The organism is Dyella sp. AD56 (assembly GCF_002878475.1).
Classification (GTDB): domain Bacteria; phylum Pseudomonadota; class Gammaproteobacteria; order Xanthomonadales; family Rhodanobacteraceae; genus Dyella.
Genome location: NZ_NRDP01000024.1, coordinates 57,672 through 110,991 on the forward strand (window position 1 = coordinate 57,672; position 53,320 = coordinate 110,991).

The window sequence follows — 53,320 nt, forward strand, 5'->3', positions numbered from 1 at the left end:
CCGTGAACCTCCCCGGCGTGAAGTACCTGCAACTGGAAGACCCCGACGCCTTCATGCTGCTGGCGCTGGCCAGCCGTATGGACGACCCCAATCCCGTCGTCCGCCGCTTCCTTAGCGCCATGACAGAGCCGGAATGATCGCCTGGATCTCACACGCCATGAACAACCCATTTGCACAGGCGATCCAAGGACTTGTACGAAGTCAAGAAACTGTTTATGATCGCCGTCTTGTATTTTTTCTTTCGATAGTTTCAGGAGCTGGCCGTGAAGGTGCTTTCCTCTTTGAAGTCCGCCAAGGCGCGGCACCGTGACTGCAAGGTTGTGCGTCGTCGCGGCAAAGTGTTCGTGATCTGCAAGAGCAACCCGCGTTTCAAGGCTCGTCAGCGCTAATTTCTAGCTGCGATGAGTCGAAGAAAAAAGGCCGCGAAAGCGGCCTTTTTTTGTTGCTTCAATTTCCTGGCTAACCCCGTACGCATTCCAAAGAAAAAGGGCCGCATCAGCGGCCCTTTTAAATGGCATCAGTACTAGTACTGATGCCCCGACGGAGGCACCGGGTGTGCGCCCTCGGTGTTCTTGCTCAGGCTTCGTAACGCACACCCGTGATTTCGTAACGCTTCACACCATTGGGCGCGCTGAACTCGAAGCTGTCACCCTCGCTCTTGCCAATCAGCGCGCGCGCGATCGGTGAAGACACCGCGATAAGACGCAGCTTGATGTCCGCTTCCAGGTCACCAACGATCTGGTAGGTCACGGCTTCGCCGCTGTCCTCGTCTTCCAGATCCACTGTGGCGCCAAACACCACGCGGGAGCCGGCGGCCAGACGACTAACGTCGATAACCTCCGCCGTGGACAGCAACGCTTCCAACGCACCGATGCGCCCTTCGATGAAGCTCTGTTGCTCACGCGCGGCGTGGTACTCGGCGTTCTCCTTGAGATCGCCATGCGCGCGAGCCTCGGCGATGGCCGCGATGATATGCGGCCGATCGACGGACTTCAGCTTCTCCAGCTCACCGCGAAGACGCTCCGAGCCTGCCTTGGTAATGGGCGCACGACTCATGCTTTCAGTTCCTTGTGCAGTTCCTGCAGGCTGTGCACCTGGCCATCGCCGTGGTAGTCCAGCGAATGCACCAGCGCGCGGGCACCTGCCACCGTGGTGGAGTACGTGACGCGCTGCTGCAGGGCTTCGCGTCGGATCGAGAACGAGTCGGCAATGGCCGCTTTGCCCTCAGTCGTGTTGACGATGTAGACGATCTCGCCGTTCTTGATCAGGTCGACGATGTGCGGACGACCCTCGACCACCTTGTTGATGCGCTCGCAGGTGACGCCGTGCTCGGCCAGGTACTTGGCCGTGCCTTCAGTGGCAACCAGACTGAAGCCCTTTTCGAGCACTTCGCGGGCCACTGGTAGCAGGCGATCCTTGTCGGCGTCACGCACCGACACGAACACCTTGCCCTTCGGCGGCGTCTTGATGCCAGCGGCGTCATGACCGCGAGCGAAGGCAGCACCGAAGCTGCGACCGACGCCCATCACTTCGCCGGTGGAACGCATTTCAGGGCCAAGAATCGGATCCACGTTCTGGAACTTCAGGAATGGGAAGATCGCTTCCTTCACCGAGTAGTAGCCCGGGATCACTTCCTTGGTGGCACCCTGGTCGATCAGCGTACGGCCAGCCATGGCACGCGCTGCGATCTTGGCGAGCGGCACACCGGTGGCCTTCGACACGAACGGCACCGTGCGCGATGCGCGCGGATTCACTTCGAGAATAAACACCGTGTCGCCCTGGATGGCGAACTGGGTGTTCATCAGACCGATGACCTTCAGTTCCTTCGCCATCGCGGTGACCTGCCGGCGCATTTCGTCCTGCACTTCCTGGGTCAGCGAGTACGGCGGTAGCGAGCAGGACGAGTCGCCCGAGTGCACGCCCGCTTCTTCGATGTGCTCCATGATGCCACCGACCAGCACGTTGCCTTCGGCGTCAGCGATGATGTCCACATCCACTTCGACCGCGTGGTCGAGGAAGCGATCCAGCAGCACCGGCGAATCGTTGGACACCTGCACAGCATCGCGGATGTAACGCGAAAGATCGGCATCGCTATAGACAATTTCCATCGCGCGGCCGCCCAGCACGTAGCTCGGCCGAACCACCAGCGGGTAGCCAATCTCGCGGGCCGAGGCCAGTGCCTCTTCAGGCGTGCGTGCGGTGCGGTTCGGCGGTTGCTTCAGGCCGATCTTCTCGATCATCTGCTGGAAGCGCTCGCGATCTTCCGCAAGGTCGATGCTGTCTGGCGACGTGCCGATCACGGGCACGCCTGCCGCTTCAAGCGCACGCGCCAGCTTGAGCGGCGTTTGACCGCCGTACTGCACGATCACGCCCTTGGGCTTTTCGAGATCAACGATTTCCAGCACGTCCTCAAGCGTAAGCGGCTCGAAGTAGAGACGGTCGGAGGTGTCGTAGTCGGTCGACACGGTTTCCGGGTTGCAGTTGACCATGATGGTTTCAAAACCATCCTCGCGCAGTGCGAGTGCTGCGTGCACGCAGCAGTAGTCGAACTCGATGCCCTGGCCGATACGGTTCGGGCCGCCGCCAAGCACGACGATCTTGTCGCGATTGGTCGGATTGGCTTCGCACTCTTCCTCATAGGTCGAGTACATGTAAGCCGTGGTGGTGGCGAACTCAGCCGCGCACGAGTCCACGCGCTTGTACACCGGGCGCACACCCAGCGTGCGGCGCAGATGACGCATCGCTGCTTCGTTGGTGTCCAGCAGTTCGGCCAGGCGCGCGTCGGAGAAGCCCATGCGCTTGAGCTCGCGCATGCGCAGTGCGTCGATGGCGGTGATGCCCTGCGACTGCACTTCCTTCTCGGTGAGCACGATGTCCTCGAACGCCGCGAGGAACCAGGGATCGACACGGCTGAGGCCGTACACGTCTTCCAGTGTCAGGCCCGCGCGGAATGCGTCGGCAAGATGGAACACGCGATCGGGACGCGGCTCGCGCAGCTCACGCTTGAGCGCGTTGACGCCTTCTTCGGACGTCAGGTCCAGACCCGTCGGGTTGAGGCCGGTCTTGCCGATTTCCAGACCACGCAGCGCCTTCTGCAGCGATTCGTGGAAGGTACGACCCATGGCCATGACTTCGCCCACCGACTTCATCTGCGTGGTGAGGCGTGCATCGGCGGAGGGGAACTTCTCGAACGCGAAGCGCGGGATCTTGGTAACGACGTAGTCGATGCTCGGCTCGAACGACGCCGGCGTGAGACCGCCGGTGATGTCGTTCTTCAATTCGTCCAGCGTGTAACCCACGGCCAGCTTCGCAGCGATCTTGGCGATCGGGAAACCGGTGGCCTTGGAGGCCAGCGCAGACGAGCGCGACACGCGCGGATTCATCTCGATGACCACCACGCGGCCGTTCTCGGCGTTGATGCCGAACTGCACGTTGGAGCCGCCGGTGTCCACGCCGATCTTGCGCAGCACGGCGATGGAGGCATCGCGCAAGCGCTGGTATTCCTTGTCGGTGAGCGTCTGTGCCGGCGCAACGGTGATCGAGTCGCCGGTGTGCACGCCCATCGGGTCAAGGTTCTCGATGGAGCACACGATGATGCAGTTGTCCGCCTTATCGCGGACCACTTCCATCTCGAACTCCTTCCAGCCGAGCACGGATTCCTCGACCAGCACTTCGCCCACCGGCGAAAGCTCGAGACCGCGCTTGACGATTTCCTCGAACTCCTCGCGGTTGTACGCGATGCCGCCGCCGGAACCGCCGAGCGTAAAGCTCGGGCGAATGATGGTGGGGTAACCCACCTTCACCTGCGTCAGCAGCGCCTGCTCGAAGGTGCGAACCACTTCGGCCTTCGGGCAGTCCAGGCCGATCTCGGCCATGGCGACGCGGAACAGTTCGCGGTCTTCCGCCATGCGGATGGCTTCACGCGAGGCGCCAATCAGCTCGACCTTGTACTTCTCGAGCACGCCGTTGTCGGCGAGGTCCAGCGCGCAGTTGAGGCCGGTCTGGCCGCCCATCGTCGGCAGCACCGCATCGGGGCGCTCCTTGGCGATGATGCGCTCCACCGTCTGCCAGTTGATCGGCTCGATATAGACGGCATCGGCCGTCTCCGGATCGGTCATGATCGTGGCGGGATTGGAATTCACCAGGATGACGCGGTAACCCTCTTCCTTCAGCGCCTTGCAGGCCTGTGCGCCGGAGTAGTCGAACTCGCAAGCCTGACCGATGACGATCGGGCCGGCGCCGATGATGAGGATGCTCTTGATATCAGTGCGCTTAGCCATGCGTGCGGGCCTCCTGCATCAGGGCGGCAAAACGATCAAACAGGTAGCCGATGTCGTGCGGACCGGGGCTGGCTTCCGGATGGCCCTGGAAGCAGAACGCCGGACGGTCGGTGAGCGCGAAGCCCTGCAACGAACCATCAAACAGCGAGGAGTGGGTGACACGCACGTTCGCCGGCAGCGTGGCCGGGTCGACCGCGAAACCGTGGTTCTGCGAAGTGATCAGCACACGACCATCATCCAGATCTTTCACCGGGTGGTTGGCACCGTGATGGCCGAACTTCATCTTCAGCGTCTTGGCACCCACAGCCAGACCCATGATCTGGTGGCCCAGGCATATACCGAACAACGGAATCTTCGCGTCGAGGAACTCGCGCGTGGCGGCCACGGCGTAGTCGCAGGCAGCCGGATCGCCGGGGCCATTGGAGAGGAACACGCCATCGGGCTTCATCGCCAGCACGTCGGCGGCCGACGTCTGCGCGGGCACGACAGTGATGTCGCAGCCCTGCTCTGCCAGTAGACGCAGAATGTTGTACTTCACGCCGAAATCGTAGGCCACGACCTTGAATCGCTTGGACGGCTGATTGAAGGCGGTACGGTCGAGATCGTAGACACCCTCATTCCACGGGTACGACTCACCGACGCTCACTTCCTTGGCCAGATCCATACCGTTGAGGCCCGGGAAGGCGCGCGCCTTCGCCAGGGCGGCCTCCACATCGATCTGCTCAGCCGCAACGATGCAGCCGTTCAAAGCGCCCTTATCGCGCAGGATGCGGGTCAGACGACGCGTATCGATGCCGGCGATGGCAACGATGCCGTGGCGCTTGAGGTAATCGGGCAGGCTTTCCGTGCTGCGCCAGTTGCTATGTCGGCGGGGCACATCGCGCACGATCAGGCCAGCAGCATGGACCGTGTCGGACTCCTCGTCCTCCACGTTCACGCCGGTGTTGCCGATGTGCGGATAAGTCAGGGTAACGATCTGTTTGGCGTAGGAGGGATCGGTGAGGATCTCCTGGTAGCCAGTCATGGCGGTGTTGAAAACCACCTCGCCGACAGTTTCGCCAGTCGCGCCAACGGCGTAGCCGTGGAACACGCTGCCGTCTTCGAGGGCAAGCAGAGCAGGGATAGGCATGGGAGGACCGCCTTTTAGGTGCAGCAAGGTCCGCAAGCCGCAGCGAAGCAGGCTTGTGGACCTTAGTCGAGGAATCTTTCAGGGCGGGTCGCAATGATAGGTGCAAGGCCCCCTTGTGTCCACCCGAAACAGCTGAACATCGCACGAGGAATGGGGCCAACCGAGGCCCTACCCTGAGCGTTACACTAGCGCCGCCAAGCCAAAGACCGGACGTCCATGAACTCAGCCGTGTTGCTCGATCCTGCTCGCCTCGACCGACCGGACACGGACGTACGGATGGAGCCATTCCCCTTCCTGATTGCCCACGGGCAGCTGCCCGACGAGGCGCGGGGGGATCTGGAGCGAGACTTCCCCCGCTATGCCAGCGCCGGCTTTTTCCCCTACGACGCCAGCGACTGCGGCCCATCGGTCAATACCCTGGTGGAACGCCTCAGCTCGGCCGAGTTCGCCAGTGCCATCGGCCAGCACCTGGGCATTGCCAACCTGGGCCAATACCCCACCCTGATCACCCTGTGCCGTTCGCTCAATAAGCGCCACGGCACCATCCATACAGACAGCAAGTCCAAGGTGGCCACAGCCCTGCTCTATCTCAACAACCTGTGGCCGGATACCAGTGACGGCTGCCTGCGTTTTCTGGGCAGCATCGACAGTATCGACAGCATGATCGCCCCCGAACTGAAGCCGCTGTACGGTGAATTCGCGGTCTTCAAACGCTGCGAGAACTCCTTCCACGGCCACCTGCCTTACGAGGGTGAGCGCCGCGTGATCCAGGTCGCCTGGCTCACCAGTGAGGAAGAGAAGCGCCGCAAGACCAAGCGCGGCAAGTTTTCCCGCGCCTTTAAGAAGCTGTTCGGTTCGCTCGACCGCAAGCTGGGCGCCGACCGCGACCGTAACGCCGCGCACAAGGATTGAGCACGCGCCGCCCGGCCAAGCCGGGCGGCCAGGCTGACATTGCATCCAAGGATTAGGTATGCCTATCGTTTTCTTACTCTCCATTGCCCTGCAGATCGCTTGCGCCGTCCATGTCGTGCGCAGCGGCCGCCCGCTGTACTGGATCTGGCTGATCCTGATCGGCTCCTATCTCGCGGTGGCGGTGTATCTGCTGGTGGCCATCATTCCGGACCTCCGCCACGACCCTCGCGGGCGCAAGGCGGCCAGCAAGGCACTGCAGGCCCTCGATCCCCAGCGACGCAAGCGCGAACTGCAGAACCAGCTTCAACTGAGCAACACGGTGGACAATCGCCGCCGGCTTGCCGATGAAAGCCTCAAGCTCGGCGACTATGAAAACGCGCGCGAGCTGTATCAGGGCCTGCTCACGGGTATGTATGCAAGCGAGCCAGGCTTCATGCTCGGTTTGGCACACGCTCAGGCGGGCCTTGGTGATTTTGCCGCCACACGATCCACGCTGGATGCGTTGATCAAGGCCAACCCGGGCTACAAGTCGAGTGAGGGCCACCTGCTCTACGCACGCAGTCTGGAAGAGCTCGGGGAGTTCGAGGCAGCACTGGATGAGTACCGCGTACTGGCCGACAGCTACCCCGGCGAGGAGGGCCGCTATCGCTACGCCACCTTGCTTGCCCGCCGGCAACGCGACGCGGAGGCACGCGCCGTACTGGAATCCCTGCTCAACCGCGCCAAGCTGATGCCTGTCTACTATCGCCGCAAAGAACAGTCGTGGCTGAAGGCGGCACGGTCGGAACTGGCGAGACTGGGCCAATCCTGAGGGCGCCGCAGCCTTAGCGAGGTCTCGGCTTCAACGTAGATTGCGAAGCGTGCCTGCCGCAGCTACGGCAGTAGGTCACTGAGCGTGCGGCCACCTCGCCGTCACTTTTTGACCACAGCCATCACCCATCTCGCGCATAGAGTGGCTCGGCATCAACCGCCGTGATCCGCCATGCCATTCACCGTAAGCCACGTCGCCGCCGTATTGCCGTTGCGGCGTCACTGCAGCATCGACGAGTTCGCGGCGCTGGCGATAGGCAGCATGATGCCCGACCTGCACTACTTCCTGCCGGTGTTGCGTGAACATTGGCCACTGCCCAGCCACCACCTGATCAGCCTGCCGCTGTTTTGCTTGCCGATGGGCTGGTTGCTGTGGCGATGGTGGCGGCCGCTGTGGACATCCACTGCCCTTGTCGACGGCGAGACACCGCCCTTACCCGCGCCATGGCGCGTGATGCTCGCCCTGACTATTGGGGCGCTCACTCACTTGGCGTGGGATGCATGCACCCATGCCAACTACGGTCTTGGCCTGTACTTACCCATGTTGGGACAACCGTTGTTCTGGATGAATCACTCCGCCATCTCCAACGCCAATCTCCTGCAATACGGCAGTAGCCTTGCGGGCTTGCTGATCTTGGCTATGGCGGTATGGCCAGCGCGCCAGCAGCTCTTGCGCGGCCTCCGGACTGGCGTACCCATAAGCTGGCTGATGGTGTCTTTGGTTGTCACGGCCATCCTGGCGGCATCACTAACGTTCGTCTTCACCTGGAACCCGGGCGAAGGCACCAGCCAGTTACGTCACACGATCCGACTAACGGCATGGAATGGTCTTTCCTCGCCATTGCTGATCGTCGTGGCGTATCCCTTGGTCTGGCGCCTTCGTCAATACAAAACGTATGGGCGATAACGATCAGCTGGCGTAGAAATGCCAAGCTACATAAGCCGCAAACACCCCATACAGTGCCCCCACTGGCACCAGCCAACGCGCATCCACGCGCCCACGCCGGAACAGCCACCACAGATAGATCACAGCAATACCCGTCAGCACGCCAGCCACCATCAGAGGCGCATCGAACAGCCACGGTGTGGCGAACAGGGCCAACGAACTGGGAATGGTCGCCTGAATCATCATGGCACCGGAGATGTTCGCCAGGGCCAGACGCTCCTTACCCTGCCGCACCCAGATCAACGCATTCATGGTCTCGGGCAGCTCCGTAGCGACAGGGCTGAGCACCAGGGCGACGAGATGCGGCGACAACTGCAACGCCACGCCGATGGCCTCGATCTGCTTGACGAAGGTATGCGAGGCGAAGGCGATCACTACCAGCGCCAGCGTCGTCTGCAAGACAACCCACCACAGCGACGGGTCGACAGCTTTCGGCTGGAACTTCAGTGGCTCAAGCTCTTCTTCCTCGGGCGCCGTGTCGGACGTCTTCAGCTCACGCCACACGTAGAGGCCATAGGCCAGCAGGAACACCACACCCAGCCATGGCTTGAAGGCGAAGGCAACCAGGCCAAGTCCGCACTTCACCACGAAAATCGCCAAGAACCACGATTGGTCGCGCGCCAGCCGGCCATGCCCGACGCGCACAGCATGGTCGACGCGTTGCAAGCGACGACGATTGGCCCATAGCGCCACGCCGACAACGGCATAGGCGATGGTGGCGAGAACCAGCGGACCACCCAGCGCCGCCCCGACGCCGATGTCCTTCTGCTCCGGGGTCTTGCCGAGAATGACCGCCACGAACGTCACCGCGCTCTCGGGGAGCGCGGTACCAAAAGCGGCCAGGATGGTGCCCGTGGCAGTGGCGCCCAGATTGAGCTTCTGGCCGAACCACTCCACGCCGTTGACGAAATACTCGCACGCGAGATAGATCGCACCGGCTGAAAACAGGAACAACAATGCAATAAGCATGCTTTTTCCAAGGCCGGGCGAGCGGAAAACCATTGGCTCAGCGACGCGAGCTCGCCCGGCAGGGTGAGCGCGTCGTGGCCAAAGGTCTCGCCGGGCTGCGGGTGCCTGACGGCACCGCCACCATCCACGCCATGAAGCCGAAGCTTCAAGTCTGTTGACGCGGATTCCTCTGAAGTCGCAACCGATGATCGGTCGCGAGGGGGTGAGGATGGCTACTCCCCAATGACAATCGGGGCGATTTTAGGGGCTGAGGCACGCCCGGGGCAAGTCGCCGGGGTCTGATCAGCGCGGCAAGCGATCGGCAAGCATGGCATCCAGATCGTAATCGCCGGCTCCACGGCCACTCAGCCAGTGCGCTGCCTCCAGCGCACCACGGGCAAAAATCGAGCGATCTGTGGCGCGATGGCTAAGCTCGATCCGTTCGCCCTGCCCTATCAACCATGCTTCGTGCTCGCCGACCACATCACCTCCGCGCACCACGGCGAAACCGATGGTGCCAAGCTGGCGTGGACCAACGCGTCCTTCGCGCGCGTACACCGCGCTTTCGCGCAACGAGGTGCCTCGGGCCGAGGCGGCGGCTTCGCCTAGCGCCAACGCCGTGCCCGACGGGGCATCTTCTTTGCGGTTGTGGTGCGCCTCGATGATGTCCAGATCCCAATCCGGCAGCGACGCCGCGGCCTGGCGGAGCAGACGCGTCAGCACAGCCACGCCAAGGCTGAAGTTGGCGGCGCGCAGCAACGCGATCCGCGAGGCCGATGCGCTCAGTCGCTGCGCGAAGCTGGCATCGAGCCCCGTCGTGCCGGTCACCAAGGCCGTGCCGTTCGATTCGCAGTAGGTGAGTGCTTCAGCAAGGCCCGCCGGGCCGCTGAAATCCACGATCACGTCCAGCGAACCGGCGGACGGCCATTCGTGCGTATAGGCCAATGCACCAACGCAGGCATCGATGGGCTGCCCCAGCTTTGAGGACGTCGGCGAAGCGAGAGCGGCGACGAGGGTGAAGCGGGCGTCGTCTTTTACCAGCGCGAGCAAAGCCTGTCCCATGCGGCCGGTGGCACCATTCATAGCAAGGCGAACGGGCTTGGTCATACGCAAATTCCTTGGAACGGGCTGGCACGTGAGAACCGATCCTACTGCCTACGGGCGTCGCCGTGTACGACGTCCCGCGAACGGACGGCCAAAAGAAAAGCCCCGGCGGGAACCGGGGCTCTGCATGTATCTGTACCGAGCGTGTTTTACGAAGTCACGCGCGACCAGAATTGCTTGACGCCATCGACCCAGCTCTTGGCGCGTGGCGTGTGCTTGTCGGCATCGTCATGCGCAAAAGTAGACTCAAGCTGTTCCAGCAAGTCGCGCTGCTGCTTGGTCAAGCGCACTGGCGTTTCCACCACGACGCGGCAGATGAGATCGCCCGCGCGGCTGCTGCGCACCGATTTCACGCCGCGCCCGCGCAGGCGGAACATCTGCCCGGTCTGGGTCTCGGGTGGAATATTGATCGGCACTTCGCCTTCCAGTGTCGGCACCAACAGCTCGGCGCCCAGCGCTGCCTGTGCGAAGCGGATCGGCAGCTCGCAATGCAGATCATTGCCCTCGCGCTGGAAGATGGCGTGTCCGCGCACACGCACTTCCACATAGAGATCACCAGCTTCGCCGCCGGCCGGGCCGGCCTCGCCCTGCCCGGTGAGACGGATGCGGTCGCCGTTGTCCACGCCAGCGGGGATGTTCACCGACAACGCGCGGGTCTCTTCCAGACGACCCTCGCCATCGCATTGTTTGCATGGTTTTTCGATTGCCTGGCCGCTGCCGCCACAATGCGGGCAGGCCTGCTGGATCGAAAAGATGCCGTTCTGCATGCGCACGCGGCCGTGGCCAGCGCAGGTCTTGCACGTCACCGTCTTGCCATCGGCCGAACCGCTGCCGTTGCAGTGGTGGCAGTTGACCTGAGTGGGAATCTCGATCTTCCGCTCGACGCCGAACACGGCCTCTTCCAGATCGAGCTCCATGATGTAGCGCAGGTCGGAGCCGCGACGCGAACGTCCGCGACCGCCACCACCGCCCATGCCGAAAATATCGCCGAAGATGTCCCCGAAGATGTCGCCCATGTCGCCGAAACCACCGCGACCGCCGCCCATGCCGTGCTCGAAGGCGGCGTGGCCGTGCTGGTCGTACATGGCGCGCTTCTGCGCGTCGGACAGCACTTCGTAGGCCTCCTTGGCCTCCTTGAACTTCTCCTGCGCATGCGGATCGTCCGGACAACGATCCGGGTGGTACTTCATCGCCAGTCGACGGAACGACTTCTTCAGTTCGACCTCGGTGACGGTGCGTTCCACCCCAAGGATTTCGTAGTAATCGCGCTTGCTCATCGTTGCATCCGGCATGGATCGCTCACTTCCACATGAATCGAGCGATCCATGTCTCCTCAACAAACAGCCCGCGACCAGACTTGAGTCCGGACGCGGGCTGCGTCAGATCGGCAGTGCCGACCAGCCAATATTACTTCTTGTCGTCCTTGACTTCAGTGAACTCGGCATCGACCACATCGTCCTGAGCCGAAGAACCCTGATGGCCGCCACCCGCCTGCGCGGCTGCATCCGGCTGCGCGCCGCCGCCCTGGGCCGCTGCATATAGCGCCTGGGCCACCTGCTCGAGCTTCTCGATCTTCGACTCGATAGCACCCTTGTCGTCGCCGTCCTTGACCTTCTCCAGATCCGACAACGCGCCTTCGATGGTGCTCAGCTGGTCAGCCGGAACCTTGCCGCCGTGCTCCTTGAGCGCGCTGCGGGTGGCGTGCACCAACTGGTCGGCCTTGTTGCGGGTGCTGACAAGCTCGTGGAACTTCTTGTCTTCTTCCTTGTTGGCCTCGGCGTCGGCCACCATCCGGTTGATCTCTTCCTCGGACAGGCCCGAGCCGGCCTTGATCTCGATCTTCTGTTCCTTGCCGCTCTTCTTGTCCTTGGCCGACACGTGCAGGATACCGTTGGCGTCGATGTCGAAGGTCACTTCGATCTGCGGCATGCCGCGCGGCGCCGGGTCGATGCCCTGCAAGTCAAACTTGCCCAGCGACTTGTTGGCGCTGGCGCGCTCACGCTCACCCTGCAGCACGTGCACGGTCACCGCGCTCTGGTTGTCGTCGGCGGTGGAGAACACCTGCGAGGCCTTGGTCGGCACGGTGGTGTTCTTCTCGATGAGCTTGGTCATCACGCCGCCCATCGTCTCGATACCGAGCGACAGCGGGGTGACGTCCAGCAGCAGCACGTCCTTCACGGTACCGCCCAGCACGCCGCCTTGGATCGCGGCGCCGACAGCGACGGCCTCGTCCGGGTTGACGTCCTTGCGCGGCTCCTTGCCGAAGAAGTCCTTCACCGACTCCTGCACCTTGGGCATGCGGGTCTGGCCGCCGACGAGGATCACGTCCTGGATGTCGGACACGCGCAGACCAGCGTCATTCAACGCGGTGCGGCACGGCTCGATGGTGCGCTTGATCAGGTCTTCCACCAGCGCTTCGAGCTTGGCGCGGGTGAGCTTGATATTGAGATGCTTGGGACCGGAGGCATCAGCCGTGATGTACGGCAGGTTCACTTCGGTCTGATGGCTGGTCGACAGCTCGATCTTCGCGCGCTCGGCGGCGTCCTTCAGACGCTGCAGGGCGAGCGGATCCTTGCGCAGATCCATGCCCTGGTCTTTCTTGAATTCTTCGACGAGATAGTCGATGACGCGCATGTCGAAGTCTTCGCCACCCAGGAAGGTGTCGCCATTGGTAGCGAGCACTTCGAACTGTTTCTCGCCGTCGACTTCAGCGATCTCGATGATGGACACGTCGAACGTGCCGCCGCCGAGGTCGTACACGGCGATCTTGCGGTCACCGCCCTTCTTGTCCAGGCCGTAGGCCAGGGCAGCCGCGGTCGGCTCGTTGATGATGCGCTTGACGTCCAGACCGGCGATGCGGCCCGCGTCCTTGGTGGCCTGGCGCTGGCTGTCGTTGAAGTAGGCCGGCACCGTGATGACCGCCTCGGTCACCGCTTCACCGAGGTAATCCTCGGCGGTCTTCTTCATCTTCATGAGGACCTTGGCCGAGATCTCCTGCGGAGCCATCTTCTTGCCGTCGGCCGTTTCGACCCACGCGTCACCGTTCTCGTGAGCAACGATGCCGTAGGGAACGATATGCAGGTCTTTCTGCACTTCTGCGTCGGTGAACTTGCGACCGATGAGGCGCTTCACCGCGTAGAACGTGTTCTTCGGATTGGTCACGCTCTGGCGCTTAGCCGGCGCGCCCACCATGACTTCGTTGTCCTTGGTGAAGGCAACGATGGACGGCGTGGTGCGATCGCCTTCCGAGTTTTCAATGACCTTGGCGGTGGTGCCGTCCATCACGGCAACGCACGAGTTGGTCGTGCCCAGGTCGATACCGATGATTTTACCCATGTTGTCTACTCCCGAATTCTTTAAGCGACCCCTCGGCCGCGACTGGTTTCCAGATGGGGCTCGGCACGTTTCATCTCAATGCCGACAAGACCCCGTATGCCTTTCCGCCTAAGCCCGTAGGGGACGCCGTTCAGGCGTCCTCGACCACGGGCCGGGGCGTCACTCCTTGGCGACCGCCACCAACGCGGGGCGCAGAAGCCGGTCGTTCAGCACGTAGCCCTTCTGGAGCACGTTGACGACCGTGTTGGGGGCCGCACCCGGGGCCTCCACCATGCTCACGGCGTGATGCTTTTCAGGATCCAGCGGCTGACCCACCGGATCGACCTGCACCAGGCCATTGTTCTCGGCGATCTTCAGCAACGACTTCAGCGTCAGTGCGATGCCCTCGCGGACGCTGGCCACGTCGCCGCCCTCCACTTCCAGGCCGCGCTCGAGGCCGTCGTAAATCGGCAGCAGCTCGTTCAGCAGCTTTTCGTTGGCAAAACGGCGAGCTTGCTCGACGTCACGATGCAGGCGACGGCGCTGGTTCTCGATCTCCGCCTTCTCGCGCAGCACGGTGTCGCGCAATTCGACGTTGGTCACTTCCAGTTCGGCGATACGCGCCTTCAGCGCTTCCAGCTCGACGCCAGTCGCGTCACCCTGCCCGCCTGGGCCCTGCGTCCCGGTGGACGCCGTTGGATCGTTGCTTTGCATGAATCACTCCAAGCCTTATCCGTGGCCGGTGCCGTGACGCACCAACCGTCAATCACTTGCGGGTAAAACCCCGCCTCCCGAGCGCGTTATAAGGTCGTCGCGACGCGATTCAAGGCGTCACTGAGCAAACCGGCCGTCGCCTGCACCACGGGAATCACCCGTTCGTAGGCCATGCGGGTAGGGCCAATCACTCCGATCGCGCCCAGCACGCGCCCCTGGGTGCCGTAGCTGGCCGTGACCACGCTACAACCGTCCAGCGCCGCAAACCCTGATTCTTCACCGATGAACAGGCGCACGCCAGGGGCCTTGGCGCACACTTCCATGAGCTGCAGCAGCTCGCTTTTCTTCTGGAACGCCTCGAACAGCTCGCGCAGGCGCTCCAGGTTGGCCAGTTCCGAGTATCCCATCAGATTGGTCTGGCCGCTGACCAGTACGTCATCGCTATCGCCTTGCGGGGCGAACGAGGCCGCCGCCAGCTCCACCGCGCTGGACATCAACCGATTGAGTTCGCCACTGGCCTCACGCAGTTCGCGCAGCAGATGGGCACGAATGTCGTCCAAACGCAGGCCGGCAAACTGGGCATTGAGATAGTTGGCCGCCTGCTCCAGCTCGCTGCCGTCCAGTGGTTTGGCCAACTGGACGATGCGGTTCTGCACCTGATTGTCCGAGAACACCAGGATCACCAGCACGCGGGCATCGGGCAATGCCACGAAATCGATATGGCGCAGCGGAAAATCGGCCTGCCGCGGCACCGTGACCACGCCAGCGAACTGCGTCATCGCCGACAACAGGGTCGATACGTTGCCGAGCAGGTCGCGAGTGGTGGTGAGGCCCGGCGGCAGCTCGCGGCGTAGACGCGCCATCTCGTCCTGCGGCAGGGGCTGCAGCTCGATCAGGCTGTCGACGAACAAGCGCAGGCCGCGAGGCGTCGGTACACGGCCGGCAGACGTGTGCGGCGACGCCACCAACCCGGCCTCTTCCAGGTCCGACATGATGTTACGGATGGTGGCCGGGCTCACATCCAAGCCGGACGACCGCGATAGCGTGCGCGACCCCACCGGCTCGCCGTCGGCAAGGTATTGGGCAATCAATGTGCGCAACAGGCGTCGTGCGCGGGCATCGAGTTGGGCGGCAGGCATGCTGTAGCAATCCGTGAGACAGACAAGAAATAAGGTCTAGCGGCAAAGTTTGCAAGAAATGGGGACAGGGTTGGGCGGCAGGCGTATCGGAACGGGCCAGACGACGGCATGTCGTCTCCCGGGCCTGCACCCCACTAGCCGCCCCCCATCCCCTCCCCCTTACAATCCCCCGACTTCACCACCTCGCCGCCCATGCTCACCTCGCTCTACGTTCGTCATTTCGCCGTCGTCGAAGAAGCCGAGATCGCCTTCGGCCCAGGCCTCACTGTCGTCAGCGGCGAGACCGGCGCGGGTAAATCCCTGCTGGTGGACGCCCTCATGCTGCTGGCGGGCGCTCGCGCGGACAGCGGCATGGTGCGCGCCGGCAGCGACCGCGCCGAGCTCATCGCCGAGTTCGACCTCACCCACCTCCCCGAAGCCCGCGAATGGCTTCGCCGCGAGGAGCTGGACGAGGAAGACGCCTGTCAGCTACGCCGCGTCATCCGTGCCGAGGGCAGCTCGCGCGCCTGGATCAACGGCCGACCGGCCAACGCCAGCCAGTTGGGCGAACTGGCCACGCTGCTGGTGGAAATCCACGGCCAGCACGAACACCAGGCCCTGCTTTCCCGCACACACCAAATGGGACTGCTCGATGCCTACGCCGGCAACGAGGCACAGGTTGCCCAGGTACGTGAACTGGCCCTGCAATGGCGCGAGCTGGGCAACCGCATCCGCAAACTGAGCGGCGGCGACGATCGCGAGCAACGCATCGAGCTGCTGAGCCACGAACTGGGCGAACTCGATAAGTGGGCCCTGCCCGCCAGCGAACTCACCGAACTGGAAGCCAGCCACAAGCGACTGGCCAACGCCGGCAGGCTGGCTGAAGGTGCTGGCGGCGTAGTGGAACTGCTCGACGGCGAAAGCGAGTTCGCACTGCGCCGCGCGTTGGGACGCGCCCAACTGGAAATGAGCAAGCTCGCCGCGCTGGACGACCGCCTTGCTCCCATGCTGGAGCTGTTGGACAACGCGTCCATCCAGCTGAGCGAAGCCGCCGACGGACTTGGCCGCTACGCACTCGACGTAGATCTGGACCCGGAGCGCTACAACGAGGTCGATACCCACCTCACCCGGCTGCACGAACTTTCGCGCCGCCATCGGGTGCCGGTCCCCGAACTTCACGACAAGGCCATCGCCTTGCGCGGGGAGTTGGACGAACTGGAGGGCGCCGGCGATGCCCTGGAAAAACTCGCCGGCCAACGCTCGCGTCTGCAACAGCAGTACGACGAACAGGCCGCCACACTCAGCACGTCGCGGCAGCAGGCAGCTGATCGCCTGGGTGGTGAAGTCAGTGCCCTGATGGGTGAGCTAGGCATGAGCGGTGGCCGCCTTGTGGTGGAGCTGGAAACCACCAGCGACAACGAGCCCGATCCGCAGGGGCGCGAGCGTTGCGAACTGCTGGTCAGCGCCAACCCCGGCCAGCCACCGCGCGCGCTACGCAAGGTCGCCTCGGGTGGCGAACTGGCCCGCATCAGCCTGGCTATCGAAGTGGCCACGCTCGGCAAGGACACCGTTGGGACCATGGTGTTCGACGAAGTAGATACCGGTATCGGTGGCGCCGTGGCCGAAGTGGTCGGCCAGAAACTGCGCTCACTTGGCGCGCAACGCCAGGTGTTGTGCGTCACCCACTTGCCGCAGGTGGCCGCGCAAGGCCACGCGCATCTGCGCGTGAGCAAGGCGAGCGATGGCGAATCCACCCGCACACGCATCGAGAAGCTCGACGCCAACGGCCGGCGCGATGAGTTGGCCCGCATGCTGGGTGGCGTGGAAATCACGCGCGAAACGCGAGCACACGCCAAGCAGATGCTGGAGCGGGCGCAGGTTTGATCTAAAGAGCGCCGGCAACACGAGCTTGGCGACGCCTCAGACGACCGTCATTCCGGCGTAGGCCGGAATCCAGTAGCAGGTGTGCTGAGTTTTCGCGACACGCTCCAATCCAAGGAGCCGCCAAAACCCAGTATTGAGGTCACTGGATTCCGGCCTACGCCGGAATGACGAGCAGAAAAGCGCCGCGCCATCAGACAACTCGCCGAAGGCAAGTCCCGATCACTAGTTCTTGCGCGGCAACAACCCGCGCTCGGCCGCCATGCGATAGAGATCAAGCTCCGAACCCGCCCCCAGCTTGCCCATCAGGCTGGCGCGGTGGATGTAGACAGTCTTCTGGCCGATGCCAAGCTCGCCGGCCACCTGCTTAGGCGCCCTGCCTGCTGCCAGCAGCAAAAACACTTCGCGCTCGCGCGCCGTGAGCCGATGGATGGGGTCCCGCGATTCACTGGGCCGCTCGGCCCTGCGCTTGCGCAGATCCGAACTAAGGAAACACTCGCCCTGCATCACCGCGCGCAGGCCGGCCACCAGCTCTTCAGGCGCTACGCCTTTGGTGACGTAGCCACTGGCGCCACGACGCAAGGCTTCGGATACGTACGGCTCCCCGTCGTGCATGCTCAGCACGACGATGCGCGTGTCCGCCGCCACGCTGCGCAGATGCTCAATCAACGGCAGCCCGCTCCCGTCAGGTAGCGAGAGATCAAGTGCGACGAGATCGGGACGACGAGTGCCAACCGCTTCCACCGCATCGTCGGCGCTGCGGCACTCCGCAACGACCTCCAGATCCGGCTCCATCTCGATTAGCCGTTTGAACCCCTCTCGTACAATGGCGTGGTCGTCGACCAGGACAATGCTGTACATGCCCCATGTATAGCAGCCTGAGCGCCGGTTGACGATCTCTCCTCCGCGCCTTGGCCAAGCGGGCAGGAAAAAAGGCCTTCCGGATGGTCGACCGGCGCCATGTACCATCGGCCGCATGCGACCGAAATCTCCTGCATTGCCGGGTTCCGACCTGCTCCTTGGTATTGGCTATTTCCTGCTTTGGCTGCTGCTGTGGCCGACCGAGCAGCCGTATTGGATGCTCCCCTACGGCCTGCGCTTCGGCGCGTTGCTGCTGGCACCCATGCGTATGTGGCCGTGGCTGCTCGGCGCCGAGCTGGCGGCTAGCGGGCTGATTAGCTGGGTCCATCCGCTGCCGTTGGGGTGGCGCGGCTTCCTGCTGGCCGCCCTGCCCGAACCCGCCGTGGTAGCCATCTGCCTGTGGCTGATGCGCCGCGCCAACCTGCACGCCAGCCTGCGCGATCCCGAGGACGTGGCCCGCCTGCTGCTGTCGGCCGCCTTCACTGTCGCGGCCACCACCGCCACCGATGCCGTGATGCTTGCGCTCATCCACGTCAGCCCCAGCGCCGACCTGATGATGCAGGCCCTGGGCCAGGACCTGCTGGGCAACTACGTGGGCGTGCTGCTCATCGTGCCGCTGCTGGTGATGTTGCTACGGGCCCGACTGGACAAGCGCGGACTGGGCCGCCTGTTGATGGACGGCCTGCTGGTGCTGCTGCCGTCGCTGGCGATTCTGCTAGTGCTGTCGTCCCATGAGGCGCCGCAGCCGCAGTTCGCCCGCGTGTTGTCGCTCGCGCCCGTGCTGTTCTTCGCCTTCCGCCACGGGTGGCGTGGCGCCAGCCTCTCCATGCTGATCTCCAGCCTGGGCATGACACTGGTGGATCATCTTTCTGGCCACGGCATCCCAGGCGCTGCCGGCGAGCTGTTCCTCGCCGTGGCCGGCACCGGCGCATTGATGCTCGGCTCGGCCACCGACGCCCTGCGCCGCAGTAGCGAGCGCGTAGCGGAGCAAAACGTCTACCTCGCGGCGGTCAACCGCCGACTGGACCACTTGGCCCGCCAGCTGCGTGACGCCGCACGCGGCAACCTGCAGACCGAGGAGAACCAGCGTCGCCACATGGCCGCCGAGCTGCACGACGAACTGGGCCAGAACCTGACGGCCATCCAGACGCACCTGAAGCTGGCCCAGTCGCGATTGGCCCAGGCCGGCATGGACGATATCGGCGTATCCATCAACACCATCCTTGGCCATATGCGCCGGGCACTGCACCGTCTGCTGGACGACTTGCGTCCCGCCGTCCTCGACGAGTTCGGCCTGCTGCGCGCCTTGGACGAAGGCCCGATCCGCGACCTGCTCACAGCTGCCGGCGTGGCTTATCGCACCGACCTGCACGGCGACCCCCGCCTGCTCGACGACGACACCCGCACAGTCGTCTACCGCCTGGTTCAGGAGAGCGCCACCAATGCCGTGAAGCATGCCCACGCCGATGCCTTCCAGCTACGCCTGCGCATTGGCGAACGCCAAGGCGTGGCCCTGGCCCTATTGGATATTCGCGACAACGGCATCGGCCTACCGGCGCGCATGCCGCGCGGTGGCCGGGGCATGCAGGGCATGCGGGACAGAGTGACTTCCCTGGGGGGCCTGTTCAGGGTCCGCCCAGAAGCCCAAGGCGTTCATCTACGGATATTGTTGCGAAGCAGCACGCAAACTAGTGACGTAGCGCGCACTTAGGATCGTTACATAGGAAATTTTCCGATAGCAGAGGTGTGAAGGCTTCGTTACGCTGGATTCATCGATGTGGGGGAGCCACCATCGCAAGATGGTGAGCCATGCCAACCGTGGGGACGGTGGGCATGAAGAGCGGCAGGATGCCGCTCCGCCGGAATCGGTGGCACGACCAGGCTGCGCGAGCAACTCGCCTTCCTAGGAGCCATCCGGTAACGGATCAAGCCGCAGGGCGGACAGGAGTCCTCCCGCGGCTTTTTTTATGCGCGAAGGTTTTTCAGCCCGCCATAGGCCCGGCCCACGAAAAAGGCCGGCAACGCTTCCGCCACCGGCCCTTCGGATACCGCCAGAACCTGGCTTACTTGTGAGCTTTCTTGGGACGGACGTACAGCACTAGGCTGTGGTCCTCGATGACGTAGCCGTGGCGCGCCGCGATTTCATGCTGGAGACGCTCGATCTCCTCGCTGACGAACTCAATGACCTTTCCGCTGTCCACATCGATCATGTGGTCATGGTGCTTGCCACGGTCCAGCTCGTAGACGGCCTGGCCGCCCTCGAAGTTGTGCTTGACCACGATGCCGGCGGCCTCGAACTGGGTCAGCACCCGGTAGACAGTGGCCAACCCAATGTCTTCCTGGTGAGACAGCAGGCGCTTGTAGATGTCTTCGGCGGTGAGGTGGTGAGCCTCCTCGTCCTCGAAGATTTGCAGGATGCGCATGCGGGGGTGGGTGACCTTCAGCCCGGCTTTGCGCAGTTCTTTGGTTTCCTGTTCCATAAACAAACTCCACGCACGCGGCGCCACAAGGCCGTTAGTGTATCATCCGACACCTTTACGATCCGGACGCAACACGCATGCACAAGCTGATTCGCACGCTGGGTTTTGCTTTGCTGGCACTGTCGCTGGCCAGCTGCCGTCTCATCTACACCCCAGACGTGTCGCAGGGCAACCTGCTCGACAAGAAAACCGTGGATCAGCTGCAGCCGGGCATGACCAAGCGTCAGGTGCTGGTACTGATGGGCTCCCCGTCGGTGAATTCGCCCTTCAGCCAGAACGAATGGGACTACGTCTCCACCCAGCAGCACCGTGGTGGCGCGATCAAGGTGCGCGCGCTCAAGCTCACCTTCAACAACGATGTGTTGGTGCGCACCGAGGGTGACTTCTTCGCCGAAGACGCACAGAAGCTGGTCAACGACACCAAGAAGTACCACGCCAGCTACCCGGTCGACGAAACCAAGGGTGACAAGAACACCGGTTCCGGCGGCGACAAGGACAAGGGTGGCGACAACGGCGGCGGTGGCGATAACGGCGGTGGCGGCAACGACGGCCACTAAGGCTGTCCAGCCGGCGTCAGCCCTCGTGGGCGCGGCGCCGGCGAGCTTCCTTGGGATCGAGCGTGAGCGGCCGGTAGATCTCTACCCGGTCGCCCTCGCCTACTACGTGGTCCGGTGTGACCTTGTGGGAAAAAATGCCCAACCGCGCCGGATCCACCACGAGCCCCGGAACATCACGGGCCACACCTGAAGCCTCAATCGCCTGCGCCACGGTGCTACCCACTGGCAGCATCACCTGCCACAACCAGCGACGCGACGGCTCGGCATAAACCACCTCCACGGTGATCTGCTCAGCCATAGGTGCGCTCCGCTTCCTTGCAGAAATCCTCCACCATGCGGCTCGCCAGTCCCTGGAAGCCCAGCTTGAGCGCGGAGCCAACCAGCTTGCTGGCATAGTCGAAATCCAGCGCGAACGACACCTTGCTGCCGGCATCGCCCAGTGCGATGAAATCCCATACGCCGTCCAAGCTGCGAAACGGGCCGTCAACCAGGCTCATGTGCAAGCGGCTGGGGGGCGTGGTGGTATTGCGCGTAGTAAAGCTCTGTCGGAAACCGGCATACTTGAGATCCAGCCTCGCCACCAGCACATCCTCTGTCCGTTCCAGCACCTGCGCGCCGGCACACCACGGGAAGCGCTTTGGGTATGCTTCGACGTCATTGACCAGATCGAACATCTGGGCAGGCGAATAGCGCACCAGGGCGCTGCGGCGGATCTCGATCACTTCAGCCTCTTCTTGAGCGTCATCTTCTTAGGTCCCTCCACGGATGGGACCGTCATAAGGGCAATGAGCCCGAAGTTTAACGGACATGGCCAAGCCTAAGGACAAAGACAAAAGCACAGGCGGCACCATTGCGCTCAACAAGCGCGCGCGCCACGAGTACCACATCGACCAACGCTTCGAAGCCGGCCTTGAGCTGCAAGGCTGGGAAGTGAAGTCGTTGCGCGCCGGCCGCATCAATTTCGGTGACAGCTACGCTGTGGTGCTCCAGGGCGAGATCTTCCTGATCGGCACCTCGATCCCGCCGCTCATCAGCGCCTCCACGCACGTGGTGGCCAACGATCGCCGCACGCGCAAGCTGCTGTTACACCGAGAGGAGATCGACACGCTCATTGGTGCGGTCGAACGCAAGGGCTACACCCTCATCCCCATGGCCCTCTACTGGAAGGCCAACAAGGTGAAGGTGGAAATCGGCCTTGCGAAGGGCAAGCAGGCGCACGACAAGCGCGACACCGAGAAGGAACGCGACTGGCAGCGTGAAAAGCAACGCACCATGCGCGCCCACAACAAGCACGCTTGAGCTCGCTCAGCCCGCCACTCGTCGCCACGAGCCGGGCTCACCCTCCGACAGGCCGATCACGTCTTGGTGCAACGTCATGTTCATGGCGTCCACCGACGTGCCAAAACCGAAGCGCTCGTACAGCTTGTGGCCGGCAGCCGTGGAATGCAGGTTGAGCGAATCCACCTCCCGCTCCCTCGCCGCCGCCCCCACGGCCGCCAACAACGCGGCGGCCGCGCCCTGTCGGCGATGAACCCGCTTCACATACATGTTAAGTACATACCAGCCCACGCCCTGGCGGAAATAAGCGGAAGGTACGTGCGTGTATGGATGCACCATCACGCAACCGGCCACGCGCCCCTCCACCTCGGCCAGCCAGGCCAGCAGACGGCCTTCTGGTACGGCGTCCTCTATCCAGCCACGCAGCTGGTCGGCAAACCCCTCTGGCAGCTGCTGCTTCAACTCTTCTTCCAGAAACGCGCAACGCAAATCCGTCAACACACCTGCGTCGTGCAGCCCCGCCTGACGTATCCGCACCATGGCCGTTCCTTTCGGTGGTGGTCCGGGCAAACAATAGCGGCCGCATGCCACCTTGATGAAAGCCCGGTTACCTACATATACTGACTGACCAGCTTCAGTATCAGTTTCCCCGGGGGTGTCATGGCTTCGACGGGGGTAGTGAGATAGTTTGGTGCATGCCGAGGGGGCAGCTTTCCTCGTTAATCCAGCGGCAAAACTCATAGTTGCCAACGACGACAACTACGCTCTGGCCGCTTAAGGCCTAGCCCCGAACCCACTTGTGCTCGTGCTCGTGGATGTAGGGTCATTATCACGAGATCGCCCGAAGCTGCCGCCTGTCGGTAAGGGTTAAATCAAGCAGGCTGGTCCTTCGATGCGCTTTGCACGCTGTGCTGTCGCGGGACGAGATCTAACGGCGAGCTAAGCATGTAGTACCGGGCGTCAAACGCCTTCGGACGCGGGTTCGACTCCCGCCACCTCCACCAATACGGCCATCTAAGTTATTGATTAGCCTAGATGGCTTTTTCTTTTGTTGGTCTGTATTGGTCTGTTTTGTTCGTGGTTTGGTCAGTTTTTGGTCGGCATTTTTCGGAGGGGAAAATGGCACCTGGTGATGCGCTGTTTGCGGTTCGCGTTATTTCCGATGGCCCTGGCTGGATCGCTCAGACGTGGACCGCGCTGTCGCCGCTTTTGTGCGTAGGCGCAGGCAGTGCGCTCACATGGTGGTTCACGGTCGGAGCCGAAGGAAAGAGGAAGCGCGAGGAGGCCTATGTGCTCGCCCGATCACTTGCTGCGGAGCTTCGCGCTGGGCAAGTCGTCGTTCAAATACACAAGGCCTTCTATGAAGCTCCCGACACTGAGCCCGGGACGAGGGCGGACACGATGCGCTTCGGAATGACGTACGACAAGGCGCTCCCTGTCGCACGGGCGGCAGCAGCAAAGGCAGGCCAATTCGTAACGCCGGTCGCGGAAGAGCTAGCCAAATTCCTTTTGCTCTCGCAGAACGTTACCCAACTTCAAGAAATCATCGCGCGCATGCGCGAGGCCGGCGCGCTTTCAGACGAGAAGCTTGTGGCGAGAAGCAAGCTGCAGGCCATCATCGGCGCAACCATGATCGATTGCGGCAGGCACCTGGCCGATCTGCTCGACCAGCACTATCCGGAGAAGTTAGCCTGACTCGAAATCAGGCGTACGTGTAAGCGTACCGTGGGCTCGAATCCCACCCTCTCCGCCAAGAATCAAGGCCTTGCATCACTGCAAGGCCTTTTTCTTTGGCTGAAAAAAATCGTACACGTAAAAATGCACGTAAAAATAAAGGTCGTTTCTCAGCGAAAATGCATTCGCGAGAAGTTGAGCAGTTGAGGGTGAGTCACCAGCAGCAAGCTTATGCCATGCGGCCTAGAGGGTCATGGATTTTACGGGTTCATGTCCGATAACTGCCTGTTTAGCCTTGATGGACCAGTGCATTTTTACGGGGTAAATGGACCATTCCATCCGCCACTTTTGCCCTTGAACCTCTCCGACGCGCATAACCTACGCCGTACAGTCCAACGGATCAATCCAACCGATTTCACGCCGCCAACCGATGCTCGTAATACGGCCGCGCCCGGTCATCGAGGATCGCGTACAGCGCTTCCAGATTGTCCGGATCGGGGGATAGCCAGGCATCGACGTGCTCAGGCTTGATAGGGACGATGCAGCGGTCGTGGCCAGCTGCGGCTACCTCGGGCGGTGGCTCGTCGGTGATGGCGGCGAAGGAGAACAGGTCGGTGCCGTGGTCGCCGTGCGGCGACATGTTCCAGAGGCATGCCACCAACATTTCCTGCGGCGGCTGCGGGTCGAATTCGAGGACGACGTTCTCTTCCTTCTCGCCGGGCGCCGGCTCCCTGCCCTCCATCTTGTGGCGGGAGACGTTCTCATAGAACCGGTTCACGATCATGATGCCGTGGCGGTGGCCGAACAGCTTGCCCCAGGACTCCTCGAGCTTGTCTCGGCGAGCGTTGTAGGTCCCGGGGTACTTCCGCTCGATGGCCTCGTTCCAGCCCGGCAGGCGGCACTGGTAACGCATCGGCACTACGATCCGTTGGCCGTCTTTCTCGATCATCACCGGAGCCCATATGCCCGGGTAGATGCGCGAGTCGCGGTCCTTCGGTTCCTTGCGGGATAGATCGTCCAGGTTGCGCTGCGCGCGGGCGATCTTGTCGCTGGCGATGCGCTTATCGTTGGATGCGGTCTTGGTGGGTTTGGGGCCGGCCAGAACAGCCTCGGCCTTTTCTAGGCGCGCAGACTGAGCGTCGATCTCTACCTGGTAGGCGTCGGCCTGCTCCCGGTCGCCCTCGGCCACAATCTTGGCCAGCTCGAATTCGCCCTCGCCCCGCGGCTTTCGAAACGCCTCGCGCATCGCCTTGGGGATCTTCACCCACTGGCCGTCCTTGCGCTTCTCCCAGAACAGCTCGGTGAAGCGCTTGATGCTGATGATCGCGCCCCACTCGCGGACGAACTTGTCGTAGTCAGCTTCGATCTGGGCGGAGTAGCACATGACCAGCGGCTCAGCGTGCGGGGACAAACCCGGAGGCTGCGAGCATAACCCCGACCTTGGTGAGAGCCCAGTCATAGTCGTCGGGCCTGGCGGTGTCGAGGATCTGATCGGCCAGGCCGGCAAACTCGGGGAAGAAATCGGCGGGATTGGGGTGCTCAGGTGGCCCATCCAACCGCGATTGTGCTGCCAGTCTTCCAAACTTGAATGCGGCCTATCTGCTGATACGCTCGGCATTCTTCAATCTCCAGGGATGACTAACTTGAAGCAGCCAGCCGACGGTCGGACGGACGGGATTGCGTTAAAAATGCCCCAAATTCTGAAACCGCATTCCCTCGCCCTATTTCTGGTAGCCGCATTGTCAGCGGCATGGGCCAGATACGTCTTAGGCCCAGCACCTTTGGACGTTCACAACACGCATTGGATCTGGGGCGATCTCGCACAGGTTTATGTGGCCTGGGCTCAATATCTAAGCGATCCCCACACACACTGGCTGACCACTAATCGGATTAGCTATCCGCTGCCGATGAGCATCTCGTTGTTCGACCCGATGCCATTGTTCCTGCTGCTCTCAAAGCCGCTGGCCTGGATCCTTCCCGATGGCATCCAGATGATCGGGTATTACTTTTTGGTTTGCCTAGTGCTCCAAGGGACATTCGGCTACCTCGCCACGGTGCAAGCGTTGCGTCTTCTGGGCGAAAAACGATCAAACCTACAGACCTACATCGGAGTCGTGGGTGGTCTATTGGTCGCAACCGTTCCCTTCACGTTCTTCCGCTTCCAATTCCACACCGCCCTTTCGTCGCAATGGGTGCTTGTCCTATCCATTTGGGTGGTCTTGGCGACCCTGCATGCGGAGCGCAAGCAATGGATGGTGCTCAACTGTGCAACGCTGTTTTTGGCAACGGGGATCAATCCCTACCTGACTCTGATGGGCGCCGCGACTTGCGCAATCGCCGTCGCCACCCGGGTGCGAAAACTCGGTCTGCTCGAGGTCTGCCTGCGGTGCTCGACCCTGGCACTAACTGCGGCTGCCGGCCTGTACCTGTTCGGGTTCATGGGGGCCACGGGCTCTGAGAGCCTCGGCTATGGATTGTTCTCCATGAACGCGCTGGGCCCGATAAGCTCTGCAGGCTTAGGGCGGCTAAACAACCTGAAAATTGCCGACCCTACCGCCTACCAATCGCTGGAAGGATTCGACTATCTGGGGCTCGGGACCATCATCCTTTGCCTCTTTCCCTTGACCCTTTTCTTCAACGGTCGGCATCGCAAGTCGGGCTTTCCATTCTTGACCGCGGTGCTGGTGATTGCCACAGGCTACCTGCTCGCGCTTTCCTCGACACCAACCCTGGGATCCCTTCGCTTCCACATTCCGCTACCCGACTCCGTGGAGTATGTCCTGTCCCGTTTCCGGGCGAGTGGGCGCTTGTTTTGGATATCGGGCTTCTGGCTCATCTTCATGGGCATCGCAGCCTGTGTTTTGAGACTTGGAGCGCGAGGCGCGGCGGTTATCCTTACGCTGCTGCTCGTCATCCAGTTGATCGACATCCAGCCTGTCGCATTCAACACAAAGATGCTGATCGCAAGCGGAGCGACGCAGGAGCTCTCAGGCGTGCCCGCCAGAAGCTACGCCGCCATTTCCGTCTTCCCCGCCTGGGAGTGCGATCACGATGAGACTCCGTTGGGCATCCGTAATTTTGAATCGATCGGCTTCTATGCGGTGAAGCATAAAATTCCGACCAATAACTTCTATGCCGCCCGCAACCTACCTGAGCAGATCGCCTATCACTGTGACTATGGCGCCTTGCCCAAGCGAATCGTCCCGAACGGCGTCTACCTACTCTCCGACAAGATCTACAGAGCCATCCAACCGAGGATGGTTTCCGACTTCGAGTGCAACAATAAGACCAATGGCGACGGGTCATGGCTTTGCGTTCCGCGAAGTCGCAGTTCGACCGCCATGTGACCCGATATGGAAGGCGCCTAGCTCCCGCTAGGATACGCAGGCATTGAAGGCAATGACGTCGAATTCCCGCCGGAAACAATAGCCCGTAGCGCGTCTCGGTAGGCCACCCAGTCTGCCGGGACCGATATTGCCTTCTCATAGCAGCGCAAGACCGTCAGATCAGACTCAGCCAACGCTTGGCGAGCCGCTGGCACCAACGTAACCACCGCCGGAGGAGGCGCCACCGATATTGGATTTCCATTTGAATCGGCACCCACGGTGTATCCGAGAGCCTGCTTTTGGAGCATTTGGGTATAGACGGCAGGGTCGACTTCAACGATGTCCGAAGGCATCTCGGCGACGGCATGAATCGCATCGTCGTAAAACCCATTCGTGCTCTTGCTGAAAAAGATAGTCATACAAGCTCCTTAGTTACCAACGGCAAACCACGACAGATTCCATGCCTGGCCGACGGTGGCACTGTGCATGAACTGCGTGAAACCCGTCTTTGTCTGCGATGACCACGATGAGCCATATGGGACAGCGCCAACGGCGTCCTGTGGAACCGCCACGATGGCCTGAATGCTATTCGGGAAGGCGATTGGGAAGGTGACTGCCGTTGACCCGTAATAGCCCGGGGAGGTGGCCGTACTGGTCGTTACCGACACGATGCCCCATTGCAGGATTTGGCCGTTAGGAAGCTTGCAGTATCCAGGTCCCATCCCTGTGCCCGAGGTGTTTGAGCCAGTGAACTGTCCAAGGTTCACAGCCTGGTTCGACTGTGAGCCGGCAGGTACCTGTAAGGCACCTCCAGTTTGCTCGGCCAGCACCCAGGAAGAGATCGTGGCATTCCAGATCACCTCGACTCGGCCATTCGCGATGATCTCGGCACCCTGCAAGGCCACGTGCGCAGCGCCGACAATTGGCTTCGCGCCGAGCCCATTGAGGTTCAGTGTGGAGGCGCCGGTATTGGCAGTCTTCGCTTTGAACCAAAGAGACATGCCGTCGACCAGCGCGGTCGGCGCCGGTGTAAGAGCCACAGCGTAGGCATTGGCGGTACCGGTATCGGCCGCATAATTCATCTGCCCCGACTGGATCGCCAGGCCGAGCTGGTTGAACAGGTTTTTGGTGGGCGTCAGGCCGGCGGCCTCGACGATATTGATCAGCTCCTGCTGGACAGCATTGAGCCATTCCGCGGGAACGATCGTGGCCGGCACACCACCCGTGGGACTTCCGTCCGTGAAGAAACCAGGCGTACCCGCACCGGTACTCGCCGGCTGCGTCGCCGCAGCCGTGGAATTATCAATCTGATACATAACGCCTCAGGAGTAGTGGAATTGAAGGACCGTGTGCGCGGGTGCAGCGGCCTGCAGTTCGCACTGCAAAACGGCGTTGCCCCACGAGCCGAGTGCTTCACCGGCCGTGGCTTGGCCAGCTAGGAATTTCGTGATGGTGTTCAGGGGCGCATTGATCGCCCAGGTGAAGAACCAGTCCGTGCCACCGAGCTGCTGTCCCGCTCTGCTTTGGCCACACCGGAATGGCGCATACTGGGTGATTGTCACCTGGTAACCAAGCGCCGCGGCAAAGCCGATGAAATACGGTACCGACTGACCACCCGTGGCGGTCAGCCGCGCGACGATTTGCAGTCGCTGCTGTATGAGTGTCGGAGCCGGACCAGCACACGGATCCGGAAGACCGAGCGTCTCCTGCCATTCCGGAATCAGGTCCAGCGCAGTCGAGGGGAATGCGTCTGCCAGCAGGTTAATCGCAGCTTGCGTGTTGCGCGCATACGATGGGGCAAAGCAGGCGATCGTCTGGTCTTGTACGGACCCTGGTTCCCGACTCCAAGCGCGACCCCGGGGCATAAGCGCCCACATCGCGCCCTGGAAGTCGGATGGTGAGTAAACGGTCGCGGTCATGGGTTGTAGGTAACCGTTCCGCGCACCGGAAGCTGCCCGGTGGCATTGGGAATATTGCCGCTGGGCGAATTGACCACGAAGCCAGGCGTACCAGCGATCGCCGCGATCGCCGACTCAATCGACGACAGCTCGACTGACGTGCCCGCCTTGGGGCTTCCCTGCTCAAGAAAGACGCTGTCGATTGCCGCATTGATCGCCGTCTGAACGGAGCTGGAGGGCGTTCCGATGCCACTGAAGACGAAATTGATCGTATTGGGCGTGGGTGCACACACGTACACGAGCGCCGTGGCCGGCTGTTCGTTGATGAGACCGTTGGCGACATTGAGCTGATCACCGGTCGCCACCGTTCCCCTGGGGACACCGCCAGGGCCAGGGTCATATTGGGACACACCATTCGTGCCCACGGGGAAGCCGTTGTTTCCGACCTCAGCACTATCCAGCATCGCATAGACCACGACGGTCCCGGTACCGAAGCCGTTCGGCGCGCACCAGGCGCGAGTGACACCAGGGACCGCGAGAGACCACTGGACGTAGTCCGTCGCGGCGCCACCTTGAGGTGTCTGCTGATACGCCAGCAGCATGCGGGTGCGTAGCGAATCGTCCAGCTCGACATCCGCGCCGCCGGTGAATGCTGTGGCGGCCGTGCCACTGGATTGAACACCGGCGATAGGCGCTTGAAGGGAGACAATGGTGCTCGCTGCCGCGTTGCCTGCCGCGCCCTGCCCGGTCGGATTATTCACCGGGTCGATCGGAGGAAGCACTGCAATTGCAGGGATAGTTACCTGGCCACCCGAGCCGACTGTTCCCGCGGCGGTCGTCTCGTAGACGTAACCGTCGCCGCGCGCCAGCAGCGTGCCGGACGGAATGGACGTGCCCGGCTGGCCAAGGAACGTAACTGTGCCGGAGGCCGCCGTCGCTGGTTCCCGGAAGATGTTCCGAAGAGCCGCCCACGCCTCCAGCCATTCATCAGTTGCCGTGTATGGCGTCGCCTGCTTGGCGATGTAGTCCAGGTACCCATAATGCTCATGGGACATGCCCGCCTGCACGGTTCCCAAGATATTGAGGTTTGCGAATCGGAGCAGACCGTCGGCGCCCTTGATCCCCGAAGAGATGTCGGCCGCAACCTGGCTGCGAAGCACCGAAAGCGTAGGACGCTGATACGGCATCGAGGGGTCCCTGAAAAGCAAAGAGCCGCCAAAAGGCGGCTCATGTCACTCGAGGTGTGCGTGGTGATCAGATCAGTCGATCTGAGCCCATGCCCAATTGAAGGCAACCGACAGCTGCGTGCCATCGGGCCTCTGAAGAACAAGTTGGGTGGCGAGCATGTTTGGCTGAACGATGCTCGCCGTCACCGTGATCGAGCTGACAACTCCGTCATCCAGCATCCACTGCAAGGCCTCAGTGATGAAGCCCTTAGCCTTGGCCGGTATCTGGGCCGTGAGCTTTTCCCGGCCAAGTAGCCACAGGCGCGAGCCGATCGGGTAGTCAGCATCCAGGTCGCCCCACCATCCCCGGCGATCATCCGATCCATCCGGAATCGGGTCCGAAGCGTTCGCGAGGCGATCCGTAAAGAGGCTGACGTAGATGGCAGTGGTGAGATCATCGCCACTTTGGAGATCAGCGCCAGCGACAACCCAATCGCCGCGAGAGAGCGAGGTGTTCCATACGGTAGTGATATCGCTCATTGCTGCGGACTCGGTGGGCTCGTGGCGTTAGGCGAATGTCCGTGCTCGTCATAGAGCGCACGATCGGCAGCCATGCTGCGCGTCTTGTCCGTGATGTCGCCGGTCGCGACGATATTTCCGTTCACCTGCAGCGTCGGCGTATTGATAACGACCTCTGTCGAGGCGTTCACCGTCACCGTGCTGGCATCGTTTACGGTCACCGGCGTGCCCTTGGCCTCAACGACAATCCCGCCCTCTGAAAGGTAGATCCGCTTGCCCCACAGGTCGTAAAGCATCGACTCGCCCTCGACCAGGTTGGTCGGTCGGCTGGCCTGGTGCCCTGTCGCAATGGCTACACCGCTGGACCGGTCACCGCCGACGAACACAACAACGACGTCTGACCCTACTGGCGGCCGAGAGGCATGCCCAAACTCGCCGAGGCGAGGCGTCGTGTCGCGCGTCTCAAGTGCGCCCATGACCAATTGCAGGAGCTGGGCAGTCTTACTGTCGTTGCTGGTCGTTACGCGGCCACGACCCACCGTCAGCTGGACCCGGCGCCACAACCGCATGATGGCGTTCTGATCAGCGCTCATTGGAATGGGCCATTGAATTCCGCAAAGGTTGGCTGCAGCAAGATGGGCTCTGGCTTGAATGCATCAGGCGGCATCAACACAATCGTCGCCGTCGTGCCGTTGTCTTCCGTGCGCGCGTAGGTCACCTGACCAATGGCCAACTCGGTCGCTCCGAGCTTCAACGCTGGAAGATCCACAGGCGCCAACGTGTTCGGCGCCCATAGTGTCCCCGCAGAGTCGCGCCAGCTATCGCAGACGACTGTCACGACCTGCGAATGGCCGGCGCGCCGAGCCATTTCCCATAGTGCTCGCTGTTGCGCGATCTGGTTTCCACCGCCGCCGGCCTCAGCAATGAGGACCAGGCAGCGGTGCCGCGATACATTAGGGTCGCTTACGTTCGCAAGGAGGTTCCCGCCCTCACCGAGGTCAGTGAAGACGTCGACTGCTTGGAGGAATGCCTGGTAGTTGCTGTACCGCTGGTCGGCCGAGTATTCGACCGACGCCGAGATGACATTCTGTCCCTGGACAAACCCGCTTGCCGCCTTGACCGTCGCCAGCTGCGCCAGCAGCAGGCTGCCGTTCGGCTGGTCATAAGCGAGCAGCGCTGAATATCGGCATATCCGCTCGATCACCTCGAAAGCCGACTCGCCGAGCATCAGGTTGAACTGAGGGATAACCGGCAACCCGCTCACTGTGCAATCGACGCCGATTCCATACACCGCCGCCAGCTTCTGGGCGATGCCGAGCGCGGTTGACCCGCTGATCTGGCCACCCGGCCACTCGGCGGCGCAATCAACCAGGTCGCAGCATTTCGACCGGCCCATGACACGGATGCTGTGCTCCTCCGCGCTGATGCTCGGAATGAACCGATCAACATAGCCGGTTATGACCACGTCCTGGCCGATGCTGACCACCACCGGCGCACCAGGCTGCGTGATGACGGCATCGAGCTCGCCCGGATAGAGCTCCGTCATCCCGATACTGAAATCGGACGGAAGGCGCTCTATGCCGCGAGTAACCCGGATGTCCGTCCAGCCGGAAATGGCCTGACCGTTGATGGTCAGGGTGAGATCGTCTTGTTCCATGCTCAGGTGGCCAGGGCGCGAAAACTGGTCGGCATGAAGCCTGGATGCACTGGGTTTGCCTCCGACACCAGCTCATCCGAACGGCTCGCGTCCTGGTAGAGGCGTTGCGCCAGCACCAGCGACGGTAGCGGAGACCGAAATTGGAATGCCTTCAGCGGCGCCAGCGTCGCACCATTGCGCGTAAGCGTCTGAACGACGCACTGCCGAAGGGTGCGGAGGGCGGAATAGCTTGAGTCGTCGCCTGCGTCGCCAGCAATCAGGATCTCGTCGTCGATATACCCAGTGACGATGTCCATGAGGTTTGCGGCATCGTCGTACGAGCTTGGCGCGTATGCGGCCACTGCCTGCGCAATGGCCGCGATCGCCGCGCGCCGAACAATGGCGCTTGTAGCTTGTTGGGCGACCAACATCGCAGCCGCAACCTGCCCGCCACCGACAATGGGCGTGGGTGAATAGGTGGCCAGCTTGCCCAGGCGATTGATCGCGTCACCAGGGTTGCCGATTGCCCCTGCAAGGGTCGCTACGGATGCTTGCGCTGTCGCCGAGAACGTCGACACCGACGCAGCATCAATGCCAGCAGCCGCCTGATTGAAGGCTGCTGATGCGCTATCAACCGCGGCGCGCTGCTCAGCGCCCCACGCGGTCAGCGATGCGATCGTCCAGGGACTCACGCCGGAGGTCGACTGTCCGTTGGCGAAGGCAGAGCTGACGTTCGCGTTCGAGTAGCGGCCAAAGTTTCCAGTCAGCAGACTGCCCAAGTTGGCCAAGCTCGTCGCGTCGCGGGAAATCTGCCCCGCGATGACGGCAAAGTCGGCAGCCACGCCAACTACCGCGCCTACGACCGACTTGCCGACGCTGATCACGCCGTTGACGATGCCAAGGCCAAGATTGATCGACGCCGTCATGTCGTTGACGAAGTCGAGTGCGGCTGACACGCCGAGCGCATTGGCCAGATCGCTCAGCAGGCTTCCCGAAGCCTGCGCGATCGACGGAAATACGCGGTCGCCCGACTCGATGAACGTGAAGTTCAACTCGAAGTAGCGTCCGGCATCCGATCGCTCGGAAACGGCCAGGCCCCCGTCGGGAATGCTCACAGTGAGCTGGCCAAGGGTTGGGTGCACCAAGATGCCCGGCCCGGCCGTCTCAGCTGCAGCGATCATCGCTTCGCGCTGCGCGATTACGCTGCCGCCGCCGTATACCACGCTGTTCTCGACCAGGAATCCGACAAGCCGGATGCGCCGAGTCGCTCGACCAAGATCTTCGACATAGGGCTTGTCTCGCCCCGGATACTCATGGGGCACGACGCGACGGCCAAAACGGCCCTCGCCGCCGTGCACACCGAATGGCAGCCCGCGGAACGATGCCTGCTGAAGTTCATCGCTCCAACTCATGCAATCGCTCCTACACCCGAGTATCCAATCCGCGTGCTCGCCGTCACACTGCCGTCAGTCGATTTCACTTTCGCCTGCGTACCTGGCGGGGCATTCGGAAGTGTCACTTCCACGTGGACGCGGCCGTTGACCTGCGATGCGCCAGCGGAATCAGCATTGGGAGAACCCGCCGCATATGGACCTGCGGGGGCCGATGCCTGCGTCGCGCCATCACCGCCATTCATCCACGAGGCTGCGAGATAACCCCGCCGGCTCGCTTCGCCAGCGGCATCCGCCGGTCGCTCGTAGAGGCTGGACACGATAGCGCCAGCCTGATCAGCGGAGGTCGCACCACGCAAGGCCGAGCCAGCGTTTTGCTCATTGCCCTTCGTCAATTCGTATTGAACGAAGCCGAGCTGATCGAGCAACGACGATCCGCGGATGCTATGCCCAGACCACTGCTCGAATGCCTTCTGCCGATCCGCGTGCCATTGGCCGACACCAAAGGCTGCCCCGTTGTCTCCACTCGCATTCGGGTTGAGGGAGCTTTCGGTGGCAAGGTTGGCCGCAATGCCCGCCGCTTGGGCCTGACTCCACCCCTGCCCCTGGAAATAATCCATGACCCGCTTGCGCAGACCTGTGTCGATCTTGGAGGACGCAACGCCCGCCTGATATTTCCCGTAGAGAGCCTTCTGCTCCGAGTCGCTTTGCCAGAAGTGTCCGTTTGCCGCCTTCCATGCGTCGAAACTCATGCCGCCGCCGGAAGGGTCGCCATATGGCTTGGCCTGGGCGAATGGATGGGCGAACTGGTCTTTCAGGTAGTCCAAGCCGCTCGAAAAGTGCTGCTTGGTGTCCCTGATATGGTCGAAAACGGAGGCGATGTCTTTGGCCGCTTCGCCGATGTCCTTGAGGCTGTCTTTGACACCTACCAGGAACTGCGACGCATTGTTCCCGATCTCTTTCCAGTCAATACCCTGGATGTATTCTGCAACTCGCTTCACTACTCCAGCCACGTCCTGGCTGATCAGCTCGCGGTTGTTGGCTACCCAAGTGGCCAGCCCATCAACGAACGGCTGAAGGGCCGGCATGGCCTTGTCCATAACCGATTGCCCGAGCCCTTCCACCGCCATCTTCATGCCGGAGATGCTCAGCGCGAAGGCATCGGCATTGCGGATGTCTTCGGGAGAAGACACGTAGCCCAGCCGCTTCTGCAGGGCAGCATAGCGCGCGATACCCGCCTCGCCTTGGCGCAGGACTGGCAGCATCGCACTGACGCCCAACTGATTCGCGAGCAGCGCCTGTGCGTAGGGGTTGTTGCGCAACTGCGGGCTCGTCATCACCTTGGCGATCGCCGTCATTTCCCCGACGACATCCCACGCTCCATCCTTGGTGCGCTTGAGACCGACGCCAACACGATTCAAGAGCATGAGGGCGCCCTGGTTGCGCCCCCATCGAGCGTCCTGCATCACCGTGCCCAACGACTCCAGACTCGAAGTCACCGAGTCGGCCGATATGCCGGCCAGGGCACCAATCCCCTGCATCTGCTGCAGCTTCGTGGTCGTGATGCCGATGCCCTGGGCGGCGTACGTCGTGGCCCGGCCAAAGTTGGCCCAACGGTCCACCAGTACAGTCATGCCGGCCAGCGTAGCCACGCCCGTGATCGCGGCCAACGGAGTGGCCATTGAGGTCAGCGATCGAGCGGTCTTGATGCTGACGCCACCGATCGCCGATATGCCGCGACCGATGGCAGGGAGATGAAGCTCCTTGCCGAGCGATCGGAAGGACTTGCCCACGTCCTTGAACGGGCGCGCCATCCGGTCAAAAGCGTCGTTGACCTTTCGTACGGTCGCCGTCGCCTTGTCGGTCGCGGAGATGACAATGTTGAATGTATTAGCCATCGCCCTTCATCCTCGATGCTTGCTCGTTCCACCAGCTCAGCTCACGTAACGTCAAGGACCAGGCTTCGCGCGGTCCCCAGCGGTAAAACCGGGTGAGCTGAGCGATTAGCCCTGGCCAGCCTCTGCCGTCACTTCCCCACTGGCGTAGAAAGCGCCGAAAAAATCGCTTGCTTCCATGAGGTCGCGCTGCGAGAACTTCTCCACGACAGATCGCGGGATCTTGGCGATCAGGCTCACCAGAGTGATGTTCTGGCCAACGGTCGTTCCGGCGGCTTGGGCCTTCTCAAGCTCGCCGGCATCCGGTTCGCGGAGCTGAATCTCCGAATACGTGATAGCGGCCTGGTCCTTGCCGATGGTGATCGGCTTGCGCAGGGTGATGGTCTTTTCTTCCACGAGCATGATCAGTTCTCCGAGACGGCCCCCTGAGGGCCTTCCCATTTGACTTCGATGGTGGCGTCGGTGGACTTGGAGGTCTGTGCTTCGACCGTCCACATGTTTCGCCCGATGATGGTTTTTCCGTTGGCCAGCTCAGCCACGACGGTGACGCCGGTCATGGCGTTGAGGGAGGCCACGCTCAGGCCGCCCGAGTCGCGCAACGTGCAAGAGATGTGCGGCGCAATCGGCTTCTCGCTGTAGCCATGCACCGTGTCCTGGCCCGTCAACGTCTCACGCGTGACCAGTGACGGGTTGTATTCGAAGTCGCCAGCGAGCATGTACGTCTGTCCGTCGACGGACAGGTACGCGGTGCCGGCAAGGCGATTGGTATTGCTGCCCATGTGCGGTCTCCAGGCAATAAAAAAGCCGCCCGAAGGCGGCTTGGCTTAGGTCGATGGCGATTGCCCGAAGGGCTTAGAGGCGGAACTGCGCCAGCAGCGCGAACACGCGGAGCTGGTTGATCAGGGTTCCCGGCCACAGCACGTCGACGCGATTCGGATTGGTCGCGTTCTGCTGCACGATGAGCGCCTGGGCGAATGCATCGCTGTTCTGCACATAGCCCTGGTATTCCAGGCTCCGGTATTCAGCGATCAGGTCAGCTTTGATGATCGACGGAGTGACGATGGCCGCTCCGGGAGCAAAGCGCGTGCCGTCGGCGGCCAATTTCATGCGGGCGTACTTGCTTGTGACGATGCCGGCAAGATCGCGCAGCACGAACGTCAGCAGGAACATGGTCTCGATCTCCAGATAGCTTGAGTCGGCCTGGCCGAATCCGTTCTTCTGGTACGTCGTGATGACGTTTTCCAGCGCCACCGTGCCGTCCTGGCCAACGGTGAATGTGGAAATGCCGTCGAACAGCAACGTATTGCGTTCGCCGAGAGTGAAGCGCGACTGCACGGGCGGGGCTAGCACCGTGCTCAGCTTCAGCGTCTGCGCGGGCCGACCCGGGTCAGCGCGGCAGGCAACGGCAAATGCGCCGGTATAGTCAGCCGCCCAGACCCAGTTCGGACTCGGGGAGTCATTGAAGCCCAGGACCGATTCATGCTGGTTGTTACGCGCCAGGCCAAAGGTGGTCTGGCTGGCCAGCGTGCCTCGATTGGCCGCGAACACGTGGCCATAGACCTGCTCTGCCCAGCTCCAGCGACCGGTCTGGTCGTTGAGGAGCGCCTGCAGGGAGTTGAGAGAGGCCGTGTCGTTGTATGGGCAAACGATGAAGTCGAACGGCATATCGGCGAGATTGCCGAGAGCAGTCGTCAGCGTCGGGTTGGTCGCGCCACTGGCCATCGCCGTGATCGTCGCCGTGATACCTGCGGGGGTCACTTGGCCGCCTGCCGATCCCAGGTAGTTCAGGCGCAGATCAATGTCATTGCCTGCCAGACCCTTGTTGATCGCGGTGACCGTGACCGTACCGGTGGCTGCAGCGGCAGTGACCGGCAGGGTCGGATTGGCTGCGTTGATTGCAGCGGCCAGCGCGGTCGCAAGCGTGGTGGGCGTATCGGTCAGGGCGACCGGAATGCTCACCAGCTGACCGGCGACATATAGGCTGACGGTACCGGTCGCCGTCGGCGTGCCGGTGAAAACGACCGTTCCGCTGGCAGCCGTTGCGCCAGCAGCATCCGATAGCGGCAAGTACCAAACCTCGCCGAAGCTGTCAGAGTTCTTGTAGGCGGCCGTCATGAGCGCCAGCATCGAGCCTTGACCGCCCTGCACGACTGCGTCGGCTGCGCCCTGGCTGATGATCGGGACGTTGGGAACCGCCTGACCGGCCGAGGTGATCTGGCCAATGATCAGCGCGCGCTGCGTCTGCTGATTCGTATTCGCCTGCGAGTTGTCGACTTCCGCGAAGAAGAGCGGGACACGCAGGCCCTGGGGAATGTTGTTGAACGGAACGGTGCTCATTCGTCACTGCTCCCATTGTTCGCACCTGGAACGGTGCGGACGGCAGTCGGAGGCTGGGTCACCACGTCGCCATCGGCGATACGGCGGTTCCAGTACTGATCGTGTTCGCTGACCTCTCGCCCGGCATCGGGCAACAGGTCCTTCTTCACCGGGTCTCTGACGCTCAGACCGGGCGCGGGATAAACCACCATGGGGGCGCTCCTACTGCGGGAGTTGAATATCGAGCCCGCCCTCGGCACGACCATCCGGCCCGCTGGTTCGCGGAGCCGGCGTGACTGATGCCGGGAACGGTGGATTGGGATATGTGCCGCTTGGATCGGTCACGTTGGTCAGATCGGCATCGAGGGTGAGTTCCTCGATCGGCGTTCCGACGATGGGGTAGAAGTCTTCGGGGCCCTGGTAGAACTCCATGCCGATGTCGAGCGCCAGCTCGCCGAAGGCCTGGCTACCCTCGCTGTTGATTCCCATCTCGCTACGCGTGAAGGGAAACTGCTGCAGAAGAACCATGATCGATGGGTTGTTGATAACCGCCACTTCGATCTGTGCCTTCAGCGATTCAAGGGCTGCCTCGGCAACTGCGGTGCCTGCGTCGTTTGCCTGCGGCGGGACTTGCACACGGGCGATGATGCGGATCGTGGAGGTGACCTTGTATTGAGGCGCTCCATTTGGACCGAGAGACTCCCGGTCCTCGATAGGCGTCTTCACGTAAATGACCGGATAGCTCATCGCGGTCGTCGGCCACGAACGCACCGAGTAAACGTTGCCGCCAGCGATATTTGATGCCTTCAACGCCGCGACGGTCAGGTCGCGGAGCTCTGCGGTCTGCGTCATGGGTTGCCGGTGTCCTGGAGCATCAATTTGACCCAGCCGTGCCCGTCGGGGCGCACGTCATAGATCAGGTACAGCTTCCCAATGGATGGAATGCGGACCTGATCGTTTTGGACTGGTGGCGTGGTGAACTGAGCCAGGCGAACCCCGAGCACGGGCATGATCGCGTTGGCCGACAACGGATCGATCTGGTCGACCTCCTTGTAGGCCGCATCGAACACGCCCGTGATCGCAAAGCCGGTGCCGACGGCCGGCAGGTACGTCGCCGGTTCGCCGAACACCGCTTCCGTCGGCCCGAGCACGACCTGGTCCCAGTCAATCGGCATTACGCGACCGTTACGCGCGGACCTTCGTCCGCGCTCACCGACGGGCCCGGTCGAGGCAAGCTCACTTCCTCGCCCTTCTGGGCGAGGAAGCCAAGAGCGCGCAGGTGCTTGACCTCGGACGGGTCAATCAGCGCCTTCTCACCTTGCCGGCGCGTCTTGCCAGACGCATCGACCACGCTGCGACCGGCAGCAACGGTGACCTCAACGGTTTTCGCGGCGGCCAGAGCAGGCGCGGTCATTACGACACCTGCGCGGCGCAGACGTTGGCCGATAACGATGCATTGACGCGGCTCGGGATCACGAGCGGCGAACTTTGCATAAGCAGGATGCGCTGGGCCGGATCGTTCTCCACCCAGGTCTTCGGCGCATACGGCAGGGCCGCATAGTTGAAGTTGGGATCGAGGATCTGGCCGAAGGCTCGCGTGCCCATCAGGTCCGGACCGGACATCAGCACGGTGCCGTCGACCAGCATCGGCTGCTCGACGTTGTTGTCGTCGATGTACCAGTCGTTGTAGAGCCACAGGTTGTACTGACCCCAGCGGCCTTTGTATTGCGCGCCGCGAGCGATCTGCGGGCCATTGTTGATGTTGTTGCCGCTCTCACCCAGCTTCGGGTAATAGATCGCGCCCTGGACGCCCTTGGCGTTGAGGAAGGCGAGCCATGCCGACGTGGTGAAGACAATATCGGTCGCAATTCCGCCCGACAGCTTCATGATCTGGTGCTGCCAGAACTCAATGCTCTGCGTCGGCACCGGATCACGGCCGTCAGCATCGAAGTTGGCCGAAATGCCCCAACGGCCGTTACCGGTCAGGGCGACGGTAAGGGATGAATCGCGGCCAAAGTCGATAATCTCGGTCGGAAAGCCCTCACCCTGGACGACCACCTTGCCGGTGGTCAGCGCCTGGGCGGCCATCCACTCGAGTCGGCGGTCGAGCATGTCGATCTGGTCAGCCATCTCGAAGTTGATATTGGCCATCTCGCGCTCGGCACCGGACAGGTCGCCACCGCCAATGCGCTCGCCGATCTGACGCATCACGGGCTTGCGCAGGTCCGGGGCACGCTTGTCCTTGATGTACGCCGGCTTGTAGGTGTTGGTCTGGTAGCTGCGCTGCTGCACCAGCTTGCCCTGCACGAGGGGGCTAACGAACGGCGACATGCGGCGCAGGCCGATGTCGATATCGATGGCGACGTACTCGGTGTCGCTCATCTTGATGTTGGGGAAGAAGGTGTCCAGCAGAAACTTCTGCGAACGCTTCAGGGTCGGCACTACCTGGATCAGGTCGGTGGTGCTGAAGGGAAAAGTACTGGCGGCAGTCATCTAGCCTCTCCGAAGGGGGTCGTCTAACGCCGGCGCATAAAAAAAAGCCCCGCATATGCGGGGCTTCTCTTGGCCGGAGGACTCAGGTGGTTAGGGGGCGCTGTTGTTCGACGGCTGCGCGGCGGATACGGAGCTCTTGGCGAAGATGCCGTAGGGGCGCAGGCCCGCGACAAGAGCCGGCAGCGTCCAGGAAACGTCGAAGGTGAGCGCGGAGGCGTTGAACTCGCCTGCAAGGTAAGCGCCGGTGTTGACAGGGCCACCCGACGCATCCGCGTCGTCAGCGAGGATCGCAACCGGGGTCTGGCTACCGTCGCTGGCCGTCTTCACACACTCGATGTAGATGCCGACGGCATCCGAGACGGTAATGTTGAAGCCATCGCCGGCGACGAAGGCCGTGCCACCCGCGGTGATCGTGAAGTTCACGCCGGTGCTGGTAAATGGCGTACCGACCGTCGCGTTGCCAAGCGAAGTGCCTTCCGGATCGGTGACGGCGAAGACGGTCGCGCTCGTTGCGATAGCGGTATACACGCCAGTCTTCGGCGACGCGCCAACGCTGAGAGTGCCGATCGTGCCGTTGCCGGTATTGCCTGCTGCTGCGGCGGCCTCGATCGGGTTGACGGACTGCTGGCCGAGAACGGTCCCGCGCTTGAGCGTTCCAGCGCCAAGGATGATGGGCTGTGAGACGAGGTTTCGCGCGTCGGCAACGAGCTGATCGGGGGTATAGACCTGCGCGAAGATACCCGGCTGTTGCGGGTTATCGCCGATGAAAGACGGAGTGAGGGCCATGATGGTCTCCTGAAGTGGAATGGGGTGTCAGGCGCGCTTACTTGCCGCGCGCCTTTTCGCCAGCGGCAACGATCGCGGCTGCAATTTTGCTCATGCCGGCGGGCGCGGCCGGGGCGTCATCCGCGCCAGCCTGGGCGACACGAACGGAATCCATCCGCTGATCGAGGCGACCGGAACGCGAACTGGAACCAGCTGCCGTGGTCGTGAGAACCGCGACGGCTTCACGACGCGACATGTTCGTGTCGAAGGCGAGCGAAGCGGCTACGTCAGGGCGGACGCCTGCAGCGGCACACGCGAAGATGGCCTTGCAGCGAGCGCGCTCGCGGCGACGGGCCTTGGCCGAGGCGCTCTTTCCGCGCATTTCCTCATCGTCGTCATCTTCCTCAGCGTCGGCGTCGTCGCCCTCTTCGTCGTCCTCTTCAGCGCGACGAGCTCGCTTGGCCTTCCGGCCCTTTTTGCCGTCCTTATCTTCCTTCTCTTCCTTGTCGTTGTCCTCTTCGCCGTCATCTTCCTCGGCACGGCGACCATCTTCGTGATCGTCCTTGTCTTCTTCCGCGCGACGCACGTCCTTCTTGTCGTCGTCCTCTTCATCCTCGGCACGACGTGCACGCTTGCCCTTACGGGCACCGTCGTCATCCTCGGCGCGGACCAGGCCAAGCAGATGCGCAAAGGGCGCCGCAGCGGCACCCAGGCGGGTCAGGGTCTTGCTCATGTGTTTGACTCCAGAGTGGATTAGGCCAGCTCGGCAACGAGCGCCCGAAATGCGGCATCAGGCGCCGCCACAGCATCCGCGAGCCCCTTGGCTACGCCATCGGCGCCCAGGTAGGTCACGGCTTGGGTATCGCGCACCTTGCTGGCCGCGATATTCCGGTTACGGGCGACTGTCTCAACGAACAGTTCGCCCATGGTGTCGATGTCCGCCTGGAAGCGCTCAAGCGCCTCCTTCGACAGAGGAATTTCGGGGTGACCATCGGCCTTGCGGTCACCGTAAGTGATGAAGGTGACCTGCACGCCAGCACTAGTCAGCGCTTTGGACATGTCGACGTGCATGCAGATCACGCCGATCGAGCCGACCCCACCAGTGCGTGGTACCAAGATCTTGTCGGCGGCGCTTGCCAGGGCGTATGCGGCTGAATACGCGCTCTCGGTGAGGATGCTATGGATCGGCTTGTCGCCGCGAGCGCGGTAGATCTCGTCTACCAGGTCAAAACAGCCTGCCACCTCGCCGCCCGGTGAATCGATATCCAGCACAATCCCTTCGACAGCATCGTCCGACATCGCTGCTGTGAAGGCCTGACGAATCCCGTCGTAACCCGTCATTCCCGACCACGGACGAAGGGTTCCGCACTTCTGCACCAGCGTGCCCTGTATCGGAATCACCGCGACCGGGCCGACCATGTCGTAACCACGATCGCGGCGGTCGTAGTCGAAGCTATCGTCATCGTCGAAAGCGAACGCCTGCGGCTGGAGCGTTCGGCCATCAGCGCCAAACATCTGCGTCACGCCGAGGCGTTCAGCGAGCGCCGCCATGATCACCTCGGCCTTATCGCGATGGATCGCGAGCGGGCGATTGAAAAGGCGCTGCGCCAAGTGCGCGAACTGCATCAGGTAGCCTCCGGTTTCTTCGCTACTTCGCTTGCCGGCGTATAGCCAGGAACCTGCATGCCGGCCCAGGTTGGTACCGGGATGCCGAGTTCAGTGAACTTCTCGATCTCGCGCTGCCGCTGATCCAATACCTCTTCCCAGTCGAGACCTTGCTCCATGCATTCGATCTGGAGCGTGGAGAGGCCTGCGTCCATTCCCAGCACGGATCCCTGCTTCTCAGCCACCGGATCGATCCACCCGCGCGCCGGCCCCATCCACTCCGCGCGGCTATACATGCCGCGACATTCAGCGAACGACGGCGCGCCAGATGGCATCGGGTAGTCGTCGATATCCATGGACTCCTCGAGCCAGCAGCCGACAACGGGCTGGGCGAAGCCATGGCTGAAGTCGAACTGCCGACGCTTCAGCGTCTTGAATGCCTCCAGCAACGCGCCGCGCGCGGAGCTGTAGTTCGTATCCGACCAGTCATGACTCATCTGCTGGGCAGATAGGCCCGTCGCAGCAGCGAAATTGCGCAGGAACGTCTTTTCGAACTGCGCGAAATTCGTGTTCGGTCGCTCCGCCTTGACCGTATTGATCTTTTCACCCGGGAACAGGATCGGGACCTTTACCTCGCCAAGCATCGTCCGGCGATCATTGTGATAAGCGCTGCGCTCGTCCTGGTACTTGGAGAAGTCCGTGCTATCCCCCACGGCTTGCTCAAGGAGCTGCGGGTCAAACGGGCTTTCGAGGTATGCGCCAAACATCGAGTTGATGACCGCGGCATCGAGCTCGACAGAATCCATCTTCGCCAGCATCTTCATGCGCTGAAGAATGGGCGTGAATATGCCGGCGCCGCCGCGATGCTGAGACGCACGGTCGTGATCAAAGTCGTGGACGATGATCGGCCGGCCCCAATCGGTCTCGCGCGGGATCAGGTCCCAGCGGACGCTATCGGCAGCCGCCCACCAGTCACCCTGGTGCGCGCGTCGAATCCAGTAGCCGGTCGCCGCACCGTAGCGGTCAACTTCCACACCGCCGCGCGACGACTCCTGGTCAAAGCGCTGCTGCGGATTGGAGAGGCGATCTGGGTCGATCAGCTGAATGCCAGTCGCATAGCGAGCGCGGCCAAGGCCAATCCGGTCCGGTAGCCAAACCATCTGAGCGAGCGCATCACCATCGATCAACTTGTGCCGGAACGCCAACCGCATGATCTGCGGGATCGTCAGTGACCGTTGTGCGTCGCAATACTTGTTCGAATCGAAAGCCCAACTGCGGTAGTTTGCTTCAGCAACCCGACCGAATTCGTGGGCCCACGATGCATCGAAAGCCTTGTTGCCGGTGTACGCGGCCAGCGCGCGGTAGTCCGGCCGAAATAAGGGCCGAAAGTGCCCGCCGATGGCGTTGTCGAGAATGCGGGTGACAGCGCCCGATGCCCAACCATCATTTCGGACCAGGTCGCGCACGCGCGCGACGATCCGGTCCCGGTACATGTTGAGCTCGCCGTCCGGCGAGTACAGATACGGACGCCAGGCCGCAACGTGTTGACCGGAGATGTCCGCTGCGTCATAGGGTGCATTTCCGCCCGGCGCGAGCATCCGCGCGCGATTGGGCAGTAATGGATTCCCTCGGGCATCGAGGATCGTCGGCCCGTTGTCTGAGCGGCCTGCGCTCATCGGAATACAGGACGCATCGGGTTACGAGGACGCGCCACAATCCCAAGCTGGGCCTGAAGCAGCTGGATTACTGCCGCCAGCTGGGCCAGGTTCGCGCGGGTATAGGTGACAGACTTCGTGCCGTCGCCCTGGGTATAGCTATAGCTCTCGCCCTTCGCACCGGTGGAAAGGTCGATGTATGCCTGCTGCGCGGCAGCCAGAGATGCCTGAAGCTGCGCAGTCGGCATTCCAGCCAGCAAGCTGGTTGCCGGGTTGAACGGGATACAGCGCATGCAATGGCCTCCGGCTCAGGCGAGCCTGGATGTGATCGATTTCTTGCCGGGTTCGGCCCGGGTGACGCTTGGCCCCTTGGCCGGTTTGGCTGCGGGAGGCGCTGTTGAGGCGGGTGAATCGGCCTCTTGAGTTGCTTGCTCGGCCACGATCGAGAGCGCTGCCGCAATGTCTTCCGCACGGCGGTTGAGCTTCAGCCCAAAGTGCAACAAGCCGCACAGAGCCGCATATCCGTAGACGCGGCAATCGAGCGCTTCATTGGCCCGGCCAGGTCGCAACTCCCATACGCGGTAGCGCTGTCCGGCCTTCACCACCAACACAGATCGCTCAGCCGTGAGCTGCCCGAAGTAATTCAGATCGCGATCCGTCGGGAAGTGCATGTATCCCGGACCGACGGCGTCCTTCGCCAACCGGCTGGTGATGGTGTCTTTGGCTGCATTCACGCCAATGATCACCGGCCGATAGGCCTTCTTGTTCCTGTTCGATGGCCTCGCGGTCGGCCATACCGGCGAGCGGCGACCGCTCCGTGCCGATTCGCCTTTCACCGCCCAGATACGTCGGCCGATCCGGGCCTTACAGAAGTCGTATACGGATTGCGTGTGGTGGCCGCCAGAGTCAACGCAAGCAGCCATTACCTCGAACCCCCGCCCGTCACCGCGCATCCACCGGCGCTGCAGATACATGTCGAGCTGAACTTGAACCTTAGGGTCAGAGAACTCACCGTCGATCACGTGATAGGCGATCGACCACGACTCTTCGTTGCGGCCCCAGCCGATTACCTCGAGCTCGACGCGGTAGTCCTGGACATCGACGCCGACCGTTATGACCGCAACGCCATCGGGTACGTCTGCGCCCCACACCTCGCAGCGTCCGGCCAACGCTTCGAGCTGGATTTCTTTCCCGGAGTGTCGGCGATAAGGCAAGCCAAGCTGCGTATTCCAGAAGGCCTGCTTTTTGTCCTCGTCGTCCTTCGCCGCGAGCCACTTGCGCGCGATGTCTGCCGGCTTGTCCTTCGACCAGGGGCTGTACAGCTTGCTGACCTGGAAGCCAGCGTGATCGTTTTCGACCGCCATGCGCCCGCAATCGGGACATAGGGCTCGATAGACTTCGAAGCGGTCACTGGCCCACCAGGCCCAGACTCGATCTATCGCCCCCTCATAGCTTGCCTTCCACGCTTCCTCGTAGGCCTCCAGAGGCACGTGCCGCTGGCCACAGCAGGTGAATGGCCGCGTCTGGTGAAACCGAACTGTGGCGAGTGACCGTAATCTCTCGCCCTCCGACCACATGCATGCGCAGTGCTCGCAGAAGATGCGCGCACTTTTGGTTTGATGCTGGCCGCCGTCTTTGTCCCATTCGACGTGCTTGAAGAAGTCGAGAAACTGCCGGTGTCCACAGTGCGGACAGCAGACCGAGGCCCGGCGCTGGTCGGACTCTGCATAGCTGTCAGCGATACGGCTCTCGTCTTCGACGGTCGGTGAGCACGCGCGTACCGAAAGCCAGTTCGCACCGAAGCTTGCGGTGCGCTCTTCGGCGAGAGCGATCGGATCGCCCTCGCGAGTGATTGGGTACTTGTCGACCTCGTCCGCCAGCAACACGCGGATCGGACGGCGTGCCAAGTTGTCGGGGCTGCCTGCGCCAGCAAGGGCGAGGAAGCCACCAGGGAACGCCTTGTACAGCAGCGTCTCATCCGAGGACCGCGTTCGGCCGGAGCCGATCAACTCGCGGAGCACTGGGGTGACACGCAGAAGCGGCGTTATCCGCTCCTTTGAAAACTGCTCTGCCGCATCCTCTTTGGGCTGAAGCAATAACATCGGGCACGGGTCCAGGTGCGCGAAGTACCCGAACACGTTCTCCAGCAGCGCCGTCTTCAGCAGCTGCGTGCTCACCATCACGGTGATGACGTGCACGCCAGGCTCAGTGACCGCGAGCATAGGCCCGCGCGCGACCTCCACTGTCGAGGTAGACCACTGCCCGGATGTGCTACCAGCCTCTTTAGCTAGCTTGCGGTACCGGTCTGCCCAGGCAGGAACGCTGATGCGAGGCGGCGGCGTCCAACCGCGTCGCCAGGCCAGCCCAAGCCGATACTCACTGGTCGGCGTCGAAATGGACGTCGGGCTCGCCGAGCTGGCCGATGTGCTTATGGACATGCTGAGTGAGCGCCTCGGTTACCAAGTCGGCTTCCAGCCCGAGGTCTGCCGCAATCAGGGGGCCGACGCGCGCCGGCCAGTTGAGCCATGCATCCCGCGCGGCTCGTGCGCCCTCAAACAGAGCGCGCTCAGCCAGCTCGAGCGAAACCAGGGCTCCCGACTTCTCCTCGTATTCAAGTTTCCGGAGCAACGCGAGGTAGTTCTCTTTGCGCTCCAGCGCCTGCCCGTACGGCAGCATGTCGACCACACCCGAATCGAGTAGTCGGTCGGCCCTCTCTTCCAATGACTCCTCATTGGCACGCGAGGCTGAGTCACTCGGAGCGGCGGCAGGTGCGAACACCTGTTCGCGCCTGTTCGCAGTGGTGTTCGCACCCGGTGCAGAGGGTTTTGCGCCGACCGCGTTGCCTTCGCGCCAGGCCGATCCGACGAGCGATGGATCGATGCTCTTGTCTTCGGAAAGCCTTAACCGGCCTTGCTTTACAGCCCGTCGGACAAGCGTGTCCGACACACCTTCTCGGCGCGCGAACTCGCGAATGGAAATGCCATTGTTCATTTTATGGAACGATCACTGCGAACATGGTGCGAACACCTTTCGGACCCCATAGCTGGTGAATCATCGCGGCGCGCAATGCCCACGTTGCAGGAAGGCTCAGGAGGGACCCAAGAGGGGTGGGGGGGTGTCACCATGCAGGCCATGATGGTGACCCCTTCCTACTCGCGCGCAGTCGCCATCGCCTTTGCCATGGCTGCACCGAAGACCGCGTTGAACCTGCGGTCAATGATCATCTGCGCATGGCTTCGATAGTTCAGCCGCTTCGGTACCGGCAACGCGTCACCGAATCGAATGAGAAGCTTGAGCGAGGCCTTCTTGCCACGCTTCGCAGGTATGCGTTGCCACACACCGTTGACGTCGCCGTGCGCAGTCTTCACAGGACCAATGAACACGTCGCTGCGCGCCTTTAGGCGCTGCAGCGTGGAGCGAGTCAGCTGGCCGTACTGATCGAGCCTGATGTTCTTGGGGTTGAGCAACGCCCTGCCCGGCAGCTCGTGCTGGCCACCCGTTTCATAGGGAAGCAGATACTTCTGGGCGATCGGCTTGACATAGACCTTGGCGACCAAGCTGTCCTTGCGGGCACCGTGAACGCCAATCGATTTCACAGTGAAGGGCTTGGGCTTCTTGAAGGTAGCGGCAATGTTGGCCGACTCAGTGATCGCGACTTCCTTCGCCAGCATGGTCAGAGCCGTCGCCGTAGCGAAGCCGATCTGCTTATAGGCCAGCGCAGACAGGCTCTTAGTAACGGCCTTGACGTTTGCCTTTACGGAAATCTCGATAGGCAATGGGACAGCCTATCGCCGCTTTGACCGCCGCCATCGCTTGATGTCGGCGATACCATCGGCCGCGAGCATGGCGACCACGCCCGTGGCCGCCAATGCAGACAACACGGCGAAGAAAGTCTGCACCGCGTCCACGGTTACGCAGTAGGTGCAGCGGCCGGGGCTGCCTTCTTGAACAGTCCCGAAGTGTTGAAGATTGCGACCGCGGCATTGATGAGCGGAGTCAGGACACCACTCAGATTGGTCAGGGTTGCCACGTCCGCGCCAGCGGCAGTCAGAAAGGCATTCACCTTCTGCTCGGCTGCCTGCAGCTTGGCGCTACCAGTGATACCAGGCGCATTGGCCAGCGAGGATTCGACACTCTGCACCGCCTGATCGATCAGCGTGAACAGGTTGGGCACAAGCGACAGCAGGGTGATGACGGACGAGAGGCTCATGGATTGCTCCGGTTGACGTTCAAAGGATGGCGCCTCGGCGACGCAGGTCGTCGAGGCAGGCAGCGGTTCCGCGATGCTTGATGGCGTTGCGCTGGAAGACACCAGCGGCACCGATAGCCCAGATTCGCTGGTCGCTGATGTATTGCTTGGCGATGCGGAGCTCGGCGATGGCAGCTCCGTAGTCAGGGGGATCGAGGTCGAAACCGAGCCCGACAGGCGCGTTCGGATAGAGTCCCAAAGGCTCGAAAGGCTCATGTTCACCGCAACTCACTATTGGCTTGGGCAATGGCGGCGTTGACGTCGTCGGATTGCTTGCGCAGCCCGGAAGGGCCAACAGCATCAGCGCGAGCGGTATCAGTGGCCTTTTCATTTGCTTCCCTCGCCTGCTCCACCTGCTGGGAAACGGTGTCGCGAATGACTCCGCTCGCCGCTTCGGCAGTCGCTTGGTTGTTGGATGCCTTTACCGCGTCAGCAGCTTGTTTCCGCTTGAAGAGGAAGCCGGTCAGCGCGCTAAGCAACCCGCCTAACAGATCCGCGAGAAGTTCCAACATGTCGAAGCCCCAGTGGATTACGGCCTACGAAGAGCAAAAGCGCATAGATGGCGAAACCGGCGTGCAGCAGCAGTGCCCACCACTGGACCGGGAAGCCCTCAGCGTTGTGGCCGATCCACCCAAAGGAACCTGTGGTCACCAACCCGAAGGCTACGGACCTGATCGGGTGATGGAATGGGTTGAGCTGACGCAGAGCATCGCCAGCGCATAGCAGGATCACCGCCAGCAATACGATGTCCAGCACGCTCAGGTAATTCATTTCGCACTCCCATCCCCCTGTGTGGGTTGGGTGGATGCGTCGCCGAGCTGTTCATCGGCACGACGGCTCACGGCCTTCTTTATGGCCGGGATGATGGACATGGCGCAGAGACCGATAACAAAGGCCGCGCCATTGTTGAGTTCGGGTCCAAGATTGAAATGCTCCAGAATCGCCGGCGTGAGATAGGCCGCTGTGAGCGTGCCCACTACCACTGCGCCGATAGCCTGGGTGCGATTCAAGTTCTGGATGAAAGCCAGCGAGACGACGCCGCCAGCAAACCCTGCAATCGTGGTGCTGAGCTTGATACCCAGGGTGGCGCTCACCGGCTCAGTCATGCGGCGGCTCCGAGTGCGCCAGCGTTATAAGTCTTCACGGTCGCGACCACGTTCGCGGGAACGGCGATCGCGGTACCTGCAGCCATGTCGTAAGCGCGGTCAATGACGCCACTATCGCCAGCCTGATGGCCTGGCTGGGCGCCCATGACGCGTCGCGTCCAGCCCTGGCCGAATGTTGCGAACGTTGGCAGTCCCCGCAGGAAAGCCATACGTGCGTTGCAGATGGCATCCGTTAGCGCACTGATGCCATACGTCGAGCCATAGCTGACGATGGCCTGGATGGTTACCGGGCCGATCTGACCATCCTGCACGGTGTGAACGATTGCTTGCAGCGCGCGTGCGGCACGAGCGACGCCTGAATTCACGGCGAAATCGAAGGCGGCATAGTCCACGCCCAGCGGCAGGGCGTCGCCATTGATCATGTTCCAGTAGCGCCAGCGGTAAATCGCCCGAAGCTCCGCATCTGTCATCAGGCGAACCGACTGACGCGGCACCTTCCGACGGTCACGGTCATCGTCATAGACGGCCTGCGTCACTCCCTTGTAGGTAGCTCCGCCCGGGTCTTTCGGGTTGTTGACCCACCCGCCCTCATAGACCAGCGTCAGACTAAGGCTGGTGTCGAAATTCGTCTGGCTCATCGCGCTCGTGCCGCAAGAACGGCGATACATAGGTGGTCAGGCTTGGCGGGCGGTGCTTTTTACACTGCGAACCACGTGGGGAATCTCGTTGTCCACCGCAGCACGGCATCGGCTCACGCCGAGGCGCTGGTCGTGCATTCAGCGAGCCTGACCTTGAAACGACGCCGCGACGGGCCGTCTCCCGAAGGACTTACCCCGCATATCCACCTAGGGGCGCGCAGCGATTCGGAACGACGGCTTACTCCGCCGGCGTGAAGTCGATGAAATATTCCTTGTTCAGCTCAAGCAACCCGCACGCGTCCGGGTTGCTGATGAGCATCGTGAGCTGACCACCCGGGGTTGCCTGGGACCAGCTGTAGTTCGCGCTGGAAGGGTCCGACGAGTAAACCGGGGAAAGCGATACTTGCTCGCCACCCTGATAGGGCTGCACAGAGTGAACTCGAAACTTGGCGCGGATAGACATGAGATGCTCCAAAAGAAAAGCCCCGAACTGGGCGGGGCTGTATCAAAATGAGTGGTCGCACGAAGCGGCAGAATCATTGTAGTGACCAAAACCGGAAGCGCCTATTCCGGAAATTAGGCAGCTGCGCGTTCGAGCGCACGACTCGCAGCCGCCAAGCCATCAGCACAGTGATCCATCAGCCACGTGTACACGTAATGCCACGTCTTGCGGTAGGCATCCTCTTTGATGCCAAGCGCGCCTGCCCGGTCGACGTTCTTCGACGGGATGACGCCCTGCTCCTGGCACCGGCCACACGGCTTGGGGCCTGTTCTCGACGCGACCTCTTTCCTTCCCTCGCAATCGGGGCACTGCCGTGGCGAAAGGATCTCCGCCAGCACCGCCGGGGCAAGACGCGCATATGCAGGATTCGGCAGCCGGATCTCGTTCTGCACCTCGTCAACGCTCGGCCAGCGATTCTCGTGCGCTGAGGCGTACATGCCCTGGGCCCGGCGCAACGCGAAGCGGTCGGAGCTGATGGCAATGGCCAGCGTCGCGTCCAGCATGGCGTTCTCCCGTCGGCGGTACTCGGCCATCAGCTCGGCGTTCATGGCATTGAGCGCGTGGTGCTGGAGCGACCAGCGACTGTCCGGCCACCAGTAGAGGCACAGCAGGTCTCGGCCGAGGCCACGCGGCACCATGCCCAGGGCGCCAGCGATATCCGACGATGTCAGCTCAGGTAGTCCGCCACTGCCGATATCGAATCGGACGTTCTTCGGGTGCAGGCGCGCCAGCAGATAGGCGGGGTGCGTCATGCGGAGGCCTCACGCAGCTCAACCGTCACCGCAATTGGCACCACGCGCAGCGGGCCGCGGTGAGGCTGCCTGACCTTCTGGGCCTTGAGCAGTCTTCCGGCCTCATCCTCGCTCGCCGTCACCTCGGCCAGGTTGATGCGGTCGTCCTGGTCCGCCAGCCCCCACAGTTCTGCGTGGCCCGCATTGAGCGTCGTCTGCATGTCGATCACCTTCAGTGCAATGAGTTGGTCTTGCAGCGCCAGCAGCGAGTCATCGCTGCCATAGCGCGTCCGGAACTTGCGGGCGTGGCGGGCATAGCTCGGCCCCAGCACGGCGGTGCACTGAGTGACGGTCATCCCCTCGAGCGGCTCGCCGCGGTGATGCCAGCAACACAGGCCGATGCTGTAGCGGTGGCCGCGCCGGGTATGCCCATGGCGCCCTGTCTTGGTCAGGTGGTGCACCTCGGGCGTGGTGAGCCTTCCGCTCATCAGGCAGGCGAGGCAACCGATCATCCGAATGACCTCGAAGCGGAGGTCTTCGCCGACGGTCGGGGTTCCGGTGCTACGGCCCTGCCTGAGAGTGCTACCGCGCTTCTTCGCCTTGGGGGCGCGCTTGTCGCTCACCTGCTTGAGCGCTGTCCGGCTCAGCAATGCTGTCCGTTTCATGCCATCACCTGAACTGGTGCGGCCAACACGTCGTTCACCTTCTCGACCAGGCGCCGCGCCTCTTCCTCGGTCAGCCGGTACACCCCTGCCCCGACCAGCACCTCTATGCTGCCGTCAGGCAAGCGCTCCGCCAGAGGGCGATGCTTCATGGTTGGCTTGCGTGGATCCATCACGCGGCCCCCGCGCGGCCGGCCGGCACACCATTGGGCCACCCGCAGGCGCGGGCATCATTCAAGCGAGCGGCCTGCTTCTCTCGAATCGCTTTGGCGCGTATCGGATCGTCGTCATAGGGGACTGCGAGCACGTCGAGCGCGGTTCGCATGTGCCGAGAGGCCGTTGCACGAGAGATCCGCAGTTCGTCGCAGACGGCGTCGGCAATATCCCCCATGAGGAAGTGCTTATCGCGCCGGTAGGCATCTTGAACTGCCACCAGCACGCGCATGGCCAATGCCGTCGGCAACAAATCTCCTTTCCGTCTCATCGCCACACCTCGCGCAGGTTGCCGTCCACATATGCTTTCCAAACGTCGAACGCCGCTTGTGCGCCTTTGCACACGAACGCCGCGTAGCCCTCATCGATCGACTCAGTGAGCCACTCGATCTGGTTTTCACTCGGCCGACCGTCCAGCGCCTTCATCTCGATGTACAGCCCGTGGAAGCCGCTGCGCGCCACGCTGCAGAACAGGTCATGCACGCCCGAGCGAACGCCTTCGGCCTTCAGGCGCCCCGCCTCAGCCTTCGAGCGGCGTCCACCATTG

Annotated in this window: 64 protein-coding genes, 1 other RNA gene and 1 riboswitch (2 of these 66 only partly in view); of the genes, 14 read left to right on the forward strand and 51 right to left on the reverse strand. The window is 62.3% G+C overall.

The features are described from left to right. The 3 genes in view from DyAD56_RS15430 to ykgO are tightly spaced (at most 20 nt apart) and all read left to right on the forward strand, a layout consistent with a single transcriptional unit that may run on beyond the window. Positions 1-137, forward strand: the 3' portion of a protein-coding gene (locus tag DyAD56_RS15430; RefSeq protein WP_102303664.1) for a LysR family transcriptional regulator. Its footprint begins 760 nt before the window's first position; only the last 137 of its 897 coding nucleotides appear in the window; its start codon lies beyond the left edge, outside the window; the stop codon is at positions 135-137. A 20-nt stretch (positions 138-157) separates the two neighbouring features. After that, positions 158-310, forward strand: a complete 153-nt coding sequence (locus DyAD56_RS24110; RefSeq protein ID WP_199179007.1) for a hypothetical protein — start codon at positions 158-160, stop codon at positions 308-310. Further along, entirely contained in the window at positions 264-389 is a 126-nt protein-coding gene (gene ykgO, locus DyAD56_RS15435; protein WP_010342887.1) for a type B 50S ribosomal protein L36, read from the forward strand. The genes DyAD56_RS24110 and ykgO overlap by 47 nt, the downstream gene beginning before the upstream one ends. Positions 390-576: 187 nt before the next feature. On the opposite strand, the gene greA is transcribed toward ykgO, so the two are convergent. Genes greA through carA form a run of 3 tightly spaced genes read right to left on the reverse strand, consistent with a single transcriptional unit; the run spans position 577 to position 5,409 of the window. Further along, the gene (gene greA, locus DyAD56_RS15440; protein ID WP_102303665.1) at positions 577-1,056 is read right to left on the reverse strand and encodes a transcription elongation factor GreA; all 480 of its coding nucleotides are present in this window, start codon (positions 1,054-1,056) and stop codon (positions 577-579) included. Further along, on the reverse strand, positions 1,053-4,280 hold the full coding sequence (gene carB, locus DyAD56_RS15445; RefSeq protein WP_102303666.1) for a carbamoyl-phosphate synthase large subunit: 3,228 nt from the start codon (positions 4,278-4,280) through the stop codon (positions 1,053-1,055). The genes greA and carB overlap by 4 nt, the downstream gene beginning before the upstream one ends. Beyond that, positions 4,273-5,409: a glutamine-hydrolyzing carbamoyl-phosphate synthase small subunit gene (carA, locus tag DyAD56_RS15450; RefSeq protein ID WP_102303667.1), complete on the reverse strand. Its 1,137-nt coding sequence runs from the start codon at positions 5,407-5,409 to the stop codon at positions 4,273-4,275. Before carA ends, carB begins: the two co-directional genes overlap by 8 nt. A gap of 216 nt (positions 5,410-5,625) precedes the next feature. Between carA and DyAD56_RS15455 the strand changes: the two genes are divergently transcribed. The 3 genes from DyAD56_RS15455 to DyAD56_RS15465 all read left to right on the forward strand — a co-directional run bounded on the left by DyAD56_RS15455 (position 5,626) and on the right by DyAD56_RS15465 (position 8,038). Then, positions 5,626-6,321: a 2OG-Fe(II) oxygenase gene (locus tag DyAD56_RS15455; protein ID WP_102303668.1), complete on the forward strand. Its 696-nt coding sequence runs from the start codon at positions 5,626-5,628 to the stop codon at positions 6,319-6,321. 58 nt (positions 6,322-6,379) lie between these two features. Next, complete coding sequence (locus tag DyAD56_RS15460; RefSeq protein ID WP_102303669.1) at positions 6,380-7,132, forward strand: tetratricopeptide repeat protein; 753 nt, start codon at positions 6,380-6,382, stop codon at positions 7,130-7,132. Positions 7,133-7,303: 171 nt separating this feature from the next. Further along, positions 7,304-8,038, forward strand: a complete 735-nt coding sequence (locus DyAD56_RS15465; protein ID WP_102303670.1) for a DUF4184 family protein — start codon at positions 7,304-7,306, stop codon at positions 8,036-8,038. A 3-nt stretch (positions 8,039-8,041) separates the two neighbouring features. Here DyAD56_RS15465 and DyAD56_RS15470 read toward each other — a convergent pair whose 3' ends face one another. From DyAD56_RS15470 to hrcA, 6 genes are all read right to left on the reverse strand, one after another. Next, on the reverse strand, positions 8,042-9,046 hold the full coding sequence (locus DyAD56_RS15470) for a sodium:calcium antiporter (protein ID WP_102303671.1): 1,005 nt from the start codon (positions 9,044-9,046) through the stop codon (positions 8,042-8,044). A gap of 31 nt (positions 9,047-9,077) precedes the next feature. Continuing rightward, positions 9,078-9,279, reverse strand: a riboswitch (yybP-ykoY riboswitch). 49 nt (positions 9,280-9,328) lie between these two features. Further along, the gene (dapB, locus tag DyAD56_RS15475; RefSeq protein ID WP_102303672.1) at positions 9,329-10,132 is read right to left on the reverse strand and encodes a 4-hydroxy-tetrahydrodipicolinate reductase; all 804 of its coding nucleotides are present in this window, start codon (positions 10,130-10,132) and stop codon (positions 9,329-9,331) included. Positions 10,133-10,278: 146 nt separating this feature from the next. Continuing rightward, the gene (gene dnaJ / locus DyAD56_RS15480) at positions 10,279-11,406 is read right to left on the reverse strand and encodes a molecular chaperone DnaJ (RefSeq protein ID WP_102303792.1); all 1,128 of its coding nucleotides are present in this window, start codon (positions 11,404-11,406) and stop codon (positions 10,279-10,281) included. Positions 11,407-11,536: 130 nt separating this feature from the next. Beyond that, positions 11,537-13,465, reverse strand: coding sequence for a molecular chaperone DnaK (dnaK, locus tag DyAD56_RS15485; RefSeq protein WP_102303673.1), 1,929 nt, complete (start codon positions 13,463-13,465; stop codon positions 11,537-11,539). A gap of 159 nt (positions 13,466-13,624) precedes the next feature. Further along, positions 13,625-14,158, reverse strand: coding sequence for a nucleotide exchange factor GrpE (grpE, locus tag DyAD56_RS15490; protein ID WP_102303674.1), 534 nt, complete (start codon positions 14,156-14,158; stop codon positions 13,625-13,627). An 86-nt stretch (positions 14,159-14,244) separates the two neighbouring features. Beyond that, complete coding sequence (gene hrcA, locus DyAD56_RS15495; protein WP_102303675.1) at positions 14,245-15,297, reverse strand: heat-inducible transcriptional repressor HrcA; 1,053 nt, start codon at positions 15,295-15,297, stop codon at positions 14,245-14,247. Positions 15,298-15,489: 192 nt separating this feature from the next. On the opposite strand from hrcA, the gene recN reads away from it, so the two are divergent. Further along, on the forward strand, positions 15,490-17,160 hold the full coding sequence (recN, locus tag DyAD56_RS15500) for a DNA repair protein RecN (protein ID WP_102303676.1): 1,671 nt from the start codon (positions 15,490-15,492) through the stop codon (positions 17,158-17,160). Positions 17,161-17,382: 222 nt separating this feature from the next. Here the strand turns inward: recN and DyAD56_RS15505 are convergent, their stop codons facing one another. Next, positions 17,383-18,018: a response regulator transcription factor gene (locus DyAD56_RS15505; RefSeq protein WP_102303677.1), complete on the reverse strand. Its 636-nt coding sequence runs from the start codon at positions 18,016-18,018 to the stop codon at positions 17,383-17,385. 115 nt (positions 18,019-18,133) lie between these two features. Here DyAD56_RS15505 and DyAD56_RS15510 point away from each other — a divergent pair, with 115 nt between their 5' ends. Continuing rightward, positions 18,134-19,729, forward strand: coding sequence for an MASE1 domain-containing protein (locus tag DyAD56_RS15510; RefSeq protein WP_102303678.1), 1,596 nt, complete (start codon positions 18,134-18,136; stop codon positions 19,727-19,729). 352 nt (positions 19,730-20,081) lie between these two features. Here DyAD56_RS15510 and fur read toward each other — a convergent pair whose 3' ends face one another. Next, positions 20,082-20,498: a ferric iron uptake transcriptional regulator gene (gene fur, locus DyAD56_RS15515; RefSeq protein ID WP_102303679.1), complete on the reverse strand. Its 417-nt coding sequence runs from the start codon at positions 20,496-20,498 to the stop codon at positions 20,082-20,084. A gap of 77 nt (positions 20,499-20,575) precedes the next feature. Here fur and bamE point away from each other — a divergent pair, with 77 nt between their 5' ends. After that, positions 20,576-21,055 carry an outer membrane protein assembly factor BamE gene (gene bamE, locus DyAD56_RS15520; protein ID WP_102303680.1) on the forward strand — a complete coding sequence of 160 codons (480 nt, stop codon included), beginning with the start codon at positions 20,576-20,578 and terminating at the stop codon, positions 21,053-21,055. A gap of 16 nt (positions 21,056-21,071) precedes the next feature. Here bamE and DyAD56_RS15525 read toward each other — a convergent pair whose 3' ends face one another. Together DyAD56_RS15525 and DyAD56_RS15530 are read right to left on the reverse strand one after the other, a co-directional pair. Beyond that, positions 21,072-21,353, reverse strand: coding sequence for an RnfH family protein (locus DyAD56_RS15525; protein ID WP_102303681.1), 282 nt, complete (start codon positions 21,351-21,353; stop codon positions 21,072-21,074). Next, positions 21,346-21,777 carry a type II toxin-antitoxin system RatA family toxin gene (locus tag DyAD56_RS15530; protein WP_102303682.1) on the reverse strand — a complete coding sequence of 144 codons (432 nt, stop codon included), beginning with the start codon at positions 21,775-21,777 and terminating at the stop codon, positions 21,346-21,348. The genes DyAD56_RS15525 and DyAD56_RS15530 overlap by 8 nt, the downstream gene beginning before the upstream one ends. 85 nt (positions 21,778-21,862) lie before the next feature. Here DyAD56_RS15530 and smpB point away from each other — a divergent pair, with 85 nt between their 5' ends. Continuing rightward, positions 21,863-22,354 carry an SsrA-binding protein SmpB gene (smpB, locus tag DyAD56_RS15535; protein ID WP_102303683.1) on the forward strand — a complete coding sequence of 164 codons (492 nt, stop codon included), beginning with the start codon at positions 21,863-21,865 and terminating at the stop codon, positions 22,352-22,354. 6 nt (positions 22,355-22,360) lie between these two features. Here the strand turns inward: smpB and DyAD56_RS15540 are convergent, their stop codons facing one another. After that, a complete protein-coding gene (locus DyAD56_RS15540; protein WP_102303684.1) occupies positions 22,361-22,873 on the reverse strand; it encodes a GNAT family N-acetyltransferase in 513 nt (170 codons plus the stop codon). A 111-nt stretch (positions 22,874-22,984) separates the two neighbouring features. Here DyAD56_RS15540 and ssrA point away from each other — a divergent pair. Then, positions 22,985-23,337, forward strand: a transfer-messenger RNA (tmRNA) gene (gene ssrA, locus DyAD56_RS15545). A 31-nt stretch (positions 23,338-23,368) separates the two neighbouring features. Further along, positions 23,369-24,028: a hypothetical protein gene (locus DyAD56_RS15550; RefSeq protein ID WP_102303685.1), complete on the forward strand. Its 660-nt coding sequence runs from the start codon at positions 23,369-23,371 to the stop codon at positions 24,026-24,028. 394 nt (positions 24,029-24,422) lie between these two features. On the opposite strand, the gene DyAD56_RS15555 is transcribed toward DyAD56_RS15550, so the two are convergent. Then, complete coding sequence (locus tag DyAD56_RS15555; RefSeq protein WP_102303686.1) at positions 24,423-25,391, reverse strand: SOS response-associated peptidase family protein; 969 nt, start codon at positions 25,389-25,391, stop codon at positions 24,423-24,425. On the opposite strand from DyAD56_RS15555, the gene DyAD56_RS15560 reads away from it, so the two are divergent. Then, positions 25,390-27,354, forward strand: coding sequence for a DUF6311 domain-containing protein (locus DyAD56_RS15560; RefSeq protein WP_102303687.1), 1,965 nt, complete (start codon positions 25,390-25,392; stop codon positions 27,352-27,354). The genes DyAD56_RS15555 and DyAD56_RS15560 overlap by 2 nt on opposite strands. A gap of 17 nt (positions 27,355-27,371) precedes the next feature. On the opposite strand, the gene DyAD56_RS15565 is transcribed toward DyAD56_RS15560, so the two are convergent. From DyAD56_RS15565 to DyAD56_RS15710, 28 genes are all read right to left on the reverse strand, one after another. Further along, on the reverse strand, positions 27,372-27,752 hold the full coding sequence (locus DyAD56_RS15565) for a hypothetical protein (RefSeq protein WP_102303688.1): 381 nt from the start codon (positions 27,750-27,752) through the stop codon (positions 27,372-27,374). Positions 27,753-27,761: 9 nt separating this feature from the next. Then, entirely contained in the window at positions 27,762-28,649 is an 888-nt protein-coding gene (locus DyAD56_RS15570; RefSeq protein ID WP_102303689.1) for a hypothetical protein, read from the reverse strand. Positions 28,650-28,655: 6 nt separating this feature from the next. After that, positions 28,656-29,252 carry a putative phage tail protein gene (locus tag DyAD56_RS15575; RefSeq protein WP_102303690.1) on the reverse strand — a complete coding sequence of 199 codons (597 nt, stop codon included), beginning with the start codon at positions 29,250-29,252 and terminating at the stop codon, positions 28,656-28,658. Further along, positions 29,249-30,286, reverse strand: a complete 1,038-nt coding sequence (locus DyAD56_RS15580; RefSeq protein ID WP_199178997.1) for a baseplate J/gp47 family protein — start codon at positions 30,284-30,286, stop codon at positions 29,249-29,251. Before DyAD56_RS15580 ends, DyAD56_RS15575 begins: the two co-directional genes overlap by 4 nt. A 204-nt stretch (positions 30,287-30,490) precedes the next feature. After that, a complete protein-coding gene (locus tag DyAD56_RS15585; RefSeq protein ID WP_102303692.1) occupies positions 30,491-30,937 on the reverse strand; it encodes a phage GP46 family protein in 447 nt (148 codons plus the stop codon). Further along, positions 30,934-31,509 carry a phage baseplate assembly protein V gene (locus tag DyAD56_RS15590; protein WP_102303693.1) on the reverse strand — a complete coding sequence of 192 codons (576 nt, stop codon included), beginning with the start codon at positions 31,507-31,509 and terminating at the stop codon, positions 30,934-30,936. The genes DyAD56_RS15585 and DyAD56_RS15590 overlap by 4 nt, the downstream gene beginning before the upstream one ends. Continuing rightward, on the reverse strand, positions 31,506-32,573 hold the full coding sequence (locus DyAD56_RS15595) for a phage baseplate assembly protein (RefSeq protein ID WP_102303694.1): 1,068 nt from the start codon (positions 32,571-32,573) through the stop codon (positions 31,506-31,508). Before DyAD56_RS15595 ends, DyAD56_RS15590 begins: the two co-directional genes overlap by 4 nt. A 2-nt stretch (positions 32,574-32,575) precedes the next feature. Beyond that, positions 32,576-33,964, reverse strand: a complete 1,389-nt coding sequence (locus DyAD56_RS15600) for a DNA circularization N-terminal domain-containing protein (RefSeq protein ID WP_102303695.1) — start codon at positions 33,962-33,964, stop codon at positions 32,576-32,578. Continuing rightward, positions 33,961-35,841 (reverse strand): phage tail tip lysozyme, encoded by a 1,881-nt coding sequence (locus DyAD56_RS15605; RefSeq protein ID WP_102303696.1) that lies wholly within the window; start codon positions 35,839-35,841, stop codon positions 33,961-33,963. The genes DyAD56_RS15600 and DyAD56_RS15605 overlap by 4 nt, the downstream gene beginning before the upstream one ends. A 105-nt stretch (positions 35,842-35,946) precedes the next feature. After that, complete coding sequence (locus DyAD56_RS15610) at positions 35,947-36,240, reverse strand: phage tail assembly protein (protein ID WP_102303697.1); 294 nt, start codon at positions 36,238-36,240, stop codon at positions 35,947-35,949. 2 nt (positions 36,241-36,242) lie between these two features. Further along, entirely contained in the window at positions 36,243-36,617 is a 375-nt protein-coding gene (locus DyAD56_RS15615; RefSeq protein ID WP_102303698.1) for a phage tail tube protein, read from the reverse strand. Between the two features lie 73 nt (positions 36,618-36,690). Beyond that, positions 36,691-38,175, reverse strand: coding sequence for a phage tail sheath subtilisin-like domain-containing protein (locus tag DyAD56_RS15620; RefSeq protein ID WP_102303699.1), 1,485 nt, complete (start codon positions 38,173-38,175; stop codon positions 36,691-36,693). After that, complete coding sequence (locus DyAD56_RS15625; protein ID WP_102303700.1) at positions 38,172-38,366, reverse strand: DUF2635 domain-containing protein; 195 nt, start codon at positions 38,364-38,366, stop codon at positions 38,172-38,174. Before DyAD56_RS15625 ends, DyAD56_RS15620 begins: the two co-directional genes overlap by 4 nt. Positions 38,367-38,376: 10 nt before the next feature. Next, positions 38,377-39,006, reverse strand: a complete 630-nt coding sequence (locus DyAD56_RS15630; protein ID WP_102303701.1) for a phage tail protein — start codon at positions 39,004-39,006, stop codon at positions 38,377-38,379. Next, positions 39,003-39,329: a hypothetical protein gene (locus DyAD56_RS15635; RefSeq protein ID WP_102303702.1), complete on the reverse strand. Its 327-nt coding sequence runs from the start codon at positions 39,327-39,329 to the stop codon at positions 39,003-39,005. Before DyAD56_RS15635 ends, DyAD56_RS15630 begins: the two co-directional genes overlap by 4 nt. Then, on the reverse strand, positions 39,329-39,568 hold the full coding sequence (locus DyAD56_RS15640) for a hypothetical protein (protein WP_102303703.1): 240 nt from the start codon (positions 39,566-39,568) through the stop codon (positions 39,329-39,331). The genes DyAD56_RS15635 and DyAD56_RS15640 overlap by 1 nt, the downstream gene beginning before the upstream one ends. Beyond that, on the reverse strand, positions 39,568-40,647 hold the full coding sequence (locus tag DyAD56_RS15645) for a major capsid protein (protein WP_102303704.1): 1,080 nt from the start codon (positions 40,645-40,647) through the stop codon (positions 39,568-39,570). Before DyAD56_RS15645 ends, DyAD56_RS15640 begins: the two co-directional genes overlap by 1 nt. Before the next feature lie 90 nt (positions 40,648-40,737). Further along, positions 40,738-41,433 (reverse strand): head decoration protein, encoded by a 696-nt coding sequence (locus DyAD56_RS15650; protein ID WP_102303705.1) that lies wholly within the window; start codon positions 41,431-41,433, stop codon positions 40,738-40,740. Positions 41,434-41,470: 37 nt separating this feature from the next. Then, on the reverse strand, positions 41,471-42,145 hold the full coding sequence (locus DyAD56_RS23930; RefSeq protein ID WP_158241360.1) for a hypothetical protein: 675 nt from the start codon (positions 42,143-42,145) through the stop codon (positions 41,471-41,473). A 20-nt stretch (positions 42,146-42,165) separates the two neighbouring features. Further along, complete coding sequence (locus DyAD56_RS15670) at positions 42,166-43,023, reverse strand: S49 family peptidase (RefSeq protein WP_199178998.1); 858 nt, start codon at positions 43,021-43,023, stop codon at positions 42,166-42,168. A 14-nt stretch (positions 43,024-43,037) separates the two neighbouring features. After that, positions 43,038-44,693, reverse strand: coding sequence for a phage portal protein (locus tag DyAD56_RS15675; RefSeq protein ID WP_199178999.1), 1,656 nt, complete (start codon positions 44,691-44,693; stop codon positions 43,038-43,040). After that, a complete protein-coding gene (gpW, locus tag DyAD56_RS15680) occupies positions 44,690-44,965 on the reverse strand; it encodes a gpW family head-tail joining protein (protein ID WP_199179000.1) in 276 nt (91 codons plus the stop codon). The genes DyAD56_RS15675 and gpW overlap by 4 nt, the downstream gene beginning before the upstream one ends. Positions 44,966-44,980: 15 nt before the next feature. Next, entirely contained in the window at positions 44,981-47,110 is a 2,130-nt protein-coding gene (locus tag DyAD56_RS15685) for a terminase gpA endonuclease subunit (RefSeq protein WP_102303711.1), read from the reverse strand. After that, positions 47,049-47,663 (reverse strand): hypothetical protein, encoded by a 615-nt coding sequence (locus tag DyAD56_RS15690; protein WP_102303712.1) that lies wholly within the window; start codon positions 47,661-47,663, stop codon positions 47,049-47,051. Before DyAD56_RS15690 ends, DyAD56_RS15685 begins: the two co-directional genes overlap by 62 nt. 158 nt (positions 47,664-47,821) lie before the next feature. Then, the gene (locus DyAD56_RS15695; RefSeq protein ID WP_102303713.1) at positions 47,822-48,448 is read right to left on the reverse strand and encodes a hypothetical protein; all 627 of its coding nucleotides are present in this window, start codon (positions 48,446-48,448) and stop codon (positions 47,822-47,824) included. Positions 48,449-48,582: 134 nt separating this feature from the next. Continuing rightward, positions 48,583-48,882, reverse strand: a complete 300-nt coding sequence (locus DyAD56_RS15700) for a hypothetical protein (protein ID WP_102303714.1) — start codon at positions 48,880-48,882, stop codon at positions 48,583-48,585. Between the two features lie 19 nt (positions 48,883-48,901). Then, positions 48,902-49,120, reverse strand: a complete 219-nt coding sequence (locus DyAD56_RS15705; protein WP_102303715.1) for a hypothetical protein — start codon at positions 49,118-49,120, stop codon at positions 48,902-48,904. Between the two features lie 19 nt (positions 49,121-49,139). Then, positions 49,140-49,433, reverse strand: coding sequence for a hypothetical protein (locus tag DyAD56_RS15710; RefSeq protein WP_102303716.1), 294 nt, complete (start codon positions 49,431-49,433; stop codon positions 49,140-49,142). Here DyAD56_RS15710 and DyAD56_RS15715 point away from each other — a divergent pair. Further along, positions 49,432-49,644: a hypothetical protein gene (locus DyAD56_RS15715; protein WP_102303717.1), complete on the forward strand. Its 213-nt coding sequence runs from the start codon at positions 49,432-49,434 to the stop codon at positions 49,642-49,644. The two genes, DyAD56_RS15710 and DyAD56_RS15715, sit on opposite strands and share 2 nt — an antisense overlap. A gap of 44 nt (positions 49,645-49,688) precedes the next feature. Here DyAD56_RS15715 and DyAD56_RS15720 read toward each other — a convergent pair whose 3' ends face one another. From DyAD56_RS15720 to DyAD56_RS15750, 8 genes are all read right to left on the reverse strand, one after another. After that, positions 49,689-50,027 (reverse strand): hypothetical protein, encoded by a 339-nt coding sequence (locus DyAD56_RS15720; RefSeq protein WP_199179001.1) that lies wholly within the window; start codon positions 50,025-50,027, stop codon positions 49,689-49,691. Beyond that, positions 50,024-50,665 carry a glycosyl hydrolase 108 family protein gene (locus tag DyAD56_RS15725; RefSeq protein ID WP_158241361.1) on the reverse strand — a complete coding sequence of 214 codons (642 nt, stop codon included), beginning with the start codon at positions 50,663-50,665 and terminating at the stop codon, positions 50,024-50,026. The genes DyAD56_RS15720 and DyAD56_RS15725 overlap by 4 nt, the downstream gene beginning before the upstream one ends. Before the next feature lie 238 nt (positions 50,666-50,903). Next, complete coding sequence (locus tag DyAD56_RS15730; protein ID WP_102303719.1) at positions 50,904-51,128, reverse strand: hypothetical protein; 225 nt, start codon at positions 51,126-51,128, stop codon at positions 50,904-50,906. 113 nt (positions 51,129-51,241) lie between these two features. Next, entirely contained in the window at positions 51,242-51,919 is a 678-nt protein-coding gene (locus DyAD56_RS15735; RefSeq protein WP_102303720.1) for a hypothetical protein, read from the reverse strand. Beyond that, entirely contained in the window at positions 51,916-52,563 is a 648-nt protein-coding gene (locus DyAD56_RS15740) for a Ref family recombination enhancement nuclease (protein WP_102303721.1), read from the reverse strand. The genes DyAD56_RS15735 and DyAD56_RS15740 overlap by 4 nt, the downstream gene beginning before the upstream one ends. Continuing rightward, positions 52,560-52,712 (reverse strand): hypothetical protein, encoded by a 153-nt coding sequence (locus tag DyAD56_RS23935; protein ID WP_158241362.1) that lies wholly within the window; start codon positions 52,710-52,712, stop codon positions 52,560-52,562. Before DyAD56_RS23935 ends, DyAD56_RS15740 begins: the two co-directional genes overlap by 4 nt. Before the next feature lie 20 nt (positions 52,713-52,732). Further along, positions 52,733-53,023: a hypothetical protein gene (locus DyAD56_RS15745; RefSeq protein ID WP_233202503.1), complete on the reverse strand. Its 291-nt coding sequence runs from the start codon at positions 53,021-53,023 to the stop codon at positions 52,733-52,735. Positions 53,024-53,040: 17 nt separating this feature from the next. After that, positions 53,041-53,320, reverse strand: the 3' portion of a protein-coding gene (locus DyAD56_RS15750; protein WP_199179002.1) for a VRR-NUC domain-containing protein. It continues 233 nt past the right edge of the window; only the last 280 of its 513 coding nucleotides appear in the window; the start codon falls outside the window, past its right edge; its stop codon occupies positions 53,041-53,043.

Bases quoted from the DNA above. Each gene is read 5' to 3' on its own strand.
- DyAD56_RS15510 (WP_102303678.1), top strand. From the start codon at position 18,134: ATGCGACCGAAATCTCCTGCATTGCCGGGTTCCGACCTGCTCCTTGGT.
- DyAD56_RS15640 (WP_102303703.1), bottom strand. From the start codon at position 39,568: ATGACCGCGCCTGCTCTGGCCGCCGCGAAAACCGTTGAGGTCACCGTT.
- DyAD56_RS15555 (WP_102303686.1), bottom strand. From the start codon at position 25,391: ATGTGCTACTCCGCCCAGATCGAAGCTGACTACGACAAGTTCGTCCGC.
- DyAD56_RS15470 (WP_102303671.1), bottom strand. From the start codon at position 9,046: ATGCTTATTGCATTGTTGTTCCTGTTTTCAGCCGGTGCGATCTATCTC.
- bamE (WP_102303680.1), top strand. From the start codon at position 20,576: ATGCACAAGCTGATTCGCACGCTGGGTTTTGCTTTGCTGGCACTGTCG.
- DyAD56_RS15460 (WP_102303669.1), top strand. From the start codon at position 6,380: ATGCCTATCGTTTTCTTACTCTCCATTGCCCTGCAGATCGCTTGCGCC.
- DyAD56_RS15620 (WP_102303699.1), bottom strand. From the start codon at position 38,175: ATGAGCACCGTTCCGTTCAACAACATTCCCCAGGGCCTGCGTGTCCCG.
- greA (WP_102303665.1), bottom strand. From the start codon at position 1,056: ATGAGTCGTGCGCCCATTACCAAGGCAGGCTCGGAGCGTCTTCGCGGT.
- DyAD56_RS15605 (WP_102303696.1), bottom strand. From the start codon at position 35,841: ATGGCTAATACATTCAACATTGTCATCTCCGCGACCGACAAGGCGACG.
- fur (WP_102303679.1), bottom strand. From the start codon at position 20,498: ATGGAACAGGAAACCAAAGAACTGCGCAAAGCCGGGCTGAAGGTCACC.
- DyAD56_RS15560 (WP_102303687.1), top strand. From the start codon at position 25,390: ATGACCAGCGGCTCAGCGTGCGGGGACAAACCCGGAGGCTGCGAGCAT.
- DyAD56_RS15625 (WP_102303700.1), bottom strand. From the start codon at position 38,366: ATGGTGGTTTATCCCGCGCCCGGTCTGAGCGTCAGAGACCCGGTGAAG.
- DyAD56_RS15635 (WP_102303702.1), bottom strand. From the start codon at position 39,329: ATGCCGATTGACTGGGACCAGGTCGTGCTCGGGCCGACGGAAGCGGTG.
- DyAD56_RS15465 (WP_102303670.1), top strand. From the start codon at position 7,304: ATGCCATTCACCGTAAGCCACGTCGCCGCCGTATTGCCGTTGCGGCGT.
- DyAD56_RS23930 (WP_158241360.1), bottom strand. From the start codon at position 42,145: ATGAGCAAGACCCTGACCCGCCTGGGTGCCGCTGCGGCGCCCTTTGCG.
- DyAD56_RS15600 (WP_102303695.1), bottom strand. From the start codon at position 33,964: ATGAGTTGGAGCGATGAACTTCAGCAGGCATCGTTCCGCGGGCTGCCA.
- DyAD56_RS15735 (WP_102303720.1), bottom strand. From the start codon at position 51,919: ATGACGCACCCCGCCTATCTGCTGGCGCGCCTGCACCCGAAGAACGTC.
- DyAD56_RS15685 (WP_102303711.1), bottom strand. From the start codon at position 47,110: ATGTCCATAAGCACATCGGCCAGCTCGGCGAGCCCGACGTCCATTTCG.
- DyAD56_RS15615 (WP_102303698.1), bottom strand. From the start codon at position 36,617: ATGGGCAGCAATACCAATCGCCTTGCCGGCACCGCGTACCTGTCCGTC.
- DyAD56_RS15455 (WP_102303668.1), top strand. From the start codon at position 5,626: ATGAACTCAGCCGTGTTGCTCGATCCTGCTCGCCTCGACCGACCGGAC.
- DyAD56_RS15505 (WP_102303677.1), bottom strand. From the start codon at position 18,018: ATGTACAGCATTGTCCTGGTCGACGACCACGCCATTGTACGAGAGGGG.
- DyAD56_RS15740 (WP_102303721.1), bottom strand. From the start codon at position 52,563: ATGAAACGGACAGCATTGCTGAGCCGGACAGCGCTCAAGCAGGTGAGC.
- dapB (WP_102303672.1), bottom strand. From the start codon at position 10,132: ATGACCAAGCCCGTTCGCCTTGCTATGAATGGTGCCACCGGCCGCATG.
- DyAD56_RS15565 (WP_102303688.1), bottom strand. From the start codon at position 27,752: ATGACTATCTTTTTCAGCAAGAGCACGAATGGGTTTTACGACGATGCG.
- DyAD56_RS23935 (WP_158241362.1), bottom strand. From the start codon at position 52,712: ATGAAGCATCGCCCTCTGGCGGAGCGCTTGCCTGACGGCAGCATAGAG.
- grpE (WP_102303674.1), bottom strand. From the start codon at position 14,158: ATGCAAAGCAACGATCCAACGGCGTCCACCGGGACGCAGGGCCCAGGC.
- DyAD56_RS15610 (WP_102303697.1), bottom strand. From the start codon at position 36,240: ATGCTCGTGGAAGAAAAGACCATCACCCTGCGCAAGCCGATCACCATC.
- DyAD56_RS15690 (WP_102303712.1), bottom strand. From the start codon at position 47,663: ATGAACAATGGCATTTCCATTCGCGAGTTCGCGCGCCGAGAAGGTGTG.
- DyAD56_RS15710 (WP_102303716.1), bottom strand. From the start codon at position 49,433: ATGTTGGAACTTCTCGCGGATCTGTTAGGCGGGTTGCTTAGCGCGCTG.
- DyAD56_RS15650 (WP_102303705.1), bottom strand. From the start codon at position 41,433: ATGGCCCTCACTCCGTCTTTCATCGGCGATAACCCGCAACAGCCGGGT.
- DyAD56_RS15585 (WP_102303692.1), bottom strand. From the start codon at position 30,937: ATGAGCGATATCACTACCGTATGGAACACCTCGCTCTCTCGCGGCGAT.
- gpW (WP_199179000.1), bottom strand. From the start codon at position 44,965: ATGCGCTGTATCCCGTTCAACCCGGCAACCAGCTTGCTGGCTGGAATG.
- DyAD56_RS15575 (WP_102303690.1), bottom strand. From the start codon at position 29,252: ATGACCGCGACCGTTTACTCACCATCCGACTTCCAGGGCGCGATGTGG.
- DyAD56_RS15645 (WP_102303704.1), bottom strand. From the start codon at position 40,647: ATGACTGCCGCCAGTACTTTTCCCTTCAGCACCACCGACCTGATCCAG.
- DyAD56_RS15720 (WP_199179001.1), bottom strand. From the start codon at position 50,027: ATGACTGAGCCGGTGAGCGCCACCCTGGGTATCAAGCTCAGCACCACG.
- DyAD56_RS15675 (WP_199178999.1), bottom strand. From the start codon at position 44,693: ATGAGCGCAGGCCGCTCAGACAACGGGCCGACGATCCTCGATGCCCGA.
- DyAD56_RS15570 (WP_102303689.1), bottom strand. From the start codon at position 28,649: ATGTATCAGATTGATAATTCCACGGCTGCGGCGACGCAGCCGGCGAGT.
- recN (WP_102303676.1), top strand. From the start codon at position 15,490: ATGCTCACCTCGCTCTACGTTCGTCATTTCGCCGTCGTCGAAGAAGCC.
- smpB (WP_102303683.1), top strand. From the start codon at position 21,863: ATGGCCAAGCCTAAGGACAAAGACAAAAGCACAGGCGGCACCATTGCG.
- dnaJ (WP_102303792.1), bottom strand. From the start codon at position 11,406: ATGAGCAAGCGCGATTACTACGAAATCCTTGGGGTGGAACGCACCGTC.
- dnaK (WP_102303673.1), bottom strand. From the start codon at position 13,465: ATGGGTAAAATCATCGGTATCGACCTGGGCACGACCAACTCGTGCGTT.
- DyAD56_RS15595 (WP_102303694.1), bottom strand. From the start codon at position 32,573: ATGGAACAAGACGATCTCACCCTGACCATCAACGGTCAGGCCATTTCC.
- DyAD56_RS15700 (WP_102303714.1), bottom strand. From the start codon at position 48,882: ATGAGCCTCTCGTCCGTCATCACCCTGCTGTCGCTTGTGCCCAACCTG.
- DyAD56_RS24110 (WP_199179007.1), top strand. From the start codon at position 158: ATGAACAACCCATTTGCACAGGCGATCCAAGGACTTGTACGAAGTCAA.
- DyAD56_RS15725 (WP_158241361.1), bottom strand. From the start codon at position 50,665: ATGAGCCAGACGAATTTCGACACCAGCCTTAGTCTGACGCTGGTCTAT.
- DyAD56_RS15540 (WP_102303684.1), bottom strand. From the start codon at position 22,873: ATGGTGCGGATACGTCAGGCGGGGCTGCACGACGCAGGTGTGTTGACG.
- DyAD56_RS15590 (WP_102303693.1), bottom strand. From the start codon at position 31,509: ATGAGCGCTGATCAGAACGCCATCATGCGGTTGTGGCGCCGGGTCCAG.
- DyAD56_RS15715 (WP_102303717.1), top strand. From the start codon at position 49,432: ATGTCGAAGCCCCAGTGGATTACGGCCTACGAAGAGCAAAAGCGCATA.
- DyAD56_RS15580 (WP_199178997.1), bottom strand. From the start codon at position 30,286: ATGTCCCATGAGCATTATGGGTACCTGGACTACATCGCCAAGCAGGCG.
- hrcA (WP_102303675.1), bottom strand. From the start codon at position 15,297: ATGCCTGCCGCCCAACTCGATGCCCGCGCACGACGCCTGTTGCGCACA.
- DyAD56_RS15525 (WP_102303681.1), bottom strand. From the start codon at position 21,353: ATGGCTGAGCAGATCACCGTGGAGGTGGTTTATGCCGAGCCGTCGCGT.
- DyAD56_RS15730 (WP_102303719.1), bottom strand. From the start codon at position 51,128: ATGTCTATCCGCGCCAAGTTTCGAGTTCACTCTGTGCAGCCCTATCAG.
- DyAD56_RS15630 (WP_102303701.1), bottom strand. From the start codon at position 39,006: ATGACGCAGACCGCAGAGCTCCGCGACCTGACCGTCGCGGCGTTGAAG.
- carB (WP_102303666.1), bottom strand. From the start codon at position 4,280: ATGGCTAAGCGCACTGATATCAAGAGCATCCTCATCATCGGCGCCGGC.
- carA (WP_102303667.1), bottom strand. From the start codon at position 5,409: ATGCCTATCCCTGCTCTGCTTGCCCTCGAAGACGGCAGCGTGTTCCAC.
- DyAD56_RS15550 (WP_102303685.1), top strand. From the start codon at position 23,369: ATGGCTTTTTCTTTTGTTGGTCTGTATTGGTCTGTTTTGTTCGTGGTT.